This window comes from Allobosea sp. 05T433 (assembly GCF_056396065.1).
Genome location: NZ_JBFTKS010000006.1, coordinates 114221 through 169867, shown reverse-complemented (window position 1 = coordinate 169867; position 55647 = coordinate 114221). Strand labels below are relative to the sequence as shown.

The window sequence follows — 55647 nt, the reverse complement described above, 5'->3', positions numbered from 1 at the left end:
TATCGACCCGCTCGACGGCACCCATAACTTCCTGCGCGGCATTCCGCATTGGAACATCTCGGTGGCGCTGGAGCGCGACAACCAGTTCGTCGCGGGCATCGTCTATGATGCAGCCAAGGACGAGCTCTTCATCGCCGAGAAGGGCAAGGGCGCCTATGTCAACAACCGCCGGATGCGCGTCTCCGGCCGCCGTGAGCCGACCGACATGCTGATCGGCATGGGCGTGCCGCATATCGGCAAGGGCGGCCACCCGCTCTTTCTGCGCGAGCTCGGCGCCGTCATGACGCGCTTTGCCAATGTCCGCCGCATGGGCTCCGCTGCGCTCGACATCGCCTATGTCGCGGCCGGCCGGATGGACGCTTACTGGGAACGCGGCCTCAACACCTGGGATTTCGCGGCGGGCGCCGTGATGATCCGCGAGGCTGGCGGCACCTTCGGCACCCTCGATGGCAAGCAGCCGACCAGCGCCAAGGATATCATCTGCGGCAACGAAGTCGGTGAACAAGCGCTTCGCGCCGCGCTCAAGACGGCTGGCTGACATACAGCTTTGATCTTTCACGCTTGATCATGGCGCAGCGGGAGGCGACAGTCTGCCTCCAGCGTTGCGGCCGTGGACAGGGGTGACCGGATTCGGGTCCACCCCGCTTACGGCCTGATGGTTGATGAGAGACGCCAACTCGGGATCACCCGGGAGTGGCAGGCTCCAGGCGAACGGAAGACGAGGCATGGACAGAGAGGTCCCAGCGGCCGAGATGGGCACGGTCGCGACGACACGGGAAACCACCCGCTTTTCGCGGCCGCTGCGCTACGCGATCCGCGCAATCCTGTTCCTCGCCCTGATCGGATTCCTGGGCTTCATCCTCCAGGGCGGCCTCGTCACGGCCTTCATGACCAATCCCGGTCTCAACGGGCTCATCCTCGGCGCGCTCCTGGTCGGAGCGCTGATCGCACTGCGTGAGCTCTGGCGCGTCAACAGCGAAGCGGCCGCTGCGACCCGCCTCGCCGCAGCGCCCGGGCTCGCCGAGGTCGAGCGCGGCCAGGTCATTGCCCCGCTCGGTCCCGTGCTGCCGGCCCTCGACGCCGGGACCCTTGCCCCTACTCAAGCGGCCTCCGTACTCGAATCGATTGCGGTCAGGCTCGACGACGGTCGTGAGGTCCTGCGCTATCTCGCAGGCCTGCTCGTCTTCCTCGGCCTGCTCGGCACCTTCTGGGGCCTCCTTGAAACCGTGAGCTCGGTCGGAAACGTCATCAAGAGCCTGCGCACCGGCGCGGAAGCCGGCGTGCTCTTCGACGAACTCAAGGCCGGCCTCGCCGCACCACTTGCCGGCATGGGCCTCTCCTTTTCGTCTTCGCTCTTCGGCATCGCGGGCTCGCTGATCCTCGGCTTTCTGGAACTGCAGGTCGGCCAGGCGCAGCGCCGCTTCCGCAACGAACTCGAGAGCTGGCTCGGCTCGCGCAGCCGCGAGGCGGCCTCGGCCGTCGCAGCCCCCGGCTTCGCCCCTGAGATCGGCCGCAATCTCGGCGACAAGCTCGACCGGCTCAGTGCAGCGCTGGCCGACGGCCCCAATAACCGCGCCGCCACTCAGGCCATCTCGAACCTTGCCGAAGGCGTGCAGGGGCTGGTCCAGCACATGCGCGCCGAACAGCAGCTGATCCGCGATTGGGTCGAGGCGCAGGCTGCCCGCGAGAAGGATCTGAAGCGCCTGATCGAGCGGCTGACCGCAAACGGCGTCTCCGAGCCATGATCCGCTCGTCGGGCTCATTGACGAAGGCCTACGCGAAGCCGAAGGAGGCCTGAAGCCATGGCTTTGTCCCGCACCTACCGCCGTGAGCAGCTGAATTTCTGGCCCGGCTTCGTCGATGCCCTCTCGACGATGCTGATCGGCATCGTCTTCCTGCTCTCGGTCTTCGTGCTCGGCCAGTTCTTCCTGTCGCAGGAACTGACCGGCAAGGACACCGCGCTGGAACGGCTGAATCGCCAGATCTCAGAGCTGTCCGACCTGCTTGCGCTGGAGCGCGTCTCCAACCGGCAGGCCCAGGAGAACCTGCTCCTGATGCAATCGACCCTGACGCGCGAACAGAGCGAGCGCGGCCGCTTGCAGGGTGCGCTCGAAGCGCAGGCGACGAACGGACCAACCCAGCTTGCCGACACCCAGAAGGCGCTCGACGCGGAGAAGCAGCTCTCGGCGAGAGCCCAGGCGACGGTCGAGCAGGTCAACATGCAGATCCAGGCCATGCGCCGGCAACTCGCTGCGCTCGAGCAGGCCATCGAGGCTTCCGAAGCCAAGGACAAGGAATCGCAGGCCCGTATTGCCGATCTCGGCTCGCGCCTGAATGTCGCCCTCGCCCAGCGCGTGCAGGAACTGGCGCGCTATCGTTCCGACTTCTTCGGCCGTCTCAGGCAGGTGCTCGGAGCACGTCCCGACATCCGCGTCGTCGGGGACCGTTTCGTCTTCCAGTCAGAGGTGTTCTTCGATGCCGGCCAAGCCGTGCTGAAGCCTGAAGGAAAGGCCGAACTCGACAAGCTCGCAACCATCCTGACCGATCTCGGCCATGAGATGCCACCCGATATCCCGTGGATCCTGCGCGTCGACGGCCACACCGACGCGCGCCCGATCCGCTCCGCACAGTTCCCGTCCAACTGGAGCCTGTCGACGGCGCGTGCGGTCGCGGTTGTCGAGTATCTGATCACACGCGGCCTCCCCGCCGATCGCATCGCTGCAACCGGGTTCGGCGAGTTCCAACCCCTCGATCTCGCCAGCAACGACGAAGCCTATCGCCGCAATCGCAGGATCGAGTTCAAGATCACGGAGCGGTAGGGTAAAGCCGCTCCTGCGGCCTCCCCAACCCGTATCGCGCCCATCCAGCCAAGCGCCTTGACCGGAAGGGCATGCGAGACGCGGGCGCCGATCCTAAAACGCCAGCTTCGAACGCTGCTGGCCGGTCTCGTCGAAATTATCCGGGCTGAGCCAGGCCTCGTAGCCGGCCTTCAGGCGCGACCAGTCGCCATCGACCATCGCGAACCAGGCCGTATCGCGGTTTCGCCCCTTGGTGACCATGTGCTGGCGGAACACGCCCTCCGGCGTGAAGCCGAAGCGCTGCGCGGCGCGCTTCGAGGGCTCGTTGAGGTTATTGCACTTCCACTCGAAACGGCGATAGCCGAGCGTGTCGAAGGCATGGCTGGCAAAGAGATAGAGCGCCTCGGTCGCGACGCGGCCGCGAGCGATCGCGGGTCCCCACAGGATGTTGCCGATCTCGATCACACCATGTGCAGGCTCGATCCGCATCAGCGCCTGGCGTCCCTCGGCCCGACCGGTCCTCTTGTCGATCACGGCAAAGAACAGCGGATCGGGCGAGGCTGACGCCTTCTCGAGCCAGGGATCGAAGGCTGCCAGATCGGCCGGCGCCTCCTCGAACAGATAGCGGAAGCGGTCCTCCGCGCCGGGTTGCTGGGCTGAGGCGAAGAGATCCTTGCCGTGCCGCGCAGCCTCCAGCGGCTCGAGCCGGGTGTATCGCCCATCCAGCGCTACGCGTTCCGGACGCGGCACGCCCTTCCAATGTGAGAGATCCATGATGCGTTCCTGATGTCGAACCGGGTTGAAGACCGGAACCGGCGACAGTTGTCGGGATTGCCGGTAGGACATAAACTGCCACTTCATGGATTTTCATCAGACCACTTTGGACGTCGCGACAACGCCTCCGCATCCGGTGTGGTCTCCGCTCGATCGGACCGCGGGCGATCTAGAAGGACAGGTCTACCGCGCGGTACGGGATCGCATCCTGCAGGGCCAATTGCTTGCAGGTCAGCGCCTGCCGTCGACGCGCGTCTTGGCCAACGCTCTTGGTGTCGCCCGCTCGACGGTCGTCCTGGCCTATGACCGGCTCAAGGCGGAAGGATATCTTGAGGCCGCGTCCGGATCGGCCAGTCGCGTTGCCCCCGTTGCGAAGCTGCCCTCCCCGGGACCGGATCGCGCCGAGCCGACCATTCCATGGCCGAGCGCCGAACCGCCCGCCCAGAAACTCTTCGAGCCCGGCATCCCGGACCTGGCCGGTTTTCCGCACGCAACCTGGGCGCGATGCCTGGGCGCCCGAGCCCGCTCGCTGCGGATTCACGATCTCGGCTACGGCGACGCCGGTGGCATCCGCGAGTTGCAGGAAGCGATCATCGCTCATGTCGCCGACCGGCGCGGGGTTGTCGCGCGGCCTGAGCAGGTGCTCGTCCTTCCCTCGACCAGGGCGGCGATCGGCCTGCTCGCGTCCATCCGGCTCCAACCCGCCGCAAGCGATGCCAGCATCGCCTGGATGGAAGAGCCTGGATACCCGGCGGCACGGGCCTTGCTGCAGGCGGCCGGAGCACGCATCGTCCCGGTCCCCTGCGACAGTGCAGGGATCGATGTCAGCAAGGCCTCCGGCCCGCCGGCGCGGCTGATCTATGTCACGCCCTCGCATCAATACCCCACTGGCGCAACGATGAGCCTGCAACGACGACTGGCCTTGCTGGAGGTCGCGCAAGCCAGCGGAGCTCTGATCATCGAGGACGATTACGACAGCGAATTCCAGTACGCATCCCGCTCGATCGCGGCGCTGCAGGGCATCGATCGGAACAATGTCGTCGCCTATCTCGGCACGTTCTCGAAGGTTCTGGCACCGGGGGTAAGGGTCGCCTATGCGATCGTTCCACCCTGGCTGCTGGAAGACGCCCATGTCGGCCTGCAACTCCGAGGCGCGGTTGTACCGATCCATGTTCAGGCGGCGCTTGCCGATTTCATCCGAGAGGGGCGGCTGCGCGCCTATATTCGCAAGATGAACGCTGCCTATGCCGCGCGCATGGCCATGAGTATGGCGGCCCTGAGCCATCATTGCGGTCAGGTTCTGCACCTCGGCGGCGGTACAGGTGGCCTCCAGCTGGCCGCATGGTTCAAGGATCAGCGTGCCGATGATCGCGCCACGGCTCACCATCTCAGCCAGCACGGCTATGCGATGCAGCCCATGTCGCGCTTCCATCTTGGTCCGCCCCGGACCGGGCTCGTCTTCGGCATCTCGCGCGTGACCGCCGACACGGTCGAGGAGGTTGTGGCGAAACTCGGTCGGTTGCTCCCGGCGTAACCGCGAGACCGTTCAGGCGGCGGCGCGCCGGATGACATCGGGCCCCGAACCGTGGCTCGCCTGCCTGTCGTGATAGAAGGCGATGAACTCCTTGGCGGGGAGCGGTTTTGCAAAGAACCAGCCTTGGGCAAAATGCACGCCGTGATCGAGCAGGTAATCGAACTGCTCCCGGGTTTCGACGCCTTCTGCGACGATGAACAGGTTCAGCGTCTTGGCCATGTCGATGATGTGAGAGGTCACCGAACTGGTCGCCGTGTTCCGGCCGATCGTGTCGATGAAGGATTTGTCGATCTTGAGGGCGTCCAGCGGCAGGCCCTGCAGATATTGCAGGCTCGAATAACCCGTCCCGAAATCGTCGATCGCCACGGAATGACCGAGCTTGCGGGCCTGAATGATCGTCTCCCGCGCCGGATTGATATCGATGAAGCCGCGCTCGGTCGCCTCGAGCCAGATCTGCTGCGGCCTTATGCCCGTCGGCGCGAGCGCGGTCTGGATGAACGACAGAATCCGCCCGGTCTTGATATCGTCCGCACAGAGATTGACCGCGATGTGCAAGGACCGGTCGGTCACCAGCAGCGCCTTCATATCGAGGATCACCACGTCGATGATCTGATCGGTGATCGGCATGATCAGCCCGCTTTCTTCCGCAAGCGGAACAAAGAGATCCGGCTGCACCAGGGAGCCATCGGGGCGCCGCCAACGCACGAGGGCCTCGGCACCGACGCAGATGCCGGTCTCGAGCTCGATGATCGGCTGATAATGCACGATGAATTCGCGGTTGCGCACCGCGATCGTCAACTCCCCCAACGGAGACAGGCGCTTTCGGGACAGCCAGATGATGATGCCGACGATGAAGGCCGCGATGAAGGCCCCGACCGGCAGAAGCAGCATTCGTTCCCGCCGGAGGGGCCTCAACAGGCTCTCGCGCGACTGGGCCGCAACTGCGACCCAGCCTTGAGCGCGGGCTGCTGCAAAGATGTTGTGATCATCCATGCCCGTGCGCGGATTGGCGAGCAGCTCGCGCAGCACCCCGGGATCTGGATCGTTCAGGGCACCGATCAGCACGCCCTGTTCGTTGCCGACGGCGATCTTGATGCCGGGGTCGACGATCACGTCAACCAGGCGCACCGGGTCGATCAGGACATTGTAGTCCCCGTGGTGCAGCGCCATCCTGGCATCGCCGCCGCTCACCATCGGCATCATCCTGACGATGACCTCGATGCCGTCTGCCGTCACGTAGTCGCCGGGAGAGTGGGCAATCCTGTCAGCCGTCTGACCCCAGGATGTACATTTCAGGATTCCGTCGCGAAAATACCCAACCTCGTCGATCGAGCGGTTGTTGATCGCGAGCCTGCGCATCGCGGCAATATGCTCCTCGGTGCAAGGCTCATACGGAGTGCCGGCGATGGTCCGGAGGGCCTCGCTCGCCCCGGCGAAGGCCGTCTCCGCGCGCACGATCACCCGCTTGGCAAACAGCTCCAGCCGGGCCTGCTCGGCGCGGACGGCAAGCGTCCAGGAAATATGGAGCATCACGGCGATCGGAAGGACTGCGCCGACCAGGGCTAGCACTGACGCGACAAGGATGATGTGAAAACGCTTCACGCTTGCGCCTTCGCGAATGGCGTGCACCCCATCAACGAGCGGAGCGTACGGGTTCCGGAACTGCTGCGCAATTTGCGTCACAGACGGAGCCGATGTCTTGTCGAACTGCAGGAATAGTGAATCGGCGCCCTGCAGGAATGACAAGGGCGTTACAATTCCCTGACGCGTTTGATCGGCGCGAACAGCCGGACATCTCCGAGAGCCAGCCGTTTCACCTCGCAAGACGGAGCCTCTACTCGTGCCGTGCGATGCCTCGCTTGAATCCCGCGACGCGGCTTGCGTGGAGCGCTCCGACCTTGAGGCGATCCGATTGAGGCGCGAGCTCCCGCCGCCATGCAGGAGGACAAAGCAAAGAGCCCGGGTACGATGACGGCGTGGCCGCCGTCATCGGGTCGCAAAACCGGGATTGCTGGGCATCGGCCCAGATTGCGCCCGGGGCGCTCGGCTACGCCGCCTCCAGCCCGAATTGCAGGGCAGCCAGCCTGGCATAGAGCCCACCTCTCGCCTTGAGCTCCGCGTGGGTGCCCTCCTCCACCACCTGGCCCTCGTCCAGAACCAGGATGCGATCGGCAGAAAGGATGGTGGCGAGCCTATGGGCGACCACCAGCGTGGTGCGGCCCTGCATCAGCCGGTCGAGCGCATCCTGGACCGCGCGTTCGCTTTCCGAATCGAGCGCGGAGGTGGCCTCGTCCAACAGCAGGATGGGCGCATCTTTCAGCACCGCCCGGGCGATCGCCAGACGCTGGCGCTGGCCGCCCGAGAGCGTGACGCCACGCTCGCCGACGACAGTGTCGTAACCCTGCGGCAGAGCACGGATGAAGCCGTCGGCTGCGGCCAGGCGGGCGGCTTCCTCGACCTCCTCGCGGCTCGCACCGGGGCGGCCATAGGCGATATTGTCCCGCACCGAGACACCGAACACGGTCGGTTCCTGCGGCACCAGCGCGAAGCGCTGCCGCCAGGCTTCCGGATCGGCGTCGGTCCCGGCGACGCCGTCGACCATGATGCGGCCTTCCGCCGGATCAAAGAAGCGCAGCGCAAGCTGCAGCACCGTGCTCTTGCCGGCACCGGATGGGCCAACCAGGGCAATGCGCTCGCCCGGGCGGACGCTGAAGGACATCTCGTGCAGCGCCAGGACCGTCCGCCCAGGATAGGAGAAGGAGACGCGTTCGAAGGCGAGTTCACCGAGCGATGGCTCGGGCATCGGCTTTGGATGCACAGGAGCGGTGATCGCCGGTTTGGTCGCGAGGATTTCGCCGAGGCGCCCGGCGGCACCGGTGGCGGCCGAAATCTCGCCATAAACCTCCGAGAGCTGTCCGAGCGAACTCGCAGCCAGCACCGCGTAGAGCACGAATTGCGAGAGCCTGCCGCCAGTCATCCGGCCGGCAAAGACATCCATCGCGCCGACCCAGAGCACGCAGACCACGCTGGCGCTGACCAGGAAGATCGCGACGCCTGAGAGGATGGCACGCGAGCGCGTCGCGGAGCGCGAGGCCGCATAGGCATCGTTCGAGGCACTCTCGAAGGCCCGGGCCGTCTGCCGCTCGGCCCCGAAGGATTGCATGGTGCGGATCGCACCGACCGCCTCCGAGGCGAAGGCCGAGGCATCGGCCAGACGATCCTGCGCCGCCCGCGCCCGGCGCCGGACCGAGCGTCCGGAGAAGACCAGCGGCAGCACGATCAGCGGGATCGCGGCGATGACGATGGCCGAAAGCTGGGGGCTCGTCACGACCATGAGCGCCAGGGCACCGAGAAACATGATGCCATTGCGCAATGCGATCGAGGCAGCCGAACCGAAGGCCGATTTGATCTGCGTCGTATCCGCCGTAAGGCGCGAGACGAGGTCGCCGGCGCGGCTCGAATCGAAGAATGCGGGCTCGAGCCGGGTCAGATGGGTGAAGACATCGGCGCGCAGGCTGGAAACGATGCGCTCGCCGATCGTCATCACCAGATAGAATCGCGCCGAGCTCGCCAGTGCCAGCACGGCGACGACCCCGATCAGCAGCATGAAATAATTGTGGGCGAGCGCCTGATCGCCGCCGGAGAACCCGACATCGATGACGCGACGGACCGCGAGCGGCAGCACCAGAGTCGCGCCCGAGGCGACGATCAGTGCGAGGATGGCCAGCGCGATCCGCCCCTTCTGCGCCAGCGCATAGGGCCAGAAGGAGGAGAGAGAATGGAAATCGGGGCGCGTCTTTTTCTGGTCTTCGTTATCTTCGGCCACGCTTCACTGTCCTGTCATGCTTGCGCTGTCGCTTCGCCTGCGCTATTGCGCTGGCGACTTCACGACAGGCTCATACGAATTGTTCGACGGGCCGGCCAGCTAGCCTGGTTATCGACCGTGCCCGCTTACGATTGAGGATTTCGCCATGAAGACCGGCATCCATCCCGACTACCACACCATCAAGGTCGTCATGACCGATGGCACCGAATACTTCACGCGTTCGACGCTCGGCAAGGAGGGGGACACCCTCAATCTCGACATCGACCCGAAGACCCACCCGGCCTGGACCGGCGGCACCCAGCAGCTGATGGACCGCGGCGGCCGCGTCTCGCGCTTCAATTCGCGCTTCGGCGCCCTCAGCGCGCTCGGCAAGAAGTAATTCGGCCGTCGATCGTCCCCGATCGACGCAGCCTGCAAACACAAAAGCCCGGCCTAGCGGCCGGGCTTTTTGCGTGTCGGGCGGCGATTGGTCGCGGTCGCGAGCCCCGCGCATCAGGCTCAGTTGAGCAGGGCGAGCCGCGATTGCAGGCTGCGGATCTGGCTCTGGACGGGGTTCGGAGTGACCTCGAACACGTCTGAACCGGACATCAGCCCTTCGAGGTGGCGGATGCGGTCCTGCAGACGGATGGAGTGGGCAATCAGATCGCGCAGCCTCTGCGGCAGGCGCATCGCCTCTTCCTGCACCGGCGACAGCATCGGCTCGGCGATCTTGACTTTGTTCTTCTCCAGCCGAGCCTGCTCTGCGGTCATCTCTCCTTCGGCCACGGCGCGCTGCACCAGGAGCCAGGAGGCGATCTGCATCAGCCGCGTCGTCAGGCGCATGCTTTCGGTCGCATAGGTCAGCGCAACATCGCGCGGGAGTGCCGCCGACTCGGCGCGGCCGTCGCCATCGAGGTAGCTCGCCGTCAGCTCGACCAGCGCCATGCCCTCGCGAAACAGCAGCATGAAGCCGTCCGATTTGACGAAGCCCCTTGCAAAGGAAAGTGCGCCTTCATCCGGCCCGGACTTCAGCAGCGTCATATCGGTCATCGCGACGTCTCCAATCGGCACAAAGGCGTGTGCGTCTGGGACGCGCCACGGATTGATACCGTCACAACGGCAAGAATAGCGCCGTTGCATTGTCGAGACTCTGGTAAGATGTTGTTAACCTTAACACGCCATGAAGGCCAAAAAAGAGCCGCCCCGAAGGCGGCTCGAAGGTCAACAGGGAGGCGTCAAACAGAGTGGGCAGGAGCCACTCGACATCCAGAGAAACTGGATGATCGGATTCATACTTTGGAATCGTTAAGGAGCGGTTAAGAACGCCGCCGCGCGAGCATATTTGCGCAAGGAAACGGCAGGATCGGGCGACGATTGCCCTCCTCCCGCGCCAGTCGGCCCGGTCGATGCGCGCTTATGGAATCCTGGCACGACGAAGCCTGAGCTATTCGTGCCGCGAGCCCCTGCCTCAGCCTATCTTGCGGAAAAAGGCATCCGCAGCCGAGCGCGAGGCATCCTTTTTGGCCCTGATCTCCATCAGGCGCGCGATCTCGGTCTTGAGCGCCTCGATGCGTTGATCGATCTCCGCGAGCGACAGCATCGCAAGATCCTGCCCGATCTGGTGAATGGGTTGCGGCGCGGGGCGGTCATCCTCTGAAAATATCGACATGGCTGCCTCATTTTCGAAACGCGACGGCGGAGACTAGCCGGCTCGCCGCCGCAAGGCCACTATCTCTGCGAAGCAGGCGTCAGATGCGGACGCCTCATGACCAAAGAGGGACAACCAGACGTGATGCCAATCCTTCCCGAGACGATGACCGCCATCGGCTTTGCGGCCCCCGGCGGCCCTGACGTGTTGCGTCCTGAAACACGGCCCGTGCCGAAACCGGCCGCAGGCGAGGTTCTCGTCGAAGTTGCGGCCGCCGGCATCAACCGGCCCGATGTCCTGCAGCGGCTCGGCGGCTACGCTCCCCCGCCCGGCGCCTCGGATATCCCCGGCCTCGAGATCGCGGGCAGGGTCGTGGCGGTCGGCGATGGCGTCGGCCGCTTCGCGTTGGGAGACCGGGTCTGCGGGCTCGTCGCCGGCGGCGGCTATGCCCAATATGCAAGCGTCCACGAGAGCAATGCCCTGCCAGTCCCCGCCGGGCTGTCGCTGATCGAGGCGGCCGCGATTCCCGAGACCTATTTCACCGTCTGGACCAACGTCTTCCAGCGTGGCCGGTTAAAGAGCGGCGAGAGCTTCATGGTCCATGGCGGCAGCTCGGGCATCGGCACCACGGCGATCCAGCTCGCAAAGGCCTTTGGCGCGACGGTCATCGCAACCGCGGGCTCGGATGAGAAATGCGCGGCCTGCCGCGAACTCGGTGCCGATGTCGCGATCAACTACCGGGAGCAGGATTTCGTCAGCGCCGCGAAGGAGGCCACCGGCGGGCACGGCATCGACCTGATCCTGGATATGGTCGGCGGCGACTACATTTCCCGCAATTACGAGGCAGCGGCCGAGAGCGGCCGGATCGTCCAGATCGCCTTTCTGAACGGCCCCAAGGCGGAGGTCGATTTCCGTCGGCTGATGATGAAGCGCCTGACCCATACCGGCTCGACACTGCGCCCGCGCACCATCGCCGAGAAGGCAGCCATCGCCGCCGAGCTGGAGGCCAAGGTCTGGCCCCTGCTGGCCCAGGGCCGCTGCAAACCCATGATCCATGCGACCTTCCCCTTGGCAGAGGCCGCGGCCGGGCATCGCCTGATGGAGAGCAACGCCCATATCGGCAAGATCGTCCTGACGATGTGACCCGCAGCCGCGATATCAGTGCTCGCCTTGCCGGCCGGCGCTGTCATCGATCATAGGGCTGTCTGAGCCACCGGCGCCTTCCGCGCTTTTTCTTGGACAGCCTTCATGGCTTTGCATATAACGCCCGCATCCTGCTCATCGCTGATGATTTGGATGGCCGGCCGAGGAGGCCGGTCGGCGCATGAGAGCTTTTGTCCGCGACCCTGATCCGGCGTAAGCCGCCGGCCTTCGAGATCCAGGAGACGATGCCGTGTCACAACCCCCGCTGATGCCGAAAGCCACTGCGGTCTGGCTCGTGGAAAACACGTCGCTGACCTTCGAGCAGATCGCCGAGTTCTGCAAACTCCACCCGCTCGAAGTTCGCGGCATCGCCGATGGCGAAGTCGCCGCCGGCATCAAGGGCCTCGACCCGATCACCTCTGGTCAGCTCACCCGTGAGGAGCTCGAGCGCGCCGCCAAGAACCCGAACCACCATCTCCGGCTTGCCGAGCGCAAGGTGAAGGTGCCGGAGATCAAGCGCGCCAAGGGGCCGCGCTACACTCCGGTTTCCAAGCGCCAGGACCGCCCGAACGCGATCCTCTGGCTGCTGCGCAACCATCCCGAGCTCAAGGACGCGCAGATCATCCGCCTGATCGGCACGACGAAATCGACCATCGCCCAGATCCGCGACCGCACCCACTGGAACGCGCAGACCCTGACGCCGGTCGACCCGGTCAGCCTCGGGCTCAGCTCGCAGATCGATCTCGACTTCGAGGTCGGTCGTGCGGCCAAGGATCGCCCGGCCGCCCTTGCGGAGGCAGGCTCGACCTTGCTCCCGGCCGAGGAGACCACCGCGCGGGAGCCGGTCCATGCGAGCCAGCCTTTCGCTGATATGAGCAAGCCGAAGCGCGAGGAGGAAGCGGCGATCGACGTCGATTCCGTCTTCGCCAAGCTGAAGCAGCTCAAGCGTCCGGCCGACGAGGACGACGAGATCTGAGGTCGCTGACGACCGAGCGGCCTGCCTGTCGCGGAGAATGGCCTTGGCATCCGATCTTGCCTTCACCTTTCTCGGCACGGGCGCGCCGCCGGTCAGCCTGCGCCGGGCCGGCCCGTCCCATCTCGTCCAGGGGGCCGGACGCAAGATCCTGATCGATTGCGGCTCGGGCGTGAGCCAGCGCCTGGTCGCCGCCGGCCATCGCGGCACCGATATCGACCTGCTCATCGTCACGCATGAGCATTCCGACCATCTGGTCGATTTCTACCAACTTGTGGTCTCATCCTGGCATCAGGGCCGCGCCCGCCCCTGGCGTGTGCTGGCCCCTGCCCCCGCACTTGCCAATATGCGCGCGCAATACGAGGGCTTTGCCCGCGAACGCGCCTTGCGCATTGCCTTCGAGAAGCGGCCCGACGCCACGGGGCTCGATGTGCAGTTCGAGGAGCTGCGCGAAGGCATCGTCTCCGGGCTGGGCGAACTCGCGATCGACGCCTTCCTGGTTGATCACCGGCCTGTCGAGCCCGCTTTCGGACTCGCGATTTCGCTGGCAGGCAGCAGCCTTGTCTTCTCGGGCGACACGCGCCTGACACCGTCGCTCGAACGCGCCGCGCAGAATTGCGATCTGCTGGTCTGCGAGGTCTTCATCGACAGTGAGATGCCTGTCGTCGCCGGTATTCGCTCGGCCGAGACCGTGGCGGCCGTACAGGCCTATCACATGACCCCCGCCGTGGTGGCGAAACTGGCGACGCAGGCCGGCGCAGGCATGCTCGCGCTGACGCATCTGGTACCGCCCGGCGCCGACACCTCCCGGCTTGCCCGCGAGATCAGGACGGCAGGTTATGCCGGCCCGCTGATTGTTGGCGAGGATCTGATGGCGCTCGATGTCGGCGAACGACTGCTGCGCTGGAATGGCGCGACGATCGGGATCTGAGCCGCGTCATCGCGAGCCAGGCAATCCTGTCTCGCCCTCGGACTAGCCAACGCCTCTCGCCTTGAGGACCTCGCCGATCTCGTCGAGCACGACAGGATCGTCGATCGTCGCCGGTACGGCATATTCCTCGCCATCGGCGATCTTCTTCATCGTCGCGCGCAGGATCTTGCCGGAGCGTGTCTTCGGCAGGCGTGCCACGGTCACCGCGAGCTTGAAGGCAGCAACCGGGCCGATCTTGTCGCGCACCAGCGCAACCAGCTCCTTCTCGACCTCGGCCGGGCTTTGCGTCACGCCCGATTTCAGCACGACGAACCCGCAGGGCTGCTCGCCCTTCAGAGCATCCCTGATACCAACCACGGCGCATTCCGCCACCGCCGGATGCGAGGCAAGCACCTCCTCCATGCCACCGGTCGAGAGCCGATGGCCGGCGACGTTGATGATATCGTCGGTGCGGCCCATGATGAAGACGTAGCCGTCCTCGTCGATGAAGCCGGCATCCGAGGTGTTGTAATAGCCCGGGAAGGCCGTGAGATAGGATTGGCGGAACCGCTCGTCGTCCTGCCACAGCGTCGGCAAGGCGCCGGGCGGCAGCGGCAGCTTGACCACGATCGCCCCCATCGTGCCGGCCGATACGGGTTTTCCGGTCTCGTCGAGGCACTGCACGTCATAGCCCGGCAGCGGCACGGTCGGCGATCCATGCTTCACCGGCAGGAGCTCCAGCCCGACCGGGTTGCCGACCATGCAGGAGCCGCTCTCGGTCTGCCACCAATGGTCGATGACCGGAACCTTCAGCACGTCCTCGGCCCATTTCAACGTATCGGGATCGGCCCGTTCTCCGGCGAGGAAGAGCGTGCGGAACTGCGACAGGTCGTAGCGTGCGAGATGGGTTGCCTGCGGATCCTCCTTGCGGATCGCGCGAAACGCCGTCGGTGCGGTGAACATCGCCACCGCCTTGTGTTCGGAAATGACGCGCCAGAACGCGCCGGGATCAGGCGTGCCGACCGGCTTGCCCTCATAGAGCACCGAGGTCGCGCCATGCAGCAGCGGGCCATAAACGATATAGCTATGGCCGACGACCCATCCGACATCGGACGCGGTAAAGAAGACCTCGCCCGGCTTCACGCCGTAGAGGTTCTCCATAGTCCATTTCAGCGCGACCATATGGCCGCCGTTGTCACGGACCACTCCCTTGGGCCGACCCGTCGTGCCCGAGGTGTAGAGCACATAGAGCGGGTCCGTGGCGGCGACCTCGACGCAATCGGCCTTGCGTCCCGCGGCCTTGGCCGAGGCGACCAGCGCCCGCCAGTTCCGGTCGCGCGTGACATGCATGGAGGCGTCCGCCTGGGGACGCTGCAGCACGATGCAGGTTTCCGGCTTGTGGGCGGCGAGCGCGATCGCGCCGTCGAGCAGCGGCTTGTATTCGACGATGCGTGTCGGCTCGATGCCGCATGTCGCGGTCAGGATGACCTTTGGCCTGGCGTCATCGATGCGCGTCGCCAGTTCCTTGGCGGCGAAGCCGCCGAACACCACCGAATGCACCGCCCCGATCCGGGCGCAGGCCAGCATGGCAAAGGCTGCCTCCGGGATCATCGGCATGTAGATGATGACGCGGTCGCCCTTGCCGACGCCCAGATCCTGCAGGACAGCCGCAAGCGTCGCGACCTCGCCGAGCAGATCACGATAGCTGTAGCTCGCCTTGGTTCCGGTGACGGGGCTGTCATAGATCAGCGCCGTCTGCTCGCCCCGCCCGTCACGCACATGCCGGTCGAGCGCATTGAAGCAGGTATTGCAGCTCGCATCCGGGAACCAGCGTCCATAGACACCGGCTTCGGCATCGAAGATCGCCTGCGGCGGCTTGATCCATTCGATCTCGCCTGCCGCCTCGCGCCAGAAGCCGATCGGATCCGCCTGCCAGCGCGCATAGGTTTCGCGATAGTGGCTTGCATGCGTGGCATTCATCGGACGCGTTCCTCTTCGCCTGGTTCTGGCCTAGACCCGGCAAGCGGGTCGGGCGATTTTGCGCGGGATCGTGCTCACTCTCCCCCGCCTGCGCAAGCACGCCGCCGTCAGACTTTAGCTACGCATCCGCGCACGACCGCTCCCGCCCTCGCCCCCCCGGACAGCCATGAGCTTCGACCCAGCCTATCTCGCCGCGATGGTGCCTGCCGTCATCCTGGTCGGGCTCGCCAAGGGTGGCTTCTCGGGCCTGGGGCTGCTCTCGCTGCCGCTGATGGCGCTCGTGCTCCCGCCGGTCCAGGCGGCCGCGATCATGCTGCCCATCCTGATCGTCCAGGACATGGTGAGCGTCTGGGCCTATCGCCGTGAGTTCGACAAACGCAACCTCGCGACGATGCTGCCGGGTGCTCTTCTCGGCGTGCTTGCGGGTTATGTCTTGGCATCGCGGGTTTCCGATGCCGCGGTTGGCCTTTCGGTCGGCATCATCTCGGTTGCCTTCGCAGGCCGTCGGCTCTTCGCCGACCGCAAGGCGCAGTCGCCGGTCACGAAGCCCGCGTTTGGGCCCGGCAGCTTCTGGGGCGCGGTTTGCGGTTTCACCAGCATGATCGCCCATGCCGGCGGCCCTCCCTTTCAGATCTACGTCATGCCGCAGCGGCTCTCGCCGCCGACCTTCGTTGGCACCGGCGCGATCTTCTTCGCGCTGCTCAATCTCATGAAAGTCGGCCCCTATATCGCGCTCGGCCAGTTCACCCGCGAGAACCTCGCCGCGTCGGCGGCACTGTTTCCGGTCGCGATCCTCGCGACCGTTGCCGGTGTCTGGCTGGTGCGCCGCGTGCCGGCGGAACGCTTCTACACCATCATCTACTGGCTGCTGATTGCTGTCGGCAGCAAGCTGATCATCGACGGGTTCCTGGCGTTGCGCCTCCATCCCTGACCCACGAGTCCAGCTGCGTCGATTGCGCCGCATCGGAAAAAGGGATGGATTACGGGAGAGCGCGGGACCGGCTAGATCCGAAGGCGACGCGACGGAAGAAGGCGCCCCGATGAAGACCTCGCCCTATGACATCGACCTCGACCGCAACCCGGCCAACTTCCAGCCGCTGACGCCGCTGACCTTCCTCGAGCGTGCCGCCGCCGTCTTTCCCGACCATGTTGCGATCATCCACGGCCCGTTGCGCCGGACCTATGCCGAATTCTACGCACGCTCGCGCAGGCTTGCATCCGCGCTGGCGAAGCACGGCATCCGCAGGGGCGATACCGTCGCAGCCATGCTGCCGAACACGCCCGCCATGCTCGAATGTCACTACGGCGTGCCAATGACCGGCGGTGTGCTCAACACGTTGAACACGCGGCTCGACGCCGCCATCATCGCGTTCTCGCTCGACCATGGCGAAGCCAAGGTGCTGATCGCGGACCGCGAATTCTCGAGCACAGTCCAGGCGGCACTGGAACTCTGCAAGGTCAAGCCGCTGGTCATCGACTATGACGACCCGGTCTATGACGGCAGCGGCGAGCGGCTTGGCAGCGTCGAATACGAGGACTTTCTCGTGACCGGCGACCAGGATTTCGCCTGGACGTTACCCGGCGACGAATGGGACGCGATCTCGCTGAACTACACATCGGGCACCACCGGCGACCCCAAGGGGGTGGTTTATCATCACCGCGGCGCCAATCTGCTCGCGACCTCGAATATTGTGACCTGCGGCATGGGTCGTCATCCCGTCTATCTCTGGACGCTGCCGATGTTCCACTGCAATGGCTGGTGCTTCCCCTGGTCGATCTCGATCCTCGCCGGCACCCATGTCTGCCTGCGCCAGGTCCGCGCCAAGGCGCTGTACGCGGCGCTGGCGGATCATGGCGTCACCCATCTCTGCGGCGCACCCATCGTGATGTCGACGCTGCTCAACGCCCCGGCGGAGGAACGCCGCCCCTTCTCGCAGAAGGTCTCCTTCCTCACCGCCGCCGCCCCGCCGCCAGAAGCCGTGCTTGCCGCGATGAAGCAGGCTGGGTTCGAGGTGACGCATCTCTACGGCCTGACCGAGACCTATGGTCCCTCAGTCGTGAATGAGTGGCAGCGCGACTGGGACGCCTTGGAAGCTGCGGACCAGGCCGTGCTGAAAGCACGCCAGGGCGTGCGCTACCCCGCTCTGGAAGCCCTCGATGTACTCGACCCGGAAACCATGCAGCCGGTTCCCCGCGATGGTCAGACACTCGGCGAGGTGATGTTCCGCGGCAATGTCGTGATGAAGGGCTACCTCAAGAATCCGAAGGCGACCGAAGCTGCCTTTGCCGGTGGCTGGTTCCATTCCGGCGACCTCGGCGTGCGTTATGCCGACGGCTATATCCAGCTCAAGGACCGCTCCAAGGACATCATCATCTCCGGCGGCGAGAACATCTCCTCGATCGAGGTCGAGGATGCGCTCTACAAGCATCCCTCGGTGCAATCGGCTGCGGTTGTCGCCAGGCCGGACGAGAAATGGGGTGAGACGCCCTGCGCCTTCGTCGAACTCATGCCGGGGAAGAATGCGACCGAGGCGGAGATCATCGCCTTCTGCCGCGGGCTTCTGGCCTCGTTCAAATGCCCCAAGACGGTGGTCTTCACCGAGATCCCCAAGACCTCGACCGGCAAGATCCAGAAATTCAAGCTGCGCGAGATGGCAAGGGCCCTGTAGTGCCAGGCGCGGCTTCCAGTCCTGCATGTCCATTCAACGAGAAAGCCGGCCCCTCCTGGGACCGGCTCGATCAAAACCATCCTATTCGACGGGCGATGGCTGCCCCGTTATCCCGTTCAATGCAGCGTCGGCTGCGGCATCGTCATTCTGACGCGCTCGATCTCTTCCTTCAGCAGCAGCTTCTTCCGCTTCAACTCGGACACACTCAGCGTATCGGAAGAGGGGCGCGCCGCGGCTTGGGCGATGGCTTCCTCAAGCTGACGATGCTTGCGCTCGAGCTCGGCGAGGTGGGTCTGCAGCGACATCTGGATTCTCCTGATGAGCGATTGACGGGGGGAGTCTGACACAGAGCCGGCTTCAAGTCTCTGGGGCAGCAGTGCACTGCACCATGAGTTTCCGTGATCCTGGGTCTCTCCTTCCCGCAGGGCGCGAATGGCACGCGCTATCCCTGCGCGAAGCGACACTGCGCTCTTGCCGGGCCGCCCGCGCCTGAGCATAGTCGACCCGGATCGCGGCAATGATGAGACGGCTTCATGGGATTCGAGCTGAGCCCTGAGGAGATCGAGGCCTTTACGGCCGAGCTGGCTCGTCTGCGCGAAGAGCATCGCGACCTCGACAGCGCCATCGACGCGTTGGAGCGCATGGGCGCGATCAATCAGATCCAGGTGCAGCGCCTGAAGAAGCGGAAGCTCTACCTCAAGGACCGCATCACGCAGATCGAAGACGCGCTGACGCCGGACATCATCGCCTGATGCGGAAAACAGCACACAGAACAATGATTTCGACGAATCGGTGCTTGCCTGCCGGGCTGCCCGCAGTTTAAGTCGCGCGCTTCCTCCCCTCGCATGGGAAGCGAGTGCACATGGCCGATACCAGCCCTCCTGTCGCCATCATCATGGGCAGCCAGTCCGACTGGGCGACGATGCGTCATGCGGCCGAAGTCCTCGACATGCTCGGCGTGGCCCACGAGGCTCGCATCATGTCCGCGCACCGGACCCCGGAACGCATGTTCTCCTTCGCGAAGGAAGCCAAGGCGAAGGGCTTCAAGGTCATCATCGCGGGCGCCGGCGGGGCCGCGCATCTGCCGGGCATGACGGCTTCGCTGACGCCGCTTCCGGTCTTCGGAGTGCCGGTCGAATCCAAGGCCCTTTCCGGCCAGGACAGCCTGCTCTCGATCGTGCAGATGCCGGCGGGCATCCCGGTCGGCACGCTCGCCATCGGCCGGGCCGGGGCGGTCAATGCCGGCCTCCTCGCCGCCGCCGTGCTCGCCTTGGGCGATGAGCCCCTGGCCGAGCGGCTGGAAGCCTATCGCAGCCGCCAAAGCGGGGCGGTCGCCGAATTCCCCAGGGACGACGCATGAGCACGCCCGATCCGCGCGGGCTTGGCCCCGGCGCCATGCTCGGCATCCTCGGCGGTGGGCAGCTTGCCCGCATGATTGCGCTCGCCGCCGCCGATCTCGGCATTCGCGCCCATATTTTCGCGCCCGAGGCTGATAGCCCGGCCTTCGACGTCGCCGCCCGTCATACGATCGGCGCCTATGAAGACGAGGCTGCGTTGGCCGGATTTGCCGATGCGGTCGACCTCGTCACCTATGAGTTCGAGAATGTGCCGCATGCGACAGCGGCCTTCCTCGCCGCGCGCACGCCGCTTCATCCCGGCGCGCGCGCCCTGGCCCTGACGCAGGACCGGCTGAGCGAGAAGAGCTTCGTCGCCGATCTCGGGCTGGCGGTTGCGCCGTTCCGCGCCGTCGATTCGCTGGCCGATCTCGAACGCGCGGTCGCCGAACTCGGCCGCCCCAGCGTCCTGAAGACGCGCCGCTTCGGCTATGACGGCAAGGGGCAGGTGAAGATCGCGGCTGATACCGATCTGGCCGAAGCCTATGAGGCCATCGGGCATTTTCCTGCCATCCTCGAAGGCTTCGTCAGCTTCAGCCGGGAGGTTTCCGTCGTCGCAGCCCGCAACACTGCCGGCGACTTCGCTGCATTCGATCTTTGCGAGAACGAGCATCGCGACCACATCCTCGCCTTCACGCATGTGCCGGCGCAGGTTGCGGCCGGGACCTCCGCCAGCGCCATCGAGGCGGCGCGCAAGATCGGAGAAGCGCTCGGCTATATCGGTGTCTTCGCCGTCGAGATGTTCGTGGTTGGCGAGGGCGCGAGCGAGACCGTCATCATCAACGAGATCGCGCCGCGGGTGCACAATTCCGGACACTGGACCAGCGAAGGCGCCGAGACCTCGCAATTCCACCAGCATGTCCGCGCCGTCTGCGGCCTGCCGCTTGGATCGGCCACCCGTCGCGGCACTGTCGAGATGGAAAACCTTGTCGGCGACGCCGCACTTCGTTGGCGGGAAATCCTGGCAGAGCCGGGCGCGCATCTGCATCTCTACGGCAAGCGGGATGCCCGCCCCGGCCGCAAGATGGGCCATGTCACGCGGCTGAAGCCGGCCCGCACATAACGTGCTTCCTTACGGAGTCGGCACTCATTCCTGCCGGCTTGTCCGGACGAATCCCGCGGCTCGTCTCCGCCCGCGATTTCTCCACGTTCTCCGGCTCTTCCGGCGTGGACAGCCGAATTGAATTCTGTTATCCGCACAACCCTTCCTGCGAGTTGAGAAACTTCGCCGGACCCGAAATCTTGACCAACCCGCTAAAGACGGACAATCACGTGCAGGTTCTCGTTCGCGACAACAATGTCGATCAGGCTCTTCGCGCCCTCAAGAAAAAGATGCAGCGCGAAGGCATTTTCCGGGAGATGAAGCTCCGCGGTCATTACGAGAAGCCTTCCGAGAAGAAGGCGCGCGAGAAGGCGGAAGCCGTCCGCCGCGCCCGCAAGCTGGTCCGCAAGAAGCTGCAGCGCGAGGGCCTTCTGCCCGCGCCGGTGAAACCCAAGCGCCCCTGATCTCCGGCTGAGGGCGGCCGCTTTGGCCGCTTCGCACGGATGCATCATGTCGAAACAGCGCCTGGAGCCTCTCCGGGCGTTGTTGCTTTTTCGGCGGCGTTAACCAAAGCTTGGCAGGATGCAGGCGTTCTCGCGTGAAGGGGCGCTGTCGGCTGGGGAGCGCAATCAGGTCATGACGACCAACGGGGTCGAGCATGGCAGTCGAGGCACAGAACCGGGACCGATGAGGCAGAGCATGTTTCGAGGCAAGAGCTGGCTGGCTGCAGCCGGCATCGCCGTCGCGCTGGCAGGATGCGACACCGTTTCCAATCTGGGCTCACAGAGCGCAATTGCTGAAGTCGATGCGGAATCATCCGCCAATGCGAGCGTGAATATCGGCTCGCTCAGCGAGGTCATCAACCGCAACCCCAACGATCCGCAGGCCTATAACACCCGCGGCGCGGCCTATGCCCGTGCCGGCCGCTACTCCGACGCGATCTCCGATTTCACCAAGGCGGTGCAGATCGACCCGAACCTCGCCTCGGCCTATACCAATCGCGCATTGGCGCTGCGCCAGAGCGGCCGCAATGACGCGGCGATGGCAGACTTCAACCGCGCCACCACAGCCAACCCGAACTATGCCCCGGCCTATATCGGGCGTGCCAACCTGCTGCGCCAGCAGGGCAACAGTCAGCAGGCGCTGTCCGACCTCAACACCGCGATCCGCCTGAATCCAGAATCGGCCGAAGCCTTCCATGCCCGTGGTCTGGTCTATCAGAAGGAAGGCCAGCACCAGCATGCGATCACCGATTTCGACTCGGTCATCGATCGCAATCCCTATAACGCCCCGCCCTATACGGCCCGCGGCCAGAGCCTGATCGCGGTCGGAAAGTTCGAGCAGGCGATCGAGGACTTCACGGCTTCGCTCAATGTCGACAACCGCAACGCCGAAGCCTGGGCCGGTCGCGGACTCGCCAGCGAAAAGCTCGGCAAGAAGACTGAAGCGGCCGAGAACTATCAGCGCGCCCTGAGCCTGGACAGCAACAATGCAACCGCCCGCGCCGGCCAGGCGCGCCTCGGCGGAGGCAGCCTCTTCCGCTGACCATAACGCCAGGCCGCCGCGCTACTCGACGGCGCGGCTTTCTTGGCCGGCAACGGCACCGTTCGTCAGATTGGCCAGGAAGCCCCGGATCTCGGGCAGCGAACCATGCGCCGGCAGGTCCTGGTGGCCACCGCTGGAAAAGCGGACGAAGCGCTTGGGCATGTTCGCCATGTCGTAGAGTGCCTGCCCCTGCGCGAAGGGAATGACGGCATCGCGGCCACCGTGCAACACCAGCAGTGGCGCGGTGACGCGGCCGATGACGGCGTCCGACCGGAACTGATCCTTCATCAGCCAGCCGATTGGTGCGAAGGGATAGGCGAGTTGCGCCACTGCAGCTGCCGACAGATAGGGCGCCTCGAGTATCACGGCCTTGAGCGGGCGCTCCGCTGCAAGCTTGAGCACAACACCGGTGCCCAGGGATTCGCCATAGCCAACCAGCCGATCGGCGCCAAAGCGTGAGACGGCAGCGTCATAGACCGCACGCGCATCGAGCAGCAGCCCCTCTTCCGACGGCGCGCCGCTCGACCCGCCATAGCCGCGATAATTCACGGCGAAGAGCCCGGTCCCGTCCTCGGTCAGGCCACGGAAGCGCGCCTGGCGGGCGGATCTCGCGAAATTGCCGGCATTGCCGTGGAAGAACAGCAGCACCGGCTTGCCCTCGCGCGGCGGCACCACCCAGGCGATCAGCCGCTCGCCATCGGCAGCAGTTAGCGTCGTCTCCTCGACACCTGGCAGATTGGCCGCAGCGATGTCTGCACGTGTCGGGTCGCGCGGATACAAAAGCTCGCGCTGCTCGACATAGAGCAGCGCCAGAAAGGTCAGATAGAGGACAAGCCCAGCGAGCGCGAGAAGGCGAATGAGCTTCATGCCGATCATGGTCCCCGATCACCGCGGCGGCACGGCCACGCTCAGTCCAGCACCTTCATCATGTCCACGGAGGCCGTCTCGAAGCCTGCGCGGCGATAAGCCCTGAGCGCGAGGTCATTGCCCTCCAGCACACCGAGATGGAGGACCTTGCGCCCCGTCGCCCGCGCAAAGCGCTCGGCTTCCGCCAGCAGGATCTGACCGATGCCGGTCCCACGCTCCGCGGCGCCAACGACGATATTCTCGATATAGACGTGATCGCGCAGGTGCTCGTGTACGAACGGGCCGGTCCGGGCAAGCTGCAGCGCGAGATAKCCGACGACGCGGCCATCGCTCTCGGCGACCATCAGCACACCCCCGGTCTCGTCCGCCTTCTCACGATCATCTGCCAGGCAGGCGGCGGCCACCTCCGGCCCGGTCCCGCGCGCCGGACTCAGGCCCGCCTCATGGGCGGTCAGCTCCAGCAGCAGCGCCAGCACGGCGGGACGGTCCGCCTCCGCCATCGGTCTGATCGTGATGCCCACCGTTTGAAACTCCAAAAGAAAAGGGCCAGCGAGACGCCGGCCCCTCGCAACTTGCCGTGGGTCCGGCGGCTCAGTGCGCCATTGCCTTGACGATCTCGTCGGTGACCTTCTTGGCGTCCCCGAACAGCATCATCGTGTTGGGCATGAAGAACAACTCGTTCTCGACGCCGGCATATCCCGAGCCCATGCCGCGCTTGATGAAGAGCACGGTCTTGGCCTTTTCGACATCAAGGATCGGCATGCCGTAGATCGGCGACTGCGGATCGGTCTTGGCCGAAGGGTTGGTGACGTCATTGGCTCCGATGACGAAGGCCACATCCGCCTGGCCGAACTCGGAGTTGATATCCTCGAGTTCGAAAACCTCGTCATAGGGCACGTTCGCTTCGGCGAGCAGCACGTTCATGTGGCCGGGCATACGGCCAGCGACCGGGTGGATGGCGTACTTGACCTCGACGCCTTCCTTCTTCAGCGCGTCGGCCATCTCGCGCAGCGCATGCTGGGCTTGCGCCACCGCCATGCCGTAGCCCGGCACGATGATGACCTTGCCGGCATTCTTCATGATGAAGGCCGCATCGTCGGCCGAGCCCTGCTTCACCGGGCGAGCCTCTGTGGCGCCACCGGCAGGGCCAGCGGTCTCGCCGCCGAAGCCACCGAGGATGACCGAGATGAAGCTCCGGTTCATGCCCTTGCACATGATGTAGGACAGGATCGCACCGGAAGAGCCGACCAGCGCACCGGTGATGATCAGCGCCATGTTGCCGAGCGTGAAACCGATGCCCGCAGCCGCCCAGCCCGAATAGGAGTTGAGCATGGAGACCACGACCGGCATGTCCGCGCCACCGATCGGTACGATCAGCAGCACGCCGAGCGCGAAGGCGAGGAGCACGATCAGCCAGAAGGCGACGTGGCTCTCGGTCTTCAGGAAGAACAGCAGCAGCACGATGACCGCGATGCCAAGGCCGATATTGATGCCATGGCGCTGCGGCAGCATGATCGGTTTGCCGCTCATCCGCCCGTCGAGTTTCAGGAAGGCGATGATCGAGCCCGTGAAGGTGATCGCGCCGATGGCGCAGCCCAGCGCCATCTCGAACAGGCTTGCGCCCTTGATCTTGCCGACCTGACCGATGCCGAAGGCCTCCGGCGCGTAGAGCGCCGCTGCCGCGACCAGCACTGCCGCCAGACCAACCAGCGAGTGGAAGAAGGCGACGAGCTGCGGCATCTGGGTCATCTGCACGCGCCGGGCCATGTAGGCGCCGATGCCGCCGCCGATAGCGATGCCGAGAACGACCAGGAACCAGCCGGAGAAGCCGGAAGGCGGATAGAAGATCACGGTGGTGGCAATGGCGATGCCCATGCCCACCATGCCGTAGAGATTGCCCTGACGCGAGGTTGTCGGATGCGACAGGCCTCGCAGGGCCATGATGAACAGGACGCCGGAGACGACGTAGAGAAGGGCGGAGAGATTAGCGGCCATGTGCGCTCAGCCCTTCTTCTTGTACATCGAGAGCATGCGCTCGGTGACGAGGAAGCCGCCAAAGATGTTCACGGACGCCAGGACCAGCGCGACGAAGCCAAAAATCTTGGCCCAGATCGGACCATCGCCCAGAGCAGGCGCCGCATTCACGCCAACGGCGAGCAGCGCGCCGACGACGATGACGGAGGAGATCGCGTTGGTCACCGACATCAGCGGCGTGTGCAGTGCCGGCGTCACCGACCAGACGACATAGTAGCCGACGAAGACCGCGAGCACGAAGATCGCAAGCCGATAGACCGTCGGGTCCACGCCGGTAGCGGCACCGGCGGCGGCCGCAGCCTGCTCGGCATAGCGCTCCGCCAGTTCTGCAGCCTGTTTCGCGAGGGCAGCCGCCGAGCGGGCCTGCTCGAGCGCTTGTTCAGGTGTCGGATTAGCCATGGTCGGACACTCCCCCTAGCGATGCTTCAGGCCTTCGGCGCGAAATTCGGATGAACCACCGCGCCGTCCCGGGTCAGCGCAGTCGCCTTCACCAATTCGTCGTCCCAGTTCACCGCGAGCTTCTTCTCGCCCTTGTCGATCAGCGTTTCGACGAAGGCGAAGAGATTCTTGGCGTAGAGGCTGGAGGATGTCGCAGGCAGACGCCCGGGCACATTCAGATGGCCCACGATCTTGACGCCATTCGGCGTGGTCACGATCTCGCCCGGCTTGGCGAGCTCGCAATTGCCGCCGCGCTCGACGGCGAGATCGATGATCACCGAACCCGCCTTCATGCTTTCGACCATCGCGGCGGTGATCAGCTTCGGCGCCGGGCGGCCCGGGATCAGCGCGGTCGTGATGACGATGTCCTGCTTGGCGATGTGGCCGGCGGTGAGCTCGGCCTGCTTTGCCTGGTATTCCGCGGACATTTCCTTGGCGTAGCCGCCGGCGGTCTGCGCCTGCTTGAACTCCTCGTCCTCGACGGCGAGGAATTTCGCACCGAGCGACTCGACCTGTTCCTTCGTGGCGGGGCGCACGTCGGTCGCGGTGACGATGGCGCCCAGACGCCGCGCAGTCGCGATTGCCTGCAGGCCGGCGACGCCGACGCCCATGATGAAGATCTTCGCCGCGGGAACCGTGCCTGCCGCCGTCATCATCATCGGGAGAGCCCGGCCATACTCGGCGGCGCCGTCGATCACGGCCCGATAGCCGGCGAGATTGGCCTGAGAGGACAGGACGTCCATCACCTGCGCACGGGTGATGCGCGGCATGAATTCCATGGCGAAAGCAGCGACATTGGCCTTCGCAAGGCCTTCGACTGCGGCCTCGTTACCGTAAGGATCCATGATGCCGACGACGAGCGCGCCCGCCGGCAGGCCGGCGAGTTCGCTCTCGGCCGGGCGGCGCACCTTGAGAACGATATCGGCGCCCTTCAGCGCCTCCTTGGCGTTCTTGGCGGTGGTCGCGCCGGCAGCCTGGTAGTCCGCGTCGGTAATACCGGAAGCGAGCCCCGCTCCCTTCTCCACTGCGACATCGGCCCCGAGGCCAATGAACTTGCGGACGGTTTCCGGCGTCACGGCGACGCGGGTTTCCGTCCCTTGCGTTTCGGCTGGGACAGCAATGCGCATGGCAGGCGGGGCCTTTCCGGCGTTACATCAGGAGGAGCGCGAGCAGCATCAGAACCAGCGGAACCGCCGGTGCACGCCAGGACAGCGAGGGAGCGGCAATGCCGACGCCTGTGGCGACGAGGGTCAGGAGCGTTCCGACGACCGCAGTACCCCAGGCATGCTTGGTTCCGCCCACGGCGAGCGCCGCGACGATGGCAAGGCAGGCTGCAGTGGTAACTTCGGCCATGTGGACGAAGCCGCGATAGGTCCGCTCGTGTTCCGGATAATCCATCTGCGGAGCATCGGCTGCGCTGTGTCCGTGGTGGGCCATAAAAACTGTTCCCGCATAAAAGGTCTCATTGCCGTGTAGCGCACCAGCGAAGGGTCTGGCAACGCGTCAACACGCCATCGCCGCCTGTTTCAGGGGCATTTCAGGCAGTGAAACCGCTTGCTCTGCAAAGCCCTGGTAACAGCGGGGATGCCGGAACGAACATCCCCGTCAATGCGCAGCGGCCAATCCGGCGCGATCGAGTGCCTTCGCCTGAACGTCAGCCACATGCTCGGTCGAGAAATTCTCGATTTCCTGCTCGAACAGGCGATGGAAATTCAGCTCGGCATCGAGATGCAGGAAGACGCCGCCGAGGCCGATCGCGGCGCGGTCCATGAAGACGAATTCACGCGGCACGGTCACCGGCCCGCGCTTCTTCAGCGCCTGATGCACCTGGAAGGCCTGCTTGCGGCCATACTCCGCCGGGCTGACATCTTCGGCGATGCGCCGGGCCCTGTCCTCCAGCAACGGCCCGTAGATGAAACGCGCCCAGATGTTGAGGGTGTCGACCAACTCCTTGGTCAGCCCCTTGAAGCCCCAGGTCTCATAGGCGTGGATCACGCGCGCCTGGTCATTCTCCAGGAGGCCGCGATAGAGATCGACCACCCCGCCGACGAAGGAGGGTGGGAAGATCCGGATGCAGCCATAATCGAGCAGGTTGATGCCTTGTGGCGCACCATCCTCCGAGAACACCGTGTAGTTTCCGAGATGCGGGTCGCCGTGAATGACGCCGTGATGGCTGAAGGGGCGCCACCAGGCACGGAACATCGCGGTCGAGATCCGATCGCGGGACTCCTGCCCGTCCTGCTTATGGTCGAGGATTCGGTCACCCTCGAGCCAGTGCATGGTCAAGAGCCGGCGGGTCGACAGCCCGGCTTCCAGCGTCGGCACGCGCACGTCCGACGTCTCGGCCAGCATCGCGCGGTAAAGCGCGATATGTTTCGCCTCGCGGACGTAGTCGAGTTCCTCTCGCACCCGCGCGCCGATCTCCTTGGCGATCTCTGTGGTGTCGATCACCGGATCCATGCGTCGATGCAGCGCAAACAGGATGTCGAGCTGGGCGATATCGGCCTCGACCGCTGATTCCATATCCGGATATTGCAGTTTGCAGGCGACCGGCACGCCATCATGCGTCGTCGCCCGGTGCACCTGGCCGAGCGACGCTGCCGCCGCAGGCTTCAGGTCGAACTCGGCGAAGCGCATGCGCCATTGCGGCCCGAGCTCCGCCATCATGCGGCGCTTGACGAAGGCCGGCCCCATCGGCGGCGCCTGCGATTGCAGCTTCTGCAGCTCGGCGGCGTATTCCGGCGGCACGACGTCGGGAATGGTGGCGACGAGCTGCGCCACCTTCATGATCGGCCCCTTCAGCCCACCCAGCGCCTTGGCCAGCGCCTCGGCATTGCTGAGATTGCGGCCTTCCAGTCCGAGCAGCCGCGTCCCGGCAATGCGTGCCGCGACCCCACCGACATTCGCCCCGACGCGGGCGTAACGGGCTGCGCGGGCGGAGAAACGATTGGCTTCGCTGTCGCGTTCGGACATGTCGCTCACAGGATTGGCTGCAGGGTCGCGCCCAGGATGTAGGGCACGATCACGGCAGAACCAATGCTACATCATGCCCCGTCGGCGCGGCACGGTACCGTGCGCGCCCGGCGCCCTTCACTCGAGGAAGGCCGCAAGGTTCGCCAGCGTCGACCTCAAACCCACATCGTGGTCCTCCTGCCGGATGCCCGCGGGCACGTTCTCGCAGAGGATGGTGACCTCTGTGCCGCTCCCGACCGGAGCGAGGCTCCATGACATCGTCATCGTACCCGCGAAAGACGGATCCTCCGACACGAACTCAACCGACTGTACGATCCGCTCGTCCGGAATCAGCTCCAGAAAACGACCCTGAACGATGTCGGTGTTCTCCGAGGTCTTGCCGGCCCCTGAATGCTGCGATGCCTCATAGGTCAGGACCATGCGATAGCGTCCGCTGACCCGCGGTTCGAATGCGAGGATCTCGCCCGTCATGCCGCGTGGCGGGAGCCAGGACGCCAACGACTTGGGGTCAACGAAGGCGCGGTAGATGGCTTGTGGAGACGCTTGGACGATCCTCGAAGCGGAGTCCGTTCTCGTCCTGGCGCCAGGATTGGTCATGGCGTCCCTCCTTTCGGGCAATACACGTTGCTCTTCAACTGCGGCATCGATGCCGTCCAGAGGAGCCCAGCTTCCTCAATGCGACGTTTGCAAACTCCGTTCCGTGCAGGTGGCCAGCACCACTTGAACCTGGATTGACCATCAGTCACCTCCCGTCCAGGTTCGCTGGGTTCTATCCAACCCGCGCCGCCAGGTCGGCCCTGACATCCGCCGCACCGACAACCCGTCCACCGGCGGCTTCGACCCGTTTGACAGCTTCCGCGATCAGCGCGGCATTGTTCCGTGTCTCGCCGAAGGGCGCATCTTCCAGTCCGGCACGAACATGCACACCGCGGGCAACCGCGTGCGGGATCAGGTTGCCAAGTTCCACGCCCAGCCCCGCGATCATCACAGGCGCCTGCGGCGCAACCTCGGCAAGCAGCGCAAGATGGGCCTCGAGCGCATAGGACTTCGGCGGGAAGCCCCAGGCAAAGGCGTCCGAGAACATCAGCCGGTAGATCGGCATCGGCATGCCGGGATAGGCCTTGGCCAGCGCAGCTCCCAGGCGTGTGAAGCCTGGCTCGTAAATGGCATAGCTCGGATGGACCTTATGGCGCTGCGCCACCTCCATGCCCTCGCGAATATGCTCGCCGGGGTTCTGGTAGATGAAGCCTGCCTCGCCTTGTGGGATGCCGGCAAAGGTCGTCCAGTTGCAGGACCCGGGATCGAGCACGCCCCACTCGACCAGGCCGCGCTTCGCCAGCTCCTCCAGATGCCAGTAACGGCCGGAACCGACGATATCGCCGGCATAGCCGGAGCCGACGATCGGGATGGTCGGATAGACGATGGCATCGACCTTGGTGCGGATGCCCTCGATCGCCTGCGCATAGAGTTCCCAGTCGTCGCGCTGGCGGCCGGTCACGAGGTCGTAGACATGAAGATGGACAATGGCCGCCCCGGCCTCGACCGCCGCAATGCCGTCGGCAACAATCTCGGGGATGCTGATCGGAATGCCGGGCTGACGCTCCCTGCCCCAGGGGCCGTTGATCGCGGCTTCGATCCAGATCGGTGTGCTCACGGCGTTTCGTCCTCAGGCCAGGTGTCGGGAACCGAGCGAGCGTCCCCCTCGATATCGATGCAAGAGAGAACCGAACGTCGCCATCAGTGCAACACCACGGTGAGCAAATGAGCTCTGCTTCGGCCTTGCCAGCAGCCCGCGCCAGCACGCTAGAATGCGCAAAAGCCGGGAGGAACGGATGGGGCTCCATTTCGAGGACTTTGACCTCGACAGCAGCATCACGACCCGCGGGCGCACCGTCGGCGAGGGTGACATCACGCTGTTCGCCGGCCTTTCCGGCGATTTCAATCCGCTGCATGTCGACAGCGAGTATTGCGCAGGCACGCCCTTCGGCGAGCGCATCGCCCACGGCCCCCTGACGCTCGCCATGGCGATCGGCCTGATGTCGCAGCAGAACCTGATCGATGCCACCACCATGGGCCTGCTCGATCTGCACTGGACATTTACCGGGCCGGTGAAGGTCGGCGACACGGTCCATGCCGTCGTCACAGCCGTCGAAAGGACACCCAGCCGCAAGCCGGACCGCGGCATCGTCACCCTGCGCCTCGAGGTGCACAACCAGCGCGGCGAGCACATCCAGACCGGCCATCTCAAGCTGCTGATGAAGCGCCGCACTGGGGATCAAGGCTGATGTTGGAACGGCGCCCCAGCTATCGCGAGACCTGTGAGCGGTTCGCCTGGCAGATCCCCGAGCGGTTCAATATCGGCGTCGCAGCCTGCGACCGCCACGCGGACGGCAGTGGCAAGCCGGCGCTGATCTATGAAGACCAGGGGCACGGCGTCGCGACGATGAGTTTCGACGCGCTCAAGCTCGACACGAACCGGCTCGCCAATATGCTGCGTGCCCATGGCGTCAAACCGGGTGAGCGCGTCGGCATCCTGCTGCCGCAACGCCCGGAAACCGCGATGGCCCATCTCGCCATCTACAAGATGGGTGCGATCGCCCTGCCGCTCTTCACCCAGTTCGGACCGGATGCGCTTGAACACCGGCTGCAGCATAGCGGCGCCTGCACGCTGATCACCGATGGCGAGAACATCGTCAAGGTCGAGGCGAGCCGCGGGAGCCTGCCGGAACTCAGGCGGATCGTCCTGATCGACGGCGCAGGCCACCTCGACTTCTGGAGCGAGTTGAACAAGGCGTCCGACAGTTTCACGCCTCTCGACACCACGCCCGACGATCCGGCGCTGATCATCTACACCTCCGGCACCACGGGAAAGCCCAAGGGCGCGCTGCATGCCCACCGTGTGCTGCTCGGCCATCTGCCCGGCGTGCAATTGCCGCAGGAATTCTTCCCGCAGGCCGGCGACCTGTTCTGGACGCCGGCGGACTGGGCCTGGGCCGGCGGATTACTCGATGTTCTGCTGCCGAGCCTCTATTTCGGCGTTCCGGTGCTGGCCTCGCGTGCCCGCAAATTCGATCCCGAGGCAGCCTTCGACCTGATGGCGCGCCACAGCATCCGCAACGCCTTCCTGCCACCGACAGCGCTGAAGCTAATGCGGCAGGTTCACAATCCAAGAGAGCGCTTCGCCTATGCGATGCGCTCGATCGGCACCGGCGGCGAAACACTCGGCGCCGATATGCTAGCCTGGAGCAAGGAAACCTTCGGCTTCGAGGTCAACGAATTCTACGGCCAGACCGAAGCCAATCTGATCGTCTCCAACTGCGCCAGTCTGTTCCCGGTCAAGCCTGGCTCGATGGGGCGCGCCGTTCCCGGCCATCGCGTCGCGGTGATCTCGCCAGAGGGCGCGGTCCTGCCTGCTGGAGAGCAGGGGCTGATTGCGGTCGCGCGACCTGACCCCGTGATGATGCTGGAATACTGGCGCCAACCCGAGGCGACAACGGCGAAGTTCCTCGGCGACTGGCTCGTCACCGGCGATACCGGCGCCTGCGACGAAGACGGCTATTTCTGGTTCCAGGGCCGTGATGACGACATCATTTCCAGCGGCTCCTATCGCATTGGCCCCGGCGATATCGAGGATTGCATCATCCGCCACCCCGCCGTGCTGATGGTTGCCGTGGTCGGCAGTCCGGACCCGCTGCGGACGGAGGTGGTCAAGGCTTTTGTCCTGCCGAAACCGGAGATCACCGCCTCGGCGGCGCTCGCCGCCGAGATCCAGGACTTCGTCAAATCGCGCCTCGCCGCCTACCAGTATCCGCGCGAGATCGAGTTCGTGACGGAATTGCCGATGACCCCGACCGGCAAGATCAGGCGCAAGGATCTGCGGGACCAGGAGATCGCAAGGAAGCGGGGCGGCGAATAACCAGGCGGAGGCGGTTCAAAGCCAAATCTTCATGAGCCTCTCTTCATGAGGAAGGCCCCTGTCGCCTCGAAGAGCCCGGAGCGCGCATGTTCGAGATGCATCAGATGCGTGCCCTCGGGAATGACGACATCTCGGGTTTCACTCGTGCCAAGCCGCCCGCGCAGCCATTGCGCATCGCTGTCCCTGCACAGGCTGTCCCAGGCGCCGCGCACGATCAGGGTCGGCGCCGTGATGTGAGACGGGTCGTAGCCGAGCCGCCCCGACCAGGCCGAGGCGATATCGGCGCGAGGCCCGGAGGGAATCTTGACCGCCGGTTCAGGCCTTCTGCTTGCGGCTTGCGCATCGCTGGCGAGATAGGCTGGACCCCAGTCTGCGAGCGTGGGTTCGATCAGGACCGGGGAGTGGCCATGCGGGACGTCCTCGACGAAGCGCGCGAGCTGGTCGGCAACCGAGACGAGACGCCACGCCCCGATGCTCTCCGGCGCAAGGAAGCCTGGGGTCTTGCGTTGCGCGATAGGCCCGAACAGGACCAGTCGCTCGACACGCTCCGGATGCAGCGAGGCAAGGAGCCCGGCGACGATGCTGCCCCAGGAATGCGCGATGAGCGACACTCGGGCCCGTCCGGTTACGTCCAGCACGTGCTCGATCACCCGCGCCAGCTGTTTTGCGGCCTCTGGCGCGCGCCCGGATGGCGCATTGTCAGGCGCCTGGGCAAGGAAGCTCGCGGGCCTGTCCGAGCCGCCATAGCCCGCGAGATCAAAGCTCCAGACATCGAAACCGCGCTCCTGCAGGTCGTCCATCCAGGAACGCCCGTCGAAGCGGTATGCAACAGAAAGGGCCGACGGAAAGGTCGCGCCATGAACGTAGACGACGCTCGGCCCGGCCCCAGCCGCACGCCGGACCAGCAAGCCGGGCGTCTCGGCCGTTTCCGTCAACCGCATGACCTCGCCCGCGGCGACGGCGCGCGCTGTGTTGATCGAAGCTATGTTCATGGCTGGCTCCCGCCCTTGCTGGGTGGGCGGGAGACTGCGCCTTCGAATACGCGCTGACACCTGGAAACACTTCGGTGCCGACCGAAGGCTTCGGTGGGACTGCCTCTCTGGGCGCCTACAAGGCCTCGAGTACCAGCTCGAAGGTCATCAACACCGGATTGTCGCCGCGTCTCAGACGGCCCTGCGCCATCGCACCGGTGAAATCGACCAGCGCCACATCGATCTCTGCGGCAAGTCGCCCCTGCGCGGGTTCGATGACCCCGGCCTGAATCGCGACTTCGGTCGCGAAATTCTCGACGATCCGGCCATCCTCGAAATGCGCGCCGATGGTGCTGCCGACGCCGCCATGGATGACGGCACGCCGGATGCCGCGTTCGGCACAGAACTCTTCCAGCGCCGTGGTGAAATCGACATTCGGGCCCACACGCAGGGCGAAATAACGCCCTTCGCGCGAAGCGCCGGAGAATGGCACTGCGACCGGGCCGAACAGCTTGAAATTCGTCTCCGGATCGGGCGCGGCGGCAAAACCGGCGCCATCGAGGCCCAGCGCCGGTACGGTGACCGTTTCCGCGAGCACGGTGTCGTCCGGCAGGATATGACCGCCGCTGACCTTGCCGTCCGCTTCCGTCCAGAGCGCGTGGCAGTGGAAGAAGGGCGCTCCATCACGCATACCGAAGGTCATCGCCCCCGTCTCGACGCGCGTCACGCCGGCAGGCCGAAACGTGTCGCTATAGAAGGCGGCATGCTCCGGTGTCTTCGACAGCGCCGGCATCACATAGGCGAAGGGTCCTAGGACGAGCCCATCGACCGTGACCACGCCACTGGTGAAGCCCATTGCCGCAAAGCCGCGGCGCACCGCTTCCAGAAGCGGAAGCCCGGCCGCGAGAGACATCCTGAAGCGTCGGCCATGCGCTTCGATCCATTGAATGCGCTCAGGCGCAGCGGGACCGGGCTGGATGATCTGCCGCATCACCTTTCGCCCCGCATCCGGGCGAGTTCGCCGCGCGCTTCAAGCTCGTCCTTGACCAGCCGCTTCGGCACCTTGCCGTAACCCGACTTCGGCAGCGCCTCCCAGAACAGGAAGCGCTTCGGCATCTTGTAGCGGGCGATCTTGGTTGAGAGGAACTCGGCGAGTTCGGCCTCGCTGGCCTGCGCCCCCGAACATGCGACGCAGACGGCGATACCGATCTCGCCCCAGACCGGATCGGGCACGCCGACCACGGCCACCTCCGCGATTGCCGGATGGGTCAGGATCTTCTCCTCGATCTCGCGCGGGTAGATGTTCGAGCCGCCGGAAATATACATATCGGACGCGCGCCCGGTAATGTAGATAAAGCCCTGTTCGTCCATGTGACCGAGGTCACCCGTACGGAACCAGCCGTCACGGAACGATTTCGCATTGGCCTCGGGGTTGTCGTAGTAGCCCGCGAACACGGCCGGGCCGACGACGCAGATTTCGCCCTGCTCCCCTGCCGCGACCTCACGCCCCTCATCATCCTGGATCTGGACCTGCATTCCCGTGCGCTCGAAGCCGCAGGTCCCGATACGCGCATTCGGGCCATCCTCGGGATCATGCAGGGCTGGCGGCAGCACCGTGATATTGCCGGTGACCTCACCGAGCCCGAAATACTGCACGATCACCTTGCCCAGCTTGGCAAGCGCCGCCTTCTGATCCTCGCGATACATAGGCGCGCCGGCATAGATGACATAGCGCAGCGAGGAGTGGTCATGCGTGTCGACGGCCGGATGCTCGACCAGCATCTTCAGGATCGTCGGCACGGTGAAGATATTGGTGATGCGGTGGCGCGCGATCAGGCGATAGGCCTCGTCGACGTCGAAACGCTCCGACGGCAGCAGGATCGTCGGCGCGCCGCGCGCCGAGATGACGAGCTGGTGCACGCCCGCGCCATGCGAGAGAGGCGCGACCACGAGCGATGCATCCGCCTCCGTCGTTCCCGGCAGCAGGTCGCAGAGATGGTTGGTGACGACGAAACCCATCTGGCCATGGGTGAGCACCGCGGCCTTCGAGCGCCCCGTGGTACCCGAGGTAAAGAAGAACCAGCAGGGATCGTCACGCTCGACCGCGGCATTCGCAACGCTTGCACCAGCATGGCGCGCGATCATCTCGCCGACCTCGGCCTCGCCAAAAGCTCCTGCCCCGATACGCCAGGTAAAGCCGAGCGCGGGTTCAGCAGTGGCGACCGCCGCAGCATGCTCCGGAAAATCGCCATGGCACAGGAAGGCCTTCGCACCGGACGCCGTCGCGAGATAGGCGACCTCGTCCGGCAGCAGCCTGAAATTGGTCGGCACCCAGACGGCACCAAGCCGAAAGGCCGCGAACATCGAGAAGAACATCGCCTCGCAGTTCTTCGAATGAACCAGGATGCGGTCCCCCTTGCCGATGCCTCGCGTCGCCAGCGCCGCGGCCAGCGCCGAAACCTGCGCATCGATCTCGGCCCATTTCCACTGCCTGTCCCCCCAGATGAAGCCAGGGCGCTGGCCGAAGCGGCGCGCATTCTGGGTGACGATATGGGCAAGGTTCATCACGCGGCGCGTCACGGGTGCGACGCCGCCGCGCGGGGCGGCCTGGCTGGCAAGGGCTTCGGTCACGTCAGACGCTCCTCGATTTTGTAATTGGGCGTGCCCCCTGCTGCGGGCTGCCGCCTTGGGATGTCTTTCGGACGAACATCTGCGCGAGCAGGCGCTCCATCCTCTCGGCCTCGGTCGAAAGGTGGCGCGCCAACTCGACCTGGCGCGCGGGAACCATGCGGCTGTCGATCGCCGCCAGGCTGAGTGCGCCGGCGACGCGGCCGTCCGGATAGCGGAAGGCGATGCCGACGCCCCAGGAACTGGCCACCAGCCGGCCGGGATTGAGCGAAAAACCACGCTCGCGGGCCAGCGCCAGATCGGCGCGGATCTCGTCAGGCGGAAAACCGGGATACTGCGTCAGCAGCGCTTTCTCGTTCGCCGCCATGACCCGCTCGACCTCGCCGTCCGGCAGCGCTGCCAACATGGCTAGCGAGCCGGCGCCGACCCCGAGCGGGTGCTGCTGGCCAGTCTGCAGCGCGTGGGTCCGGACCGGATAGGTTCCTTCCTCCCGATGCAGGCAGACCGAGTAATTCTCGCGCCGGATCGAAAGAAAGCTCGTATCCATGGTGATCTCCGACAGGCGCCTCAGGCTCTCCATGGCCAGTTCGAGCAGCCCGTGCCGGCGCGCGGCCAGCACGCCCAGCACGAAAGCCTCCTCGCCGAGGCAGTAATGCCGCGACACAGCCTCCTGCTCGACGAGTCCCGCGCGCATCAGGGCGAGCAGCAGCCGCCGCGCCGTCGGCTTGTTGAGCCCGCTTTCGATGACGATATCGCTCAGCGGCAACCCGCCCGCGGGCTCACGACCGATCAAAGCCAGGAGCCGCAAGGCCCGATCGACACTCTGCGAACCCGAGAGATCACCGGCTGATGCAACGAAATGTTCCATCCTGCGGCCTCAGAGACAGTCCATAATATGGACCCTTTGGTTGTTTTCAGTAGCCTAGTTCGGGCTCAGATAGATTGCAACGCAGGCCTGCTCGTGTATTCTTGGCTAAGTCCGCTGGATCATTCATCCACAGTATGGACCGCGCCGGGCCTCAAGAACGTTCACAAGATCGGCGCGCGGGAGGAAGGGCAGATGTTGTCACGGGATTCCGGCTGGCCGGAGGCCAACGCCATGACTGAAGCGGATATCCGCTGCGGTTCCGTTCCGACATGCGCACGCTCCGGCGTTGCCGTGCGGACGCAGGCTTGAGCCCGGGCATGGCACAGCTCAGCGAGAGCATTGTTCCTTCCGAGAACCCGCTGGATACGGATGCAATCCGCACTGGCTCGGCGATCATGCGGCCGATCGAGATGATCAGCGCCGCACTGCTGCTCCTGATCGTCGGGCTGCTGCTGCTCGGCGTCACCACGCGCTATGTCTTCTCCCTGCCGATTGTCTGGATCGACGAAGCCGCCTCGATCTCTTTCCTCTGGCTCGCCATGCTCGGCTCTGCGATCGCGATCGATCGCAACGAGCATCTCAAGCTGACGCTCTTCATCGGCATGATGCCTGAGCGCATGAGCCAGTTCGTGCAGACGCTGGCCCTGGTCGTGGTTGCCGCCTTCCTCGCGGCCATGATCCACCCGGCGATCGACTACACAATCGAGGAATCCTACGTCACCTCGGCCGCGCTCAACATTCCAAACAGCTGGCGCGTGTCGGCCATCGCATGCGGCATCACCATGATGTTCGTGCTGACGGTTCGCCATGCCATCCGCACCGCGAGGCTGCCGGACCTGATCGTCGCCGTCGCGCTCGTGGCCGGGCTCGCCGCCGCCTGCTGGGGGTTGATGCCGGTCTTCAAGGGTCTCGGCTACACCAACATCCTGATCTTCCTCGTCGTCACGGTGGCACTCTGCCTCGCTGCCGGCGTGCCGATCGCCTTCTGCTTCGGTATGGGTACGCTCGCCTTCCTCGCCTTCAGCACCAATGTCCCGATGATCGTGATGATCGGACGCATGGACGAGGGCATGTCGAGCATCATCCTGCTCTCCGTGCCGATCTTCGTGCTGCTCGGCTGCATTCTCGATGCGACCGGCATGGGCAAGGCGATTGTCGACTTCCTCGCCTCGATGCTCGGCCATGTCCGCGCCGGCATGTCCTATGTGCTGCTCGGCTCGCTCTTCCTGGTCTCGGGCATTTCGGGCTCGAAAGTCTCCGACATGGCAACGGTGGCGCCCGCGCTCTTTCCCGAGATGAAGCGCCGCGGCTACCAGCCCAAGGAGCTCATCGCCCTGCTCTCGACCGGCGCGGCCATGGCCGACACGGTGCCCCCGAGCATCGTCCTGATCGTGCTCGGCTCGGTCGCGGGCGTCTCGATCGCCGGATTGTTCAATGCCGGCTTCGGCATTGCCATGGTGCTCCTCGTCGCACTGGCGCTGCTGGCACGCTGGAAAGCCATCGGCGAAGACATGAAGGGCGTGCGGCGCGCGCCCATGGCCGTGATCGGGCGGACCGCTCTGGTCGCGGGTCCGGCTCTCGTCCTGCCCTTCCTGATCCGCGGCGTGGTCGGCGGCGGCATTGCCACCGCGACCGAGGTCTCGACCATTGCGGTGCTCTACGCCTTCGTCATCGGCATCATCCTCTATGGCGGCATCGGCCTGCGCAAATGCTACGCGATGCTGGTCGAGACGGCGGCGCTCTCGGGCGCGATCCTGATGATCCTCGGCACCGCGCTCGCCATGGCCTGGGCCCTGACCCAGACCGGCTTCGCGCGCGACCTCGCCACTTTCATGGCCGGCCTGCCGGGCGGCTGGCTGACCTTCATGGCAGTGACGATCGTCGTCTTCCTGGTTCTGGGCTGCGTGCTCGAAGGCCTGCCCGCGATCGTGCTGATGGCGCCGCTGATGTTCCCGATAGCCAAGAATCTCGGCATCAACGATGTGCACTATTCGATGGTGGTGGTCACGGCGATGAATATCGGCCTGATGACCCCCCCGATCGGAATCGGCTTCTACATCGCCTGCAAGATCGGCAATGTCTCGCCGGATGAGGCGATGGGCGCGATCTGGCCCTATCTCGTCGCGCTGCTGATCGGCCTTGTCGTCATTGCAGTCGTGCCCGGCCTGTCGACCTGGGTGCTCTGATGCTCCGGCATGGTCGCCACCATCGCAGTGAGGGTTGCAGGGCCGCGGTCCGGAACGCGAGAATTTAGGATAACCGAGATCCCGTCGTCGCGAAGCAAACCAGCGGCGGCGTGAAAGCAACATCGACAGGGAGAGAAACGCTCATGACCATCTCACGCCGCACTCTGCTGCAGGGCACCGCCGCTGCCGCCACCATCGGCTCCTTCCATATCGGCAGGGCCGAGGCACAGACCGCCGAATTCACCTACAAATACGCCAACAACCTGCCCGTCGCGCACCCGATGAATATCCGCGCCAACGAAGCGGCGGAGAAGATCAAGCAGGACACCAAGGGCCGGGTCGTCATCCAGATCTTCCCGAACAATCAGCTCGGTTCCGACACCGACATGCTGAGCCAGGTCCGTTCGGGCGGCGTCGAGTTCTTCACGCTCTCGCCGCTGATCCTCTCGACACTGGTGCCGAACGCCTCGCTCAGCGGCATCGGCTTCGCCTTCCCGAACTACGATGCGGTCTGGAAGGCCCTGGACGGTGAGCTCGGCGCCTATGTCCGCGGCCAGATCGGCAAGGCCAATCTCGTCGTCATGGACAAGATCTGGGACAACGGCTTCCGCCAGATGACGAGCTCGAAGGGCCCGATCAACACACCCGACGATCTCAAGGGCTTCAAGATCCGCGTGCCGGTCAGCCCGCTCTGGACCTCGATGTTCACCGCCTTCCAGTCGGCCCCGGCCAGCATCAACTTCGCCGAGGTCTACACCGCCCTGCAGACCAAGGTGGTCGACGGCCAGGAGAATCCGCTGGCGATCATCGCCACTGCCAAGCTGTTCGAGGTGCAGAAGTACCTCTCCATGACCAACCACATGTGGGACGGCTTCTGGTTCCTGGCGAACCGTCGCGCCTGGGAGAAGCTGCCGGAGGATCTGCGCAAGATCGTCGCCAAGAACCTCGACGACGCCGCGCTGCTCGAGCGCGCCGACGTCGCCAAGCTCAATGCCGGCCTCAAGGACGAACTCGTCTCGAAGGGCATGGTCATCAACGACACCCAGGCAGCTCCCTTCCGTGAGGCGCTTCGCAAGGCCGGCTTCTATGCCGACTGGAAGAAGAAGTATGGCGACGAGGCCTGGGCCATTCTCGAGAAGGCCGTCGGCAGCAGCCTGAGCTGAGCCGGCCCGCTCATCTTTCAAGCCCGGCGGTGCAACAGCGCTGCCGGGCTTTCATTTGAACCACTCGCCACCTGAAGGAAGCACGTCATGGCCGACCGGCTGAAGGGCAAGACCGCGATCGTTTTCGGTGCCGGCTCCTCAGGCCCGGGCTGGGGCAATGGCAAGGCCGCAGCGGTCGCCTATGCGCGGGAGGGCGCCAGGGTCACCTGCATCGACCTCGTCCAGGCTGCTGCCGACGAGACAGCAGCCCTCATCAGCGAGGAGGGCGGCGAAGCGCTCGCGATCGCAGCCGATGTGACTGAGCAGGGCTCGGTCGATGACGCCGTCGCGACCACCATGGCGCGCTTCGGCGGCATCCAGATTCTGCACAACAATGTCGGCGTGACCCATATGGGTGGACCGGTCGAACTCAGCGAGGAGAAGTTTCGGGCGGCGCTCGATCTCAATCTCGGCTCGGTCTATCGCACGGCCAAGGCGGTCATCCCGGCAATGCTTGCGAGCGGCGGCGGCGCGATCGTCAACATCTCCTCGCTCGCCGCGATCCGCTGGACCGGCTACCCCTACTTTGCCTATTACGCCACCAAGGCAGCGGTGAACCAGGCGACGATGGCGCTCGCCATGCAATATGCCCGGCAGAACATCCGGGCGAACTGCATCATGCCGGGCCTGATCGACACGCCGCTGATCTACAAGCAGATCTCGGGTCAGTATGCCTCGGTCGACGAGATGGTCGCTGCCCGCAACGCCGCCGTACCGATGGGCAAGATGGGCACGGCCTGGGATATTGCTGCGGCCGCCGTGTTCCTGGCCTCGGACGAAGCAGCCTTCATCACCGGAGTTTGCCTGCCCGTCGATGGCGGTCAGAGCTGCGCAGTCGCAGCCTTCCCGAGCTGACACCTGGATCATCGGACCGGATACCGTACCGGCTCCGATGATCTGACCTTCTGTGCCTGCATCCGCTTTCCCGAGGACCGCAGCCCACGTTTCGGGCCGATGCTTTAGACGAGCGCCGACTGCATCTCGATCTGATAGCCCTCCGGATCATCGAACACGAATGCCCGGATCCGGAGCGCTTCATGGCTGCGCGGCGGCTTCAGCGCGGAGACGCCGACGCTCTCGACATAGGCATGCCAGCCGTCGACATCAGCGACGCGGATGCAGATCTGCACCGGCTTGACCGGGTGGGCGCGATGACTGCCCGGGCTCTCGTCGACGAGGCCGACATAGCCCCCCTCGGTGATGAGGTAGATCTTCGACCAGCCCTGATCGATCGTAAGTTCGAGCCCGAGCACGTCCTCGTAGAAGCGCATCGCCTGCGGCAGATCGCGATAATAGAGGAAGGTGATCAGCTTCTGGGTCGCGTCATGCGACGGTCTTGCAATCGTCAAGGTTTGCCTCCGAACCACGCTGCCATTTGCCCATCACCAGGTTTGGCAGCGGGCTCGTCAAGCGGCGACCAGAGCGTGGTCGCGACCAGCAGCGCCGGACGCGGTACGAGCCAGGATATGATCGCGCGAGATGGCCACGACAGTGGAGCGGAGCTCACCGGCAGCGCAATCGGCTCGACATCCGCATCCGCTTGATCGGCCCGTAGGAATAGCGCGTCATGATCTCCAGCACATCGCAGAGCGAGTGACGGCCGCTCGGCGAAGAGCGGGACGCGGTCCGTTTTGGCCGCGCCGGCCAATACCGCGTTCTCCGATCGCGATCTTCAGTAGCCCATGCTTCAGTAGCTCATGTTTCAGTAGCTCATGGCCCGGTTGCGGGCGTTCCCGATATGCGCGCTCATCTCGGCTGCCGCCCGTTCGGGGTCGCGCGCCTCGATGGCCGCGATGATCTTCAGGTGGTCCTGCATCACCGGAACCAGGATGTGGTTCTGGATGCGCGTCTCGTACTGGCGGATCAACCTGATCTTCAGCCAGGTGACCCGGAAGGCCTTTGAGACGATGTCGTTGTCGAGGTGATCGATGATCGCCTCGTGCATCAGCCGGTCGACATCCTCGGCGTCCTCGATCAGCGTCTCGTCGCCACCCGCCGCGGCCCTCCGGATGATCGCTTCGTGGCGTTCACGCTGTTCGGCGATCTCTTCGTCCGCCGCCGTTTTCGCGTAGAGCGCAGTCGCTTCCTTTTCGAGGAAGAGCCGGAACTGGAACGCATTGCGGATCAGGTTGAGATCGACATGGGCAACCTGCATGCCGCGCTGCGGCACGGTCTTGATCAGACCTTCCGCCTCGAGGCGCGGGATCAGTTCGCGAATGGCGCCGAGCGGCAGGCCAGTCATCGCCACGAGCTCGCGCTGGGTGACGAACTGACCTGGCTTGATCTCTCGCGCCAGCAGCCGCTCGGTGAAGCTGACATAGGCCTTGTCCCGCAGCTTCAGCGGTTCGCCGTCGCGCTCCTGATCGTTCTCGCCCATGCGCTCCTGTTCCTCTCGTGGCTCCTCAGGCGGCCTTGGCCCGCGTAATCGTGTCGAAGGCTGCGAACAAGCGCTGTCGCTGCGCCTCGCTCAAAGCCTCGAGCGGCGGGCGCATCGCGCTATAGCCCTTGTCGCCATGCAGATGGCCGACCAGGGCCTTGACTGCCGGCAGGACCGGATAGCTGCAGACCTCGTCGACCAGCGCATTCACCACCGGGCTCTCCGTCCCTTCATAAACCATCGGCCGAAGCAGCCCCGGCACCAGATTGGCGACGCCGCAGATCGAGCCCTGAGCCCCGGCCCTCACCGCGCGGGCGAGCAGCCGTTCGTCACCGACCAGGATGGCAAGCTCACCGTGAGCTTTGAGCAGGGCTTCGGTATTCGCATAGCTGCCCGAGGAATCCTTCACCCCGGTGACGATGCCCGGAAACGCCTTCTTCAGCCGCTCGACCAGCCCGACGCTGATGTCGACCGCCGTGACCGAGGGGATGTGGTAGAGGATGGTGTTGCGGGCGGACGGCCCCAGCTTCTCGAAGAACTGCGAGAACCAGACAAAGAGTCCCTCGTCGCTGACGCCCTTGAAATAGAAGGGCGGCGCGACCAGCAGGCCCTTGGCGCCGATATCGAGTGCGACCTTGGCCTGCTCGATCGATTCATGCAGCGAGGCAGCGGCGACGCCGGCATAGATTTGCGTGCCAGGATCGACGCCGGCACCGACCAGCGCGCCCAGCATCGCGGTACGCGCCGGCAGGCCAAGCGCCGCCCCCTCGCCCGTCGTGCCAAACAGCGTGACGGAGTCACAGCCCTCGGCCAGCACGTGGCGCGCATGCTTGACGAGGCGCGGCAGATCGACGGCTCCGCCCTCCCGCATCGGCGTCGTGATGGCGCAGGAAAGGCCGAAGCGGTTCGGGTCGATAGCCATTGGAGGGAGCTTTCCTGAGATATGAATGTCTGACATGTTAGTTTGCAGTCAAAACTGACGCAAGGTCGGGAAGACACGGAAATCGAGGTGCGGCTCAGCCATCCTTCAGCCCTCCGGCCGACAATCCGGCGACGATCTGACGCTGAGCCAGCACCGTCAGCAGCAGCACCGGCAGCGTCACCAGCAGCGCGGCAGCGGCGAGCGGCCCCCAGGAAATCTGCTCGAAGGTCAGGGAGTTGTAGACTGCAGACGGCAAGGTACGGCTGTTCTTGCCGCCGAGCACGACCGAGAAGATGAAGTTGTTCCAGGAGAAGATGAAGGCGAGGATGCCGCCGACCACGATGCCGGGCCGCGCCAGCGGCAGCGCGACATGACGAAAGGCCTGCCAGGTCGTCGCACCGTCGATGCGCGCCGCATCCTCCAGTTCCATCGGCACATTCTCGAAATAGCCGATCATGATCCAGACGATGATCGGAATGGTGATGACGAGATGCGTGATCACCAGCGCCGTGATGCTGCCGACGAGCCCGGTCATCTGGAACAGCAGGAAGAGCGGGATCAGGTAGGACAAGGCCGGTGTCATGCGGGCGACCAGGATCAGGATCGCGAACTTCGTCGCCTTGCCGCGGGCGATGCCGTAGCCCGCTGGCACGCCGACCCCGAGCCCGATCAGCACAGCCCCGCCCGTGACCAGGATCGAATTCCAGAGATAGAGCGCGAAGTTGTTCTTCTCGAAGACGTCGAGATAGTTCGCCAGCGTCGGCGGGTTCGGGATAAAGACCGGCGGGAAAGCGGTGTTGTCGAGTTCGTTCTTGAACGAGAGCGACAGCATCCAGAGGAAGACGAGGACGGCCGGCGAAACCAGTACGAAGACCGAAAGCGCAAAGCCGATCTTGGAGGCGAGCCGCTTCATTCCGCGTTCCACTTCGACTTCTGGCGCGCGTAGAGCAGCAGCAGCGAGAGCATGATGATGATGACGAAGAAGATCACCACCACGGCCGAGGCGTAGCCGATCTTGTAGAACTGGAAGGCCTGCAGATAGAGGAAGATGTTGAGCGTTTCGGACGCCGTACCCGGCCCGCCCTGGGTGATCACGAAGATCGTGTCGAAGGCCTTCAGCGCATCGATGGTGCGGATCACGATCGCCACCATGATGAAGGGCCAGACCAGCGGCAGCGTGATGTGGCGGAACATGTGCCAGGAATTGGCGCCGTCGATCAGCGCGGATTCATAGGGTTCCTTCGGCAAGCCGGCCAGACCGCCGAGCACGATCAGCATGACGAGCGGCGTCCAGTGCCAGACTTCGACCAGGATCAGCGTCGGGATCACGGTATGGGGGTCGTAGACCCAGGGCTGGGGTCCAACCCCGACGAGCGATAGCAGGTAGTTCAGCACGCCAAGCTGCGGGTGGAACATCATCGTCCAGACCAGTGCGACAGCGACGGGCGTCGCCATCATCGGCATCACGAAGATGGTGCGCAGCAGCCCCCGGAACGGGAACTCGCGGTGGAAGACCAGGGCCGCCGCCGTGCCGAAGACGATCGGCAGCACCACGGCGAGGACCGTGAAATAGGCGGTATGCCCCATCGATTCGAGGAAGCGCGTATCGCGCAACAGCTCCGAGAAGTTCTGCAGGCCGACGAATTCGGGGCCTCCGCCGATCTTCCAGTCATGGCCCGACATATAGAGCGTGAACAGCCACGGGAAGACGATCACCCCGAGGATGACCAGCACGGCGGGCAACGAGAACAGCCAGTAGCGCGGCGTAAAATCCGCTGAATGTCTCGCAGGCAGCACCTTGGGCGTCGCGAGATCCGCTGGCATGGCGGTTGAGTTGGTCATGCTCTGCGCTTTGCTGAAAACGGTTTGTCATGCCCGCCCTGTGGCGGGCATTCGCGTCGTGAACATCGCCCTCCCCGAACGGGGAAGGCCATCATGGCCAGGGCATGCCGGGCCATGATGGTGATGGTCGTCAGCCCTGTTCGCTCTTGACCAGGACCGGCGCGAAGGTTTCGGTCGCCTTCTTCAACTCCGCAGCGACATCGGCACCGCCGAGCGCATTGGTCAGCGCCACGCCGAAGACATCGCGGAATTCGGTCACCGGAACGATCTGCGGCAGCGCAGCGCGGGCGACCTTGGCCGAGCCAAGCAGACACTCGAAATATTGCTTGCCGAATTTCGACTGCGAGATGGTCTCGGTGTCGAGATAGGCCGAGGCACGCCCGGGCGCTCCGGCGCCGGCCTTGAGCATCGCGATCTGCTGCGCCTTGCTTGTCATGAACTGGAGATAGAGCCACGCGGCCTGCTTCTTCTGCGAGCCGCGCGAAATGCCCATGCCATCGGCGAACATCCCGGCATGATGCGCCTTCGGCCCGGGCGGCGTGATGCCATAGCCGACCTTGCCGACGATACGCGACTTCGTCGGGTCCTCGAGCGGCGTGGCAAAGCCGATGCCGTCGAGCCACATCGCGGCGCGACCCTGCATGAAGGTGGTCTGGCATTCATTCCAGTTGAAGCCGACCTGACCGGCCGGGCCGGTCTCCTTGTTCAGCTTCTTGTAGAGTTCGCCGGCCCAGGCCGCCTCGGGCGTATCGGTGAGCAGCTTGCCCTGGGGCGAGGTGGTCTCGATGCCCTGGCCCAGCAGCAGGCTGGCCCAGACCGGGACGTTGGCGTTCTTCAAGCCGCGCGAGACGAAGCCTGCGATGCCCTTGGCCGGATCATGCAGCTTGGCCGCGACCGTGGCGATCTCGTCCATCGTCTTGGGATAGGCCACGCCCTTCGCGTCGAAGAGCTCCTTGTTGTAGTAGATCATCCAGTAATCGACGAAGAACGGGATCGTATCGAGCGATCCGTCGGCCTGGCGCGCATAGGCGACCGGTCCCGCGCCAAAATCATCGAAGTTGAAGTCCGGCGAGGTCAGCGAGGCGTCCTTGATGAAGGGCGTCAGATCCTCGAACCACTTGCCCTTGGCGGCCATGCGCTTCTGTACATGCAGCGAGATGCCGCTGACGTCGAAGCTCGGCTTGCCCGAGGCAAACTCGATTACCGCCTTCTGGCGCTGCTGCTGCTCCGGCACCTGTTCGGCCGAGACCTTGATTCCGGTGAGCTCGGTGAACTCCTTCTCGGCCGCCTGCATCAGGTCGGAACGCGGGTTCTTCACCAACAGCACATCGATCGTCGTGCCGGCAAAGCGCTTCCAGTTGAAGGCGGCCTGCGCATGAGCTTCGCGCAGAACCATCGGCGAACCGACGGCGCCCGCCGCGCCCAACGCTGCAGCCCCGCGCAGAAGCGCGCGCCGGCTCGGCTTCAGAATGCTGTCTGTCATGATTGTCCTCCCTGTGGACGCGGATTGCGGCCCGTTCACGAGCCTGCCTGTTTATCCGGCTGTGCGCCGGTCCCGTCGAGACTTTGCCCTTCGGATCCGGCGCTGACGCTAATCGCGTTCCAGGTCGGTTGCAAGCTGACATGTTGGCGTGCACATAGTCGCTGCAGCACATTCCTGGACCCGCATCCATGCCCGCAATTGCGCCGCCCCTCCCCTCGCGAAACCTTGGCCGCACCGGACTGAAGGTCTCGACACTCGGCTTCGGCGGGGCACCCCTCGGCGATCTCTATGCACGGCTCGACGAGGCTCAGGCCGTCGCAACGGTAGAGGCTGCCGTCGCCGGCGGTGTCACCCTGATCGATACCTCGCCACTCTATGGTCACGGATTGTCCGAGCATCGCATCGGTGCGGCATTGCGCCGGGTCGACCGCGAGAATGTGCTGCTCTCCAGCAAGGTCGGCCGCGTCGCACAGCCCTTCATGGGGCGCGGCAACGGCTCGGGCTATCTGGGCGGCCTGCCGCATGGCATGCGTTTCGACTATTCCTATAACGGGACCATGCGCTCGCTCGAACAATCCGCCCTCAGGCTGGGCACGGACCATATCGATATCGTCCTGATCCATGACGTCGACATCTGGACCCATGGCGCGGACGGCATCGAGAACCGGTTCTTCGAGGCAATGGCCGGCGCCTACCGCGCGCTCGACAAATTGCGGGCGGCCGGTACGGTCAAGGCGATCGGAGTCGGGGTCAATGAAGCAGAGATGTGCGAGCGCTTTGCCCATGCCGGCGACTTCGACACGATGCTGCTGGCCGGCCGCTATTCGCTGCTGGAACAGCCGGCGCTCGTATCCTTCATGTCGCTCGCGCAGAAAAAGGGCATCGGCCTGATGCTCGGCGGCGTCTTCAATTCCGGCATCCTGGCCACCGGCCCCGTCGCTGGCGCCAAGTACAATTACAAGCCGGCTCCGCCCGAGATCCTCGCGCGGGTTGCCGCCATCGAGACAATCTGCCGGCGCCATGAGGTGCCACTGCGCCGTGCGGCCCTGCAGTTCCCGCTGGGCCATCCCGCCGTTTCCAGCGTCGTCATGGGGGCGGTCTCACCCGCGGAGGTCGCCGACCAGCTTGCCGAAATCGCCGCGCCGGTTCCGTCCGAGCTCTGGAGCGCGCTCAAGGCCGAAGGCCTGCTCGGCGCTGACGTTCCTGTGCCGGAATAGCCCGATGCGGATCGACGCCCATCAGCATTACTGGCGGCTCTCACGCGGCGACTATGGCTGGCTGACCCCGGCACTGGGCCCGATTCATCGCGACTTCGGTCCACCGGACCTGGCGCCGCTGCTGGCACGGCACGGCATCGCGCGCACCATCCTGGTCCAGGCCGCGCCGACCGAGGCAGAGACGGCATTCCTGCTCGGCATCGCAGAGCACGACCAAAGCGTCGCCGGCGTCGTCGGCTGGTGTGATTTCGATGCGCTCGATGCGTCCGAGCGGATTGCCCGCCTGAGCGGCAATCCGCTGCTGGTCGGGCTCAGGCCCATGGTCCACGACATTCCCGATGAGAACTGGCTGGCCCGCCCTTCCCTTGCGCCCGCCTTCGCAGCGGTGGCAGCCCATGACCTCGTCTTCGACGCGCTGCTGCGACCGCAGCACATTGCGCCACTATTGGCCGTTCTCGATCGACATCCGACGCTCGCCGTCGTTGTCGACCATGCCGCCAAGCCGGATCTCATCAGTGGGGAGATCGCGAATTGGCGCGAGGATATCGCCGCAGTCGCCGCGCGGCCCCAGACCTTCTGCAAGATCTCCGGCCTCGTCACCGAAGCCTCGGCCGGCTGGACGACCGAGACCCTGCGCCCGGCCGTTTCGCATCTGCTCGCCGTCTTCGGTCCCGATCGCCTGATCTGGGGCAGCGACTGGCCCGTCGTCACCTTGCGAGCCGACTATTCCCGCTGGTTCGAAACCGTCGCGGAATTGCTGGCGCCCCTGCCCGAAGCCGATCGCGCCGCGATCATGGGCGGCAATGCCCAGAGGCTCTATCTCTCCCACCGAGGACGCAACTGATATGCTGAAGGGCATCGACCCCGTCTTGAGCGCCGATCTGCTCTGGGTTCTGGCCGCGATGGGCCATGGCGACGATCTGGCCATTGTCGATGCCAATCATCCGGCCGATACCGTTGCCAGCGCGACCGCCAGCGGAAGGCTGATCCGACTGCCCGGCCTTTCGATGGCCCGCGCGACCCGCGCCATCCTCTCCGTCCTGCCAATCGACGATTTCGAGCCCGGCTCGCTGCGTCGCATGGAGGTTGTCGGCAAGCCTGACGAGATCCCGCCGGTCCAGGCCGAGGTTCAGGCCGAAATCGACCGCGCCATGGGAGAGCCCGTGCCATGCCTCGGCATCGAGCGTTTCGCCTTCTATGCCGCGGCGAAGACGAGCTTCGCTGTCGTCCAGGTCGGCGACCCGCGGCCCTATGGCTGCTTCCTGCTGCGCAAGGGCGTCATCGCGGGGCTTCCAGGCTGAGCCCGCACGAGGGTTGGCAAGCGCGCCTGCACCGCTCAGGATCGTGACGCCGTCGGCGCGGCTTCGACAGACTGCGCTGGCGTGCCTGGAGGATGGCTTCATGGCCCGCGCGAACGCCCATATCGGCACGACGAATTTTGCGACGACGATCAGAATGGGCGGCCGTACGCTGGTTGCCGACGAACCGGCCGCCTTGGGCGGAGCCGATGCCGGGCCAGCGCCCTATGACCTGCTGCTCGCCAGCCTCGGCGCCTGCACGGCCATCACCTTGCGGATGTATGCCGAGCGCAAGCAGTGGAGCCTTCAGGCTGTCGATATCGATCTGCACCACGTCAAGGTCGAGAACCGTTCAAAGATCGAACGTGTCATCACGCTGACGGGCGATCTGTCTGAGGATCAGCGGATGCGCCTCGCCGATGTCGCCGAGCGTACACCCGTGACCCTGACGCTGAAGGCCGGCGCCGATATTGCGACAAGACTGTCGGACGGTTGACACCCTCGTGAGTCCGTTTCCGTTCCGGCACCCACGCCGCTAGAAGAACCACGCTGAGCGATCGGTCACGCCCGTGCGCCCTTGGCACGATCCAGTTCAACCGAGCCCCCCTGCTGCGAGCCTGCCCATGCCTGACACTCTCCTCTATCTCGCCGAAGCCGACATCGCCGGGCTCGAACTCGATCCGGCGCTCGCCCGCGCGGCGGTGAGGACGATCTTCAAGGCTCATCACGACGGCCAGACGCTGAGCAAGCCCAAGCTTGCGCTCGAGATCGGCCCCGGCCACGCCTTCCAGTCGCTTTGCGCGGCCTCGCCCGAGATCGGCATGGCAGCGACGAAATGGCTCGGCATGGCGCCCGCCGCGAATGGAGCGGGCACGCCCGGCATCCACGCCATGATTGCACTCAACGACTATGCATCCGGCACGTTGTTGGCCATCCTCGATGGCAACCTCGTCACGGCGATCCGCACGGCGGCCATGTCCGCGGCAGCGGGCGCGTTCCTGGCACGGCCGGAAAGCCGCACCATCGGCTTCATCGGCTGCGGCCTGCAGGCTCGCTCGCATCTTGCCGCGTTCAAGTCCCTGCTGCCCGGCCTGACCGAGCTTCGCGCTTTCGGCCGAAGCCGTCGGATCACCGACGTCTTCATAGAGCACGCCCGCGAGCAGGGCCTTGCGGCGAAGGCCCATGATGACGCCGGCGACGTCGTTCACAGCAGCGACGTGATCATCACCTCCGTGCCCATGCAGCCCGGTTTCGCGCCCTTCCTCGATCCTGCCTGGTTGAAGCCGGGCGCCTTCGTTGCTGCCGTCGACGTCGCCCGCAGCTGGCTGCCGGATGGCTTGCGCAAGCTCGACCTCTTGGCCACCGACGATCACCAGCAACAGGCGGAGAGCCCACCGATCGCTCGGGATGTCGGCCCGCTCGGCAGCTTCGATGCCGACCTGACGGAACTTGCCGGCGGGGTCCGGCCCGGACGCCTCGACGCGGAGCAGCGCGCCATGTTCATTTTCCGCGGCTTCGCGCTCGCCGATCTCGCCGTGGCGGCTACCGTCTATCGCGCGGCCGTGGCCAGGGGAGCCGGCCTGCGCCTCCCGCGCTGAGACTGCGTCTGCAAACAGGAAGACAAGGCAACGGAGCTCTGCTAGCGTCACATATTCATCCATAGGAATATGTGAGATCTTCAATGCTTGACCGGCGCGCCTTTACTCTCGGAGCCAGTCTGACGGCGGCGGCCTCGTTCTGCGGCGGTGCGGCACGAGCCCAGGTCGTGGCGCGGGCCGGGCTCGGCAAGGCCGAGATCCTGGTGCTGAGCGATGGGGGCTTCCAGCTGCCGCTCTCGATGATCGCGCGCGATACGCCGCTGCCCCAGCTCGAGGCGATGACCGGCAGCAAGGGGCCAGCCGAGACCGTGCTGAACGTCACCTGCCTGAAGCGCGGCAGTGAGACGATCCTGTTCGATTGCGGCGCCGGCGCGCACTTTCTTGCCGGCAGCGGCAAGCTCGCGGCAAGCCTCGAGGCCGCCGGTATCGCGCCCGACAGTGTGAGCTATGTCGCCTTCACCCATTTGCACCCGGACCATCTCTGGGGGGCGCTCGACGAGTTCGACAGCCCGGCATTCCCGAATGCGACCTGGCTGGCGGCCCGCGACGAGGTGGCGTTCTGGACTGATGCCAAGGTCTATGAGCGTCTCTCCGAAGACCGGCACGCCTTTGCAGCCGGCGCACAGCGTGTCCTTAAGGGTCTCCAGGACGGGCTGAAGACCTTCGCCGCAGGCGAGGAAGTGCTGCCGGGAATCGCGGCTGTCGCGACGCCCGGCCATACGCCGGGACATGTCTCCTTCGAGATCAAGGACGGCAGCGACAGGCTGCTCGTGCTGGGCGACGCGGCGACGCATCCGGTCGCATCCTTCGCACATCCGGAATGGCGCCCAGCGTCCGATCATGACCCGGATCAGGCGGTCCAGACCCGCAAGACCGTGCTTGGCCGGGCCGCCGACGAGAAGCTGCGGGTGATTGGCTATCATCTGCCAAAGGGCGGGATCGGTACGGTCGAGCGCACCGGGCAGGCCTTCCGCTTCATCCCGTCCGCGGCCTGATCGGCGGAAGAACGCTCAATCGCAGCGACGGCGGCGCCCGAAGCGTTCGGCCAGCATCTCGCTCACCGAGCCCTCGACGAGAATTGCGATACCGATGCGGGCGCCGAGCATCACGCCGGCGACCGCCAGCGGCCAGGACAGCGCCATCAGCGAGCCAGCCGTGACGCCCTGCCCGATGGTGCAGCCGCCGGCGAGAATGCCGCCGAATCCCATCAGCGCACCGCCCGCCAGATGGCGGCGCATCTCGTGGTGATCGTCGAAGGCCTCCCAGCGGAACTCGCGATCGTAGAGCGCCGAGGCAAAGGCTCCGAGCATCACCCCCAGAATGGTGCCGACCCCGAAATCGAGGAACCCGATGGGGTGGGTCAGGACCGCGTAGAGCGCCCGGCCGATTGGCGAGACGAAGGTCAGGCTCTGCGGGCGCGGAAACGCGGCGAATTCGTCGATCGCCACACCTGTCGCCCACCAGCCTGCAACGACGCCGAACCCCAGCGTCAGCCCGGCCAGCAGCAGCCGCGGCGAACGCCGCAACCGAGGGTCAGCGAGCACAGCCAGTATCAGCACCAGGGCGGCGACGAGAACGATGGCAAGCCGCCAGTCGCCGAGACCGAACCAGGCGAGCAGTGAAGGCAGATCACCCTGCACTCCACCAGGTATCGGCAGGGCGACCGTCTCGAGCACATCGATTCGAAAGGAAGCCAGCATGCCGCGGAGCGTGGCATAGGCGACGGCACCGAAGACCATCATCACGATCAGGCTGCGCAGGTCGCCGCTGCCGAGACGAACGAGAGAGCCAAAGCCGCAGGTGCCGACCAGCGCCATGCCGATCCCGAAGACCGTGCTGCCGAGCAGGATCGAGAGCCAGGGCAGGGCCGAAGGCACATAGGTCGAGAGCCGGGGCGAAAGCCAGCCGAAGCCGACCAGAAGCTGCGTGCCCACGAGCGCAACGGCGAGCGCAAGCCCGAAGATGCGCAGGCGGCGCGTATCGCCACCCATCCAGGCGTCCTCGATCGCCCCGAAGGAGCAGAGCCGGGCACGCCGGGCAGTGAAGCCGCAAGCCGCGCCGATGACGACGCCGATCAGCGTCACGGCCCAGGTCGGCAGAGGTTCCATGATCGTCAGACGCCCCTGCCGGCCCCCATTTCAATCACGCAAGCGGTCCGTGCTCTCGGGACGGTTGCAGAAGATGTCGTAGATCACCGAGATGACCTGACGCACATCGTCATTGGCGAGGCTGTAATAGATCGCCTTGCCGTCGCGGCGGGTGGTGACCAACTGGTCGAGCCGCAGCCGCGCCAACTGCTGCGAAACCATCGGCTGGCGCAGCGAGAGGATGTTCTCAAGTTCCGTTACGGTGCGCTCGCGCTCGGCCAGCAGACAGAGCAGCAGGAGCCGGTTTTCGTGGGACAGGGCCTTCAGGAAATCGCTGGCCTTGCGGGCCTTGCGCATCAATTGATCGAGCTCGGCCGAGAATTCGGCACCGTCGCGCAGCTCGGCTTCAAGGGCCTTGGAGACAATCGCGCTCATTTTCGTTCCATTGTCGCGGACTGGCCGCGGGTTCGATGGCTGGGACTGTCCATGCCAGCAAGCATCTTGCCAAGCAAACCCCAGAATGCGTCGTCGCCGATATAGCCGGTGATCCGGCCGACCTCGCGCCCTTCATCCATCAGGACGAAGGTCGGCGTGAAGCGGACCGGTGCAGCAAGTCCAGGCTCATCAGCGCGGGTGGAACCGAGATCGACCCGCCTCAGCGGTGCTGCCTTGCCCTCCGGCGTGTTGGCATAGACAGGCGCGACCTCCCGGTCCCAGCGGGCGCACCAGATGCAGCCGTCGCGTTCAAACATCACCAGCTCTGCCGCCCGCAACGGCAGGGTGACAAGCGCCAGCCCCACCAGTGCTGCGAGGCCGGCATGCCAGCTCAGCCATTTCGCGATTGCTTTCATCCGACAAACATAGTCGTATTCATATGTTTAAACAATTGGCGGGTTGAACCTTGTTCGACATCTCGATCGCAGGGGCTTTCGCAGCAGGTCTGCTCTCCTTCCTGAGCCCCTGCGTGCTGCCCCTGGTGCCGCCGTATCTCTGCTTCCTCGCGGGTGTCGGCATCGGCGAATTGTCCGGCTCGGACGGCGCGCTGACGGCCGCGCAGCGTCGCCGCATCATCGCCATGGCCGCCGTTTTCGTGCTCGGTTTCGCCACCGTCTTCGTCGCACTCGGCGCCACCGCCTCGACCATCGGGACCTGGATCACCGCGCATTTCGACACGCTGTCCATCGCCGCCGGTGCAATCATCCTGGTCATGGGCCTGCATTTTCTCGGATGGCTGCGGATTCCTCTGCTCTACCGGGAGGCCCGTTTCCAGACATCCGCACGTCCCGCCGGCCTGCTCGGCGCCTATCTCGTCGGGCTTGCCTTCGCGTTCGGCTGGACGCCCTGCGTCGGGCCTGTGCTGGCGACGGTGCTGATGGTCGCGGGCGCCGAGGGCAGCGCCTCGCGCGGCGCGCTTCTGCTCGCATCCTATGCGCTCGGCATCGGCCTGCCCTTTCTGCTGGCGGCGGTCTTTGCCGGTCCCTTCCTGACCTGGCTCTCCCGCTTCCGCCGGCACATGGCCGTCATCGAGAAGACGATGGGCGCCGCACTCGTCGTGACAGGCTTGCTGTTCATCACCGGAATGATGCCGGCGCTCGCCGGCTGGCTGCTACAGACCATCCCGATCCTCGGCACGATCGGCTGAAGGGAGAGTTTCCATGCTGACCCGACGCAGGCTTCTCGGCTCTGCCCTCGCCGTCTCCTTCGCGCCTCAGACCCTCGCCGCCGCCAGACTCGGCGAGGACGGGCTCTACCAGCAGGACTGGTATCTCGAGAGCTTCCTCGACCTTTCCGAAGACATCGAGAGCGCGACCCGCAACGGCAAGCTCCTCGCGATCATGTGGGGTCTCAAGGGCTGCCCGGCCTGCCGGCGAATGCATGAGGTACATCTCGCCGATCCCAAGATCGAAGGTTACATCAAGGCCAATTTCGAGGTGCTGCACCTCAACCATATCGGCGCCCGCGAGGTCACCGATTTCGACGGACGCAAACTGGGCGAGAAGGCGCTGGGCGAGGCCTATGGCGTGCGCTTCACTCCGACGATCCAGTTCATGCCCGAGAGCGCGGAAGGACTTGGCCAACGCAAGCCGCAAGCCCGCGAGGTCGCCCGCATGCCGGGACTGCTCGAACCACGCGATTTCCTCGCCATGTTCCGCTTTGTGCGGGAGAAGGGCTATGAGACAGCGCCCTTCCCGGAGTGGCTGAAGCGGCAAGGCGCCTGACGTTGGTCACCTCCAAACGCAATCATCCCGGCCACGGAAGAACCGAGGCCGGGATGACGTTTACTGCCGCTGGGCCTTGCCGCTACTTGTTCACCGGCGATTCCGGGTCGAACAGATAGGCCATCACGTCCTTGATCTGCTGTTCGCTCAGCACCTTGTTGGTGCCGAAGCGGGGCATGTTCGAACAGGGCACCACGGCCTGTGAATTATAGATCTTCGTGTAGGCGTCCTTGATCGCCTCGGCGTCGTATTTCCGGTCCTTGCCATAGGCGGCGAGGCTCGGGCCGAGCGTGCCGTAGCTCAGCT

At 65.1% G+C, this 55647-nt stretch carries 58 protein-coding genes (2 of these 58 only partly in view); 28 read left to right on the top strand and 30 right to left on the bottom strand.

The window, feature by feature from the left end; translation table 11 throughout:
- From AC1DGP_RS10515 to AC1DGP_RS10505, 3 genes are all read left to right on the top strand, one after another.
- Positions 1–538, top strand: the 3' portion of a protein-coding gene (locus AC1DGP_RS10515) for an inositol monophosphatase family protein (protein ID WP_043238440.1). The gene continues 251 nt to the left of window position 1, outside the view; the window shows 538 of its 789 coding nt (coding positions 252–789); its start codon lies off the left edge, out of view; the stop codon is at positions 536–538.
- Positions 539–752: 214 nt separating this feature from the next.
- On the top strand, positions 753–1745 hold the full coding sequence (locus AC1DGP_RS10510; RefSeq protein WP_441507039.1) for a flagellar motor protein MotA: 993 nt from the start codon (positions 753–755) through the stop codon (positions 1743–1745).
- Between the two features lie 57 nt (positions 1746–1802).
- Positions 1803–2819: a peptidoglycan -binding protein gene (locus tag AC1DGP_RS10505; RefSeq protein ID WP_441488197.1), complete on the top strand. Its 1017-nt coding sequence runs from the start codon at positions 1803–1805 to the stop codon at positions 2817–2819.
- Positions 2820–2912: 93 nt separating this feature from the next.
- On the opposite strand, the gene AC1DGP_RS10500 is transcribed toward AC1DGP_RS10505, so the two are convergent.
- Positions 2913–3575, bottom strand: a complete 663-nt coding sequence (locus AC1DGP_RS10500; RefSeq protein WP_441507038.1) for a GNAT family N-acetyltransferase — start codon at positions 3573–3575, stop codon at positions 2913–2915.
- 82 nt (positions 3576–3657) lie between these two features.
- Here AC1DGP_RS10500 and pdxR point away from each other — a divergent pair, with 82 nt between their 5' ends.
- Positions 3658–5106, top strand: coding sequence for a MocR-like pyridoxine biosynthesis transcription factor PdxR (gene pdxR, locus AC1DGP_RS10495; RefSeq protein WP_441506991.1), 1449 nt, complete (start codon positions 3658–3660; stop codon positions 5104–5106).
- Between the two features lie 12 nt (positions 5107–5118).
- On the opposite strand, the gene AC1DGP_RS10490 is transcribed toward pdxR, so the two are convergent.
- Entirely contained in the window at positions 5119–6708 is a 1590-nt protein-coding gene (locus AC1DGP_RS10490; protein ID WP_441506990.1) for an EAL domain-containing protein, read from the bottom strand.
- A gap of 445 nt (positions 6709–7153) precedes the next feature.
- On the bottom strand, positions 7154–8932 hold the full coding sequence (locus AC1DGP_RS10485; protein ID WP_441506989.1) for an ABC transporter transmembrane domain-containing protein: 1779 nt from the start codon (positions 8930–8932) through the stop codon (positions 7154–7156).
- Between the two features lie 145 nt (positions 8933–9077).
- On the opposite strand from AC1DGP_RS10485, the gene rpmE reads away from it, so the two are divergent.
- On the top strand, positions 9078–9311 hold the full coding sequence (rpmE, locus tag AC1DGP_RS10480) for a 50S ribosomal protein L31 (RefSeq protein WP_043238453.1): 234 nt from the start codon (positions 9078–9080) through the stop codon (positions 9309–9311).
- Between the two features lie 119 nt (positions 9312–9430).
- Here the strand turns inward: rpmE and rcdA are convergent, their stop codons facing one another.
- Both rcdA and AC1DGP_RS10470 read right to left on the bottom strand, forming a co-directional pair.
- Positions 9431–9961 (bottom strand): protease adaptor protein RcdA, encoded by a 531-nt coding sequence (gene rcdA / locus AC1DGP_RS10475; RefSeq protein ID WP_113513280.1) that lies wholly within the window; start codon positions 9959–9961, stop codon positions 9431–9433.
- A 418-nt stretch (positions 9962–10379) separates the two neighbouring features.
- A complete protein-coding gene (locus AC1DGP_RS10470; RefSeq protein ID WP_069879389.1) occupies positions 10380–10580 on the bottom strand; it encodes a DUF1192 domain-containing protein in 201 nt (66 codons plus the stop codon).
- A 120-nt stretch (positions 10581–10700) separates the two neighbouring features.
- Here AC1DGP_RS10470 and AC1DGP_RS10465 point away from each other — a divergent pair, with 120 nt between their 5' ends.
- The 3 genes from AC1DGP_RS10465 to AC1DGP_RS10455 all read left to right on the top strand — a co-directional run bounded on the left by AC1DGP_RS10465 (position 10701) and on the right by AC1DGP_RS10455 (position 13606).
- A complete protein-coding gene (locus AC1DGP_RS10465) occupies positions 10701–11702 on the top strand; it encodes an NAD(P)H-quinone oxidoreductase (RefSeq protein ID WP_441506988.1) in 1002 nt (333 codons plus the stop codon).
- A 250-nt stretch (positions 11703–11952) separates the two neighbouring features.
- Entirely contained in the window at positions 11953–12678 is a 726-nt protein-coding gene (locus tag AC1DGP_RS10460) for a DUF1013 domain-containing protein (RefSeq protein ID WP_441488192.1), read from the top strand.
- A 43-nt stretch (positions 12679–12721) separates the two neighbouring features.
- A complete protein-coding gene (locus AC1DGP_RS10455) occupies positions 12722–13606 on the top strand; it encodes an MBL fold metallo-hydrolase (protein ID WP_441506987.1) in 885 nt (294 codons plus the stop codon).
- 42 nt (positions 13607–13648) lie between these two features.
- Here the strand turns inward: AC1DGP_RS10455 and AC1DGP_RS10450 are convergent, their stop codons facing one another.
- Positions 13649–15565, bottom strand: coding sequence for a propionyl-CoA synthetase (locus AC1DGP_RS10450; RefSeq protein WP_441506986.1), 1917 nt, complete (start codon positions 15563–15565; stop codon positions 13649–13651).
- A gap of 166 nt (positions 15566–15731) precedes the next feature.
- Here AC1DGP_RS10450 and AC1DGP_RS10445 point away from each other — a divergent pair, with 166 nt between their 5' ends.
- A complete protein-coding gene (locus AC1DGP_RS10445; RefSeq protein WP_441488189.1) occupies positions 15732–16496 on the top strand; it encodes a sulfite exporter TauE/SafE family protein in 765 nt (254 codons plus the stop codon).
- Between the two features lie 109 nt (positions 16497–16605).
- Entirely contained in the window at positions 16606–18234 is a 1629-nt protein-coding gene (locus tag AC1DGP_RS10440) for an acyl-CoA synthetase (protein WP_441506985.1), read from the top strand.
- Between the two features lie 116 nt (positions 18235–18350).
- Here AC1DGP_RS10440 and AC1DGP_RS10435 read toward each other — a convergent pair whose 3' ends face one another.
- The gene (locus AC1DGP_RS10435; protein ID WP_043238472.1) at positions 18351–18539 is read right to left on the bottom strand and encodes a DUF465 domain-containing protein; all 189 of its coding nucleotides are present in this window, start codon (positions 18537–18539) and stop codon (positions 18351–18353) included.
- A 228-nt stretch (positions 18540–18767) separates the two neighbouring features.
- On the opposite strand from AC1DGP_RS10435, the gene AC1DGP_RS10430 reads away from it, so the two are divergent.
- The 5 genes from AC1DGP_RS10430 (at position 18768) to AC1DGP_RS10410 (ending at position 22215) form a co-directional block, all read left to right on the top strand.
- On the top strand, positions 18768–18986 hold the full coding sequence (locus tag AC1DGP_RS10430) for a YdcH family protein (protein WP_043238474.1): 219 nt from the start codon (positions 18768–18770) through the stop codon (positions 18984–18986).
- Positions 18987–19096: 110 nt separating this feature from the next.
- The gene (gene purE / locus AC1DGP_RS10425) at positions 19097–19594 is read left to right on the top strand and encodes a 5-(carboxyamino)imidazole ribonucleotide mutase (protein ID WP_441506984.1); all 498 of its coding nucleotides are present in this window, start codon (positions 19097–19099) and stop codon (positions 19592–19594) included.
- A complete protein-coding gene (locus AC1DGP_RS10420; RefSeq protein WP_441488186.1) occupies positions 19591–20691 on the top strand; it encodes a 5-(carboxyamino)imidazole ribonucleotide synthase in 1101 nt (366 codons plus the stop codon). Before purE ends, AC1DGP_RS10420 begins: the two co-directional genes overlap by 4 nt.
- 209 nt (positions 20692–20900) lie before the next feature.
- A complete protein-coding gene (rpsU, locus tag AC1DGP_RS10415) occupies positions 20901–21134 on the top strand; it encodes a 30S ribosomal protein S21 (RefSeq protein WP_038359685.1) in 234 nt (77 codons plus the stop codon).
- 235 nt (positions 21135–21369) lie between these two features.
- Positions 21370–22215 (top strand): tetratricopeptide repeat protein, encoded by an 846-nt coding sequence (locus AC1DGP_RS10410; RefSeq protein ID WP_244523454.1) that lies wholly within the window; start codon positions 21370–21372, stop codon positions 22213–22215.
- 21 nt (positions 22216–22236) lie between these two features.
- Here the strand turns inward: AC1DGP_RS10410 and AC1DGP_RS10405 are convergent, their stop codons facing one another.
- The 9 genes from AC1DGP_RS10405 to AC1DGP_RS10365 all read right to left on the bottom strand — a co-directional run bounded on the left by AC1DGP_RS10405 (position 22237) and on the right by AC1DGP_RS10365 (position 30181).
- On the bottom strand, positions 22237–23082 hold the full coding sequence (locus AC1DGP_RS10405; protein ID WP_441506983.1) for an alpha/beta hydrolase: 846 nt from the start codon (positions 23080–23082) through the stop codon (positions 22237–22239).
- A gap of 41 nt (positions 23083–23123) precedes the next feature.
- A complete protein-coding gene (locus tag AC1DGP_RS10400; RefSeq protein ID WP_441488184.1) occupies positions 23124–23603 on the bottom strand; it encodes a GNAT family N-acetyltransferase in 480 nt (159 codons plus the stop codon).
- Positions 23604–23673: 70 nt separating this feature from the next.
- Complete coding sequence (locus tag AC1DGP_RS10395; protein ID WP_441488183.1) at positions 23674–25077, bottom strand: NAD(P)(+) transhydrogenase (Re/Si-specific) subunit beta; 1404 nt, start codon at positions 25075–25077, stop codon at positions 23674–23676.
- A gap of 6 nt (positions 25078–25083) precedes the next feature.
- Positions 25084–25515 (bottom strand): NAD(P) transhydrogenase subunit alpha part 2, encoded by a 432-nt coding sequence (locus AC1DGP_RS10390; RefSeq protein WP_069879377.1) that lies wholly within the window; start codon positions 25513–25515, stop codon positions 25084–25086.
- 26 nt (positions 25516–25541) lie between these two features.
- Positions 25542–26681, bottom strand: coding sequence for a Re/Si-specific NAD(P)(+) transhydrogenase subunit alpha (locus AC1DGP_RS10385; RefSeq protein ID WP_441506981.1), 1140 nt, complete (start codon positions 26679–26681; stop codon positions 25542–25544).
- A 22-nt stretch (positions 26682–26703) separates the two neighbouring features.
- On the bottom strand, positions 26704–26991 hold the full coding sequence (locus tag AC1DGP_RS10380) for an aa3-type cytochrome c oxidase subunit IV (RefSeq protein WP_069879375.1): 288 nt from the start codon (positions 26989–26991) through the stop codon (positions 26704–26706).
- 168 nt (positions 26992–27159) lie between these two features.
- On the bottom strand, positions 27160–28527 hold the full coding sequence (locus AC1DGP_RS10375; protein ID WP_441506980.1) for an ABC1 kinase family protein: 1368 nt from the start codon (positions 28525–28527) through the stop codon (positions 27160–27162).
- Between the two features lie 117 nt (positions 28528–28644).
- The gene (locus AC1DGP_RS10370) at positions 28645–29124 is read right to left on the bottom strand and encodes an SRPBCC family protein (protein ID WP_441506979.1); all 480 of its coding nucleotides are present in this window, start codon (positions 29122–29124) and stop codon (positions 28645–28647) included.
- A gap of 172 nt (positions 29125–29296) precedes the next feature.
- A complete protein-coding gene (locus AC1DGP_RS10365) occupies positions 29297–30181 on the bottom strand; it encodes a beta-keto acid cleavage family enzyme (RefSeq protein WP_441488179.1) in 885 nt (294 codons plus the stop codon).
- Positions 30182–30359: 178 nt separating this feature from the next.
- Between AC1DGP_RS10365 and AC1DGP_RS10360 the strand changes: the two genes are divergently transcribed.
- The gene (locus tag AC1DGP_RS10360; RefSeq protein ID WP_441506978.1) at positions 30360–30812 is read left to right on the top strand and encodes a MaoC/PaaZ C-terminal domain-containing protein; all 453 of its coding nucleotides are present in this window, start codon (positions 30360–30362) and stop codon (positions 30810–30812) included.
- Positions 30812–32443: an acyl-CoA synthetase gene (locus AC1DGP_RS10355; RefSeq protein ID WP_476832073.1), complete on the top strand. Its 1632-nt coding sequence runs from the start codon at positions 30812–30814 to the stop codon at positions 32441–32443. The genes AC1DGP_RS10360 and AC1DGP_RS10355 overlap by 1 nt, the downstream gene beginning before the upstream one ends.
- 29 nt (positions 32444–32472) lie before the next feature.
- Here AC1DGP_RS10355 and AC1DGP_RS10350 read toward each other — a convergent pair whose 3' ends face one another.
- The 4 genes from AC1DGP_RS10350 to AC1DGP_RS10335 form a co-directional block, all read right to left on the bottom strand.
- Positions 32473–33435, bottom strand: coding sequence for an alpha/beta fold hydrolase (locus AC1DGP_RS10350; RefSeq protein ID WP_441506976.1), 963 nt, complete (start codon positions 33433–33435; stop codon positions 32473–32475).
- A gap of 115 nt (positions 33436–33550) precedes the next feature.
- Complete coding sequence (locus AC1DGP_RS10345) at positions 33551–34405, bottom strand: PCC domain-containing protein (RefSeq protein WP_441488175.1); 855 nt, start codon at positions 34403–34405, stop codon at positions 33551–33553.
- The gene (locus AC1DGP_RS10340) at positions 34405–36045 is read right to left on the bottom strand and encodes an acyl-CoA synthetase (RefSeq protein ID WP_441506975.1); all 1641 of its coding nucleotides are present in this window, start codon (positions 36043–36045) and stop codon (positions 34405–34407) included. The genes AC1DGP_RS10345 and AC1DGP_RS10340 overlap by 1 nt, the downstream gene beginning before the upstream one ends.
- A gap of 1 nt (position 36046) precedes the next feature.
- The gene (locus tag AC1DGP_RS10335; RefSeq protein ID WP_441506974.1) at positions 36047–36910 is read right to left on the bottom strand and encodes an IclR family transcriptional regulator; all 864 of its coding nucleotides are present in this window, start codon (positions 36908–36910) and stop codon (positions 36047–36049) included.
- A 317-nt stretch (positions 36911–37227) separates the two neighbouring features.
- Between AC1DGP_RS10335 and AC1DGP_RS10330 the strand changes: the two genes are divergently transcribed.
- The 3 genes from AC1DGP_RS10330 (at position 37228) to AC1DGP_RS10320 (ending at position 41153) form a co-directional block, all read left to right on the top strand.
- Positions 37228–39096: a TRAP transporter large permease gene (locus AC1DGP_RS10330; RefSeq protein WP_441488172.1), complete on the top strand. Its 1869-nt coding sequence runs from the start codon at positions 37228–37230 to the stop codon at positions 39094–39096.
- A 143-nt stretch (positions 39097–39239) separates the two neighbouring features.
- Complete coding sequence (locus AC1DGP_RS10325) at positions 39240–40259, top strand: TRAP transporter substrate-binding protein (protein ID WP_441488171.1); 1020 nt, start codon at positions 39240–39242, stop codon at positions 40257–40259.
- A gap of 87 nt (positions 40260–40346) precedes the next feature.
- On the top strand, positions 40347–41153 hold the full coding sequence (locus tag AC1DGP_RS10320; protein ID WP_441506973.1) for an SDR family NAD(P)-dependent oxidoreductase: 807 nt from the start codon (positions 40347–40349) through the stop codon (positions 41151–41153).
- A 104-nt stretch (positions 41154–41257) separates the two neighbouring features.
- On the opposite strand, the gene AC1DGP_RS10315 is transcribed toward AC1DGP_RS10320, so the two are convergent.
- From AC1DGP_RS10315 to AC1DGP_RS10290, 6 genes are all read right to left on the bottom strand, one after another.
- Positions 41258–41647 (bottom strand): VOC family protein, encoded by a 390-nt coding sequence (locus AC1DGP_RS10315; protein WP_476832072.1) that lies wholly within the window; start codon positions 41645–41647, stop codon positions 41258–41260.
- A 353-nt stretch (positions 41648–42000) separates the two neighbouring features.
- A complete protein-coding gene (locus AC1DGP_RS10310; protein ID WP_441506971.1) occupies positions 42001–42675 on the bottom strand; it encodes a GntR family transcriptional regulator in 675 nt (224 codons plus the stop codon).
- 25 nt (positions 42676–42700) lie between these two features.
- Complete coding sequence (locus AC1DGP_RS10305; protein ID WP_441506970.1) at positions 42701–43597, bottom strand: dihydrodipicolinate synthase family protein; 897 nt, start codon at positions 43595–43597, stop codon at positions 42701–42703.
- A 94-nt stretch (positions 43598–43691) separates the two neighbouring features.
- Complete coding sequence (locus tag AC1DGP_RS10300; RefSeq protein ID WP_441488167.1) at positions 43692–44510, bottom strand: carbohydrate ABC transporter permease; 819 nt, start codon at positions 44508–44510, stop codon at positions 43692–43694.
- Positions 44507–45421 carry a carbohydrate ABC transporter permease gene (locus tag AC1DGP_RS10295; protein WP_441488347.1) on the bottom strand — a complete coding sequence of 305 codons (915 nt, stop codon included), beginning with the start codon at positions 45419–45421 and terminating at the stop codon, positions 44507–44509. Before AC1DGP_RS10295 ends, AC1DGP_RS10300 begins: the two co-directional genes overlap by 4 nt.
- A 148-nt stretch (positions 45422–45569) precedes the next feature.
- Entirely contained in the window at positions 45570–46922 is a 1353-nt protein-coding gene (locus AC1DGP_RS10290; protein WP_441506969.1) for an ABC transporter substrate-binding protein, read from the bottom strand.
- Between the two features lie 188 nt (positions 46923–47110).
- Between AC1DGP_RS10290 and AC1DGP_RS10285 the strand changes: the two genes are divergently transcribed.
- The 6 genes from AC1DGP_RS10285 (at position 47111) to AC1DGP_RS10260 (ending at position 52030) form a co-directional block, all read left to right on the top strand.
- Positions 47111–48139, top strand: a complete 1029-nt coding sequence (locus AC1DGP_RS10285) for an aldo/keto reductase (RefSeq protein ID WP_476832071.1) — start codon at positions 47111–47113, stop codon at positions 48137–48139.
- Positions 48140–48143: 4 nt separating this feature from the next.
- Positions 48144–48983 carry an amidohydrolase family protein gene (locus AC1DGP_RS10280; RefSeq protein WP_441506967.1) on the top strand — a complete coding sequence of 280 codons (840 nt, stop codon included), beginning with the start codon at positions 48144–48146 and terminating at the stop codon, positions 48981–48983.
- Between the two features lies 1 nt (position 48984).
- Positions 48985–49440, top strand: coding sequence for an RbsD/FucU family protein (locus AC1DGP_RS10275; RefSeq protein WP_441506966.1), 456 nt, complete (start codon positions 48985–48987; stop codon positions 49438–49440).
- 100 nt (positions 49441–49540) lie between these two features.
- Positions 49541–49933 (top strand): OsmC family protein, encoded by a 393-nt coding sequence (locus AC1DGP_RS10270; RefSeq protein ID WP_441488162.1) that lies wholly within the window; start codon positions 49541–49543, stop codon positions 49931–49933.
- Positions 49934–50060: 127 nt separating this feature from the next.
- Complete coding sequence (locus AC1DGP_RS10265) at positions 50061–51035, top strand: ornithine cyclodeaminase family protein (RefSeq protein ID WP_441506965.1); 975 nt, start codon at positions 50061–50063, stop codon at positions 51033–51035.
- 83 nt (positions 51036–51118) lie between these two features.
- Positions 51119–52030 carry an MBL fold metallo-hydrolase gene (locus AC1DGP_RS10260; protein ID WP_441506964.1) on the top strand — a complete coding sequence of 304 codons (912 nt, stop codon included), beginning with the start codon at positions 51119–51121 and terminating at the stop codon, positions 52028–52030.
- Positions 52031–52045: 15 nt separating this feature from the next.
- Here the strand turns inward: AC1DGP_RS10260 and AC1DGP_RS10255 are convergent, their stop codons facing one another.
- The 3 genes from AC1DGP_RS10255 to AC1DGP_RS10245 are packed head-to-tail and all read right to left on the bottom strand — an operon-like array spanning position 52046 to position 53973.
- Complete coding sequence (locus AC1DGP_RS10255) at positions 52046–53143, bottom strand: YeeE/YedE family protein (RefSeq protein ID WP_441506963.1); 1098 nt, start codon at positions 53141–53143, stop codon at positions 52046–52048.
- A gap of 30 nt (positions 53144–53173) precedes the next feature.
- Positions 53174–53557 carry an ArsR/SmtB family transcription factor gene (locus AC1DGP_RS10250; RefSeq protein WP_043238549.1) on the bottom strand — a complete coding sequence of 128 codons (384 nt, stop codon included), beginning with the start codon at positions 53555–53557 and terminating at the stop codon, positions 53174–53176.
- Positions 53554–53973: a thioredoxin fold domain-containing protein gene (locus AC1DGP_RS10245; protein WP_441506962.1), complete on the bottom strand. Its 420-nt coding sequence runs from the start codon at positions 53971–53973 to the stop codon at positions 53554–53556. Before AC1DGP_RS10245 ends, AC1DGP_RS10250 begins: the two co-directional genes overlap by 4 nt.
- A gap of 50 nt (positions 53974–54023) precedes the next feature.
- Between AC1DGP_RS10245 and AC1DGP_RS10240 the strand changes: the two genes are divergently transcribed.
- Together AC1DGP_RS10240 and AC1DGP_RS10235 are read left to right on the top strand one after the other, a co-directional pair.
- The gene (locus tag AC1DGP_RS10240) at positions 54024–54764 is read left to right on the top strand and encodes a cytochrome c biogenesis CcdA family protein (protein ID WP_441488157.1); all 741 of its coding nucleotides are present in this window, start codon (positions 54024–54026) and stop codon (positions 54762–54764) included.
- A gap of 13 nt (positions 54765–54777) precedes the next feature.
- Positions 54778–55341, top strand: coding sequence for a thioredoxin family protein (locus AC1DGP_RS10235; protein ID WP_441506961.1), 564 nt, complete (start codon positions 54778–54780; stop codon positions 55339–55341).
- Between the two features lie 82 nt (positions 55342–55423).
- Here AC1DGP_RS10235 and soxX read toward each other — a convergent pair whose 3' ends face one another.
- Positions 55424–55647, bottom strand: the final stretch of a protein-coding gene (gene soxX / locus AC1DGP_RS10230; RefSeq protein WP_441506960.1) for a sulfur oxidation c-type cytochrome SoxX. 400 nt of this gene lie beyond the right edge of the window; only the last 224 of its 624 coding nucleotides appear in the window; the start codon falls outside the window, past its right edge; its stop codon occupies positions 55424–55426.

Bases quoted from the DNA above. Each gene is read 5' to 3' on its own strand.
- AC1DGP_RS10320 (WP_441506973.1), top strand. From the start codon at position 40,347: ATGGCCGACCGGCTGAAGGGCAAGACCGCGATCGTTTTCGGTGCCGGC.
- AC1DGP_RS10430 (WP_043238474.1), top strand. From the start codon at position 18,768: ATGGGATTCGAGCTGAGCCCTGAGGAGATCGAGGCCTTTACGGCCGAG.
- purE (WP_441506984.1), top strand. From the start codon at position 19,097: ATGGCCGATACCAGCCCTCCTGTCGCCATCATCATGGGCAGCCAGTCC.
- AC1DGP_RS10355 (WP_476832073.1), top strand. From the start codon at position 30,812: ATGTTGGAACGGCGCCCCAGCTATCGCGAGACCTGTGAGCGGTTCGCC.
- AC1DGP_RS10255 (WP_441506963.1), bottom strand. From the start codon at position 53,143: ATGGAACCTCTGCCGACCTGGGCCGTGACGCTGATCGGCGTCGTCATC.
- AC1DGP_RS10350 (WP_441506976.1), bottom strand. From the start codon at position 33,435: ATGAACATAGCTTCGATCAACACAGCGCGCGCCGTCGCCGCGGGCGAG.
- AC1DGP_RS10305 (WP_441506970.1), bottom strand. From the start codon at position 43,597: ATGGCTATCGACCCGAACCGCTTCGGCCTTTCCTGCGCCATCACGACG.
- AC1DGP_RS10505 (WP_441488197.1), top strand. From the start codon at position 1,803: ATGGCTTTGTCCCGCACCTACCGCCGTGAGCAGCTGAATTTCTGGCCC.
- AC1DGP_RS10280 (WP_441506967.1), top strand. From the start codon at position 48,144: ATGCGGATCGACGCCCATCAGCATTACTGGCGGCTCTCACGCGGCGAC.
- rcdA (WP_113513280.1), bottom strand. From the start codon at position 9,961: ATGACCGATATGACGCTGCTGAAGTCCGGGCCGGATGAAGGCGCACTT.
- AC1DGP_RS10345 (WP_441488175.1), bottom strand. From the start codon at position 34,405: ATGCGGCAGATCATCCAGCCCGGTCCCGCTGCGCCTGAGCGCATTCAA.
- AC1DGP_RS10335 (WP_441506974.1), bottom strand. From the start codon at position 36,910: ATGGAACATTTCGTTGCATCAGCCGGTGATCTCTCGGGTTCGCAGAGT.
- AC1DGP_RS10265 (WP_441506965.1), top strand. From the start codon at position 50,061: ATGCCTGACACTCTCCTCTATCTCGCCGAAGCCGACATCGCCGGGCTC.
- AC1DGP_RS10290 (WP_441506969.1), bottom strand. From the start codon at position 46,922: ATGACAGACAGCATTCTGAAGCCGAGCCGGCGCGCGCTTCTGCGCGGG.
- AC1DGP_RS10275 (WP_441506966.1), top strand. From the start codon at position 48,985: ATGCTGAAGGGCATCGACCCCGTCTTGAGCGCCGATCTGCTCTGGGTT.
- AC1DGP_RS10285 (WP_476832071.1), top strand. From the start codon at position 47,111: ATGCCCGCAATTGCGCCGCCCCTCCCCTCGCGAAACCTTGGCCGCACC.
- AC1DGP_RS10300 (WP_441488167.1), bottom strand. From the start codon at position 44,510: ATGAAGCGGCTCGCCTCCAAGATCGGCTTTGCGCTTTCGGTCTTCGTA.
- pdxR (WP_441506991.1), top strand. From the start codon at position 3,658: ATGGATTTTCATCAGACCACTTTGGACGTCGCGACAACGCCTCCGCAT.
- AC1DGP_RS10410 (WP_244523454.1), top strand. From the start codon at position 21,370: ATGTTTCGAGGCAAGAGCTGGCTGGCTGCAGCCGGCATCGCCGTCGCG.
- AC1DGP_RS10445 (WP_441488189.1), top strand. From the start codon at position 15,732: ATGAGCTTCGACCCAGCCTATCTCGCCGCGATGGTGCCTGCCGTCATC.
- AC1DGP_RS10435 (WP_043238472.1), bottom strand. From the start codon at position 18,539: ATGTCGCTGCAGACCCACCTCGCCGAGCTCGAGCGCAAGCATCGTCAG.
- AC1DGP_RS10385 (WP_441506981.1), bottom strand. From the start codon at position 26,681: ATGCGCATTGCTGTCCCAGCCGAAACGCAAGGGACGGAAACCCGCGTC.
- AC1DGP_RS10260 (WP_441506964.1), top strand. From the start codon at position 51,119: ATGCTTGACCGGCGCGCCTTTACTCTCGGAGCCAGTCTGACGGCGGCG.
- AC1DGP_RS10395 (WP_441488183.1), bottom strand. From the start codon at position 25,077: ATGGCCGCTAATCTCTCCGCCCTTCTCTACGTCGTCTCCGGCGTCCTG.
- AC1DGP_RS10405 (WP_441506983.1), bottom strand. From the start codon at position 23,082: ATGAAGCTCATTCGCCTTCTCGCGCTCGCTGGGCTTGTCCTCTATCTG.
- AC1DGP_RS10325 (WP_441488171.1), top strand. From the start codon at position 39,240: ATGACCATCTCACGCCGCACTCTGCTGCAGGGCACCGCCGCTGCCGCC.
- AC1DGP_RS10450 (WP_441506986.1), bottom strand. From the start codon at position 15,565: ATGAATGCCACGCATGCAAGCCACTATCGCGAAACCTATGCGCGCTGG.
- AC1DGP_RS10360 (WP_441506978.1), top strand. From the start codon at position 30,360: ATGGGGCTCCATTTCGAGGACTTTGACCTCGACAGCAGCATCACGACC.
- rpmE (WP_043238453.1), top strand. From the start codon at position 9,078: ATGAAGACCGGCATCCATCCCGACTACCACACCATCAAGGTCGTCATG.
- AC1DGP_RS10250 (WP_043238549.1), bottom strand. From the start codon at position 53,557: ATGAGCGCGATTGTCTCCAAGGCCCTTGAAGCCGAGCTGCGCGACGGT.
- AC1DGP_RS10420 (WP_441488186.1), top strand. From the start codon at position 19,591: ATGAGCACGCCCGATCCGCGCGGGCTTGGCCCCGGCGCCATGCTCGGC.
- AC1DGP_RS10390 (WP_069879377.1), bottom strand. From the start codon at position 25,515: ATGGCTAATCCGACACCTGAACAAGCGCTCGAGCAGGCCCGCTCGGCG.
- AC1DGP_RS10270 (WP_441488162.1), top strand. From the start codon at position 49,541: ATGGCCCGCGCGAACGCCCATATCGGCACGACGAATTTTGCGACGACG.
- AC1DGP_RS10375 (WP_441506980.1), bottom strand. From the start codon at position 28,527: ATGTCCGAACGCGACAGCGAAGCCAATCGTTTCTCCGCCCGCGCAGCC.
- AC1DGP_RS10245 (WP_441506962.1), bottom strand. From the start codon at position 53,973: ATGAAAGCAATCGCGAAATGGCTGAGCTGGCATGCCGGCCTCGCAGCA.
- AC1DGP_RS10370 (WP_441506979.1), bottom strand. From the start codon at position 29,124: ATGACCAATCCTGGCGCCAGGACGAGAACGGACTCCGCTTCGAGGATC.
- AC1DGP_RS10380 (WP_069879375.1), bottom strand. From the start codon at position 26,991: ATGGCCCACCACGGACACAGCGCAGCCGATGCTCCGCAGATGGATTAT.
- AC1DGP_RS10310 (WP_441506971.1), bottom strand. From the start codon at position 42,675: ATGGGCGAGAACGATCAGGAGCGCGACGGCGAACCGCTGAAGCTGCGG.
- AC1DGP_RS10235 (WP_441506961.1), top strand. From the start codon at position 54,778: ATGCTGACCCGACGCAGGCTTCTCGGCTCTGCCCTCGCCGTCTCCTTC.
- AC1DGP_RS10330 (WP_441488172.1), top strand. From the start codon at position 37,228: ATGGCACAGCTCAGCGAGAGCATTGTTCCTTCCGAGAACCCGCTGGAT.
- AC1DGP_RS10295 (WP_441488347.1), bottom strand. From the start codon at position 45,421: ATGCCAGCGGATCTCGCGACGCCCAAGGTGCTGCCTGCGAGACATTCA.
- AC1DGP_RS10510 (WP_441507039.1), top strand. From the start codon at position 753: ATGGGCACGGTCGCGACGACACGGGAAACCACCCGCTTTTCGCGGCCG.
- AC1DGP_RS10440 (WP_441506985.1), top strand. From the start codon at position 16,606: ATGAAGACCTCGCCCTATGACATCGACCTCGACCGCAACCCGGCCAAC.
- AC1DGP_RS10470 (WP_069879389.1), bottom strand. From the start codon at position 10,580: ATGTCGATATTTTCAGAGGATGACCGCCCCGCGCCGCAACCCATTCAC.